This is a genomic window from Rhizobacter sp. P5_C2 (assembly GCF_054049715.1).
In genome coordinates this window covers 1-55213 of sequence record NZ_JBFULV010000030.1, presented here as the reverse complement: position 1 = coordinate 55213, position 55213 = coordinate 1, and the positions used below count along the sequence as shown (strand labels likewise).

The window sequence follows — 55213 nt, the reverse complement described above, 5'->3', positions numbered from 1 at the left end:
ACTGGCACACCCGCCAGCCCGCCGACGACTGGGCGCATGGCTACGCATCGCACCACCGCTGGCAGTGGCTGCCGTCGGGTCCGCTCACGCTGGCAATGCGCATCGAGATGCCGCCGGATCACCCCGTGCACTCCCTGACCCGCCGCGTGCACGCCGTGGCCGACGCGCCCGCGCTGGAGATCGAACTGCAGATCGACGCCCGCAAGCCCTGCCGGCTGCCGGTCGCGCTGCACCCGACGCTGCGGCTGGACCTCGGCCGCGTCGCGCTCGACCTGCAGCACGATGGCGCGGGCTTCGCCTACCCGGTGCCGACCGAACCGGGGCACTCGCGGCTCATGCCCGGTGCCCGCTTCGAGCAGCTGGATGCTGTGTCACTGGTCGATGGCACGCAGGGCGACTTCACGCAGTTCCCGCAGCCGGCCGACGGCGAGGACCTGCTGCAGCTGATGGACATCGTCGGCCCGGTGACGGCCCGCTTCATCGACGCCGGCTGGTCGTTGACGATCGACTGGGATCGCGCACTGCTGCCCGACCTGATGCTGTGGGTGAGCCAGCGCGGCCGGCTCGCGCCGCCATGGAATGGCCGGCACCTCGCGGTCGGCGTCGAGCCGGTGAACGGCGCGTGGGACCTGGGCCGCGTCGGCCGCCCGCCGGCCGAGCACCCGCTCGCGGCGCGCGATGGCATCGCGCTGCATCCCGATGCGCCGTGCGTGATCCGCTATCGCCTGTCGGCGCGGCCGCTGACGCCATGAGCGCCGATGGCGTGACCATCCGCGACATCGCCGAGGCCGCCGGCGTCTCGATCGGCACCGTCTCGCGCGCGCTGAAGAACCAGCGCGGCCTGTCCGACGAAACCCGCCGCCAGGTGCGCGAGGTCGCGCGCAAGCTCGGCTACGACCCCGGCCGGCTGCGTTCGGCCAAGGCGCGGCGGCTGCTGTTCATGGTGCACCGCCACCACAGCAGCTTCTCGCTGAACCCGTTCTTCTCGCAGGTGATGCACGGTGTCGAAGAAGCCTGCCGCGAGTTCGGCGTGGTGCCGACGGTGCTCAGCACCGGCCCGGCCGATCCGGTGCGCCAGCTGCTGCGCCTGCACGAGCCCGATGCACTGATGGCCGCCGGCTACTTCGAGGCCGAGGTCGTCGACCTGCTGCGGGCGATGGACCTGCCGCTCGCGCTGGTCGATTTCTGGATGCCGGGCTGCCGGGCGGTGAACCCCGACAACGCGCAGGGCGGCTACCTCGCGACACAGCACCTGCTGGCGCAGGGCTACCGGCGCATCGCCTACCTGGCCGGCTCGCTGGCGCACTTCAGCATCCGCGAGCGCGAGCGCGGCTACCGGCGCGCGCTGTTCGAGGCCGGCGTGCTGGCCGATCCTGATCTCGAGGTGGTCGCGCCACCCGGGCTGGATACCACGGCCGGTGCCGAGGCCGCGATGCGCGAGCTGCTGAAGCTGCGCCCTCGGCCCGATGCCGTGTTCGCCTACAACGACATGGCCGCGCTGGCCGCGATCCGGGTCTGCCAGGCGGCCGGGCTGCGGGTGCCGCAGGACATCGCCTTCGTCGGCTTCGACGACATCGCCGCCGCGGCCTACGGCACGATGGGGCTGACGACGATGCGCGTCGACAAGGAGGCGCTCGGCCGCACCGGCGTCGAAATGGTGATGCGGGGCGACTCGATGCCGCAGGACATCGTTCAGCCGGTCGAACTCGTGGTGCGGGACAGCAGCTCTCGTAGCTAAACACCGCTTGTTTCGCGATCTGCGCTGACTCTTGCGCGGGAATCCCCCGTCAGAACGTTCGGCGCGGCGGCCTATCCTGATCGGCGTGACCTCGACGTCACACCCCTACAAGCAGGAGACAAACCCATGACACGACGCCATCTGAAGACCCTGATCGTCACGGCCTGCGGGCTCGCGCTGAGCGCCACCGCGGCCGCCCAGCAAAGCGTGGAGGTGCTGCACTGGTGGACCTCCGGCGGCGAGGCCGCGGCGCTGAACGTGCTGAAGGGCAACCTCGAGAAGCAGGGCGTCAAGTGGAACGACATGCCGGTGGCCGGCGGCGGCGGCGAGGCCGCGATGACGGCGGTACGCGCCCGCGTGACGGCCGGCAACCCACCGACCGCCGTGCAGCTGCTCGGCTTCGACATCCAGGACTGGGCCAAGCAGGGCGTGCTGGCCGACCTGAACGCGGTCGCCGCGAAGGAAGGCTGGGACAAGGTCGTGCCCGGCGCGCTGCAGGCGTTCTCGAAGTACGACGGCAAGTGGATCGCAGCACCCGTCAACGTGCACTCCACCAACTGGGTCTGGGCCAACAAGTCGGTGCTCGACAAGGCCGGTGTCACGACGATGCCGACCAGCTTCGACGAGTTCATCGCCGCCGCCGAGAAGGTGCAGAAGGCCGGCTTCGTCGCGCTCGCGCACGGCGGCCAGCCGTGGCAGGACGCGACGCTGTTCGACAGCGTCGTGCTGAGCACCGGCGGCATCGACTTCTACAAGAAGGTCTTCATCCAGAAGGACAAGGCCGCGCTCGGCTCGCCGACGATGCTGAAGGCCTTCGACCGCATGGGCCAGCTGCGCAAGCTGGTCGACAAGGACTTCTCCAACCGCGACTGGAACCTCGCGTCGGCGATGGTCATCAGYGGCAAGGCCGGCTTCCAGATGATGGGCGACTGGGCCAAGGGCGAGTTCGTCGCGGCGAAGAAGAAGCCGGGCGTCGACTTCATCTGCATGCGCTTCCCCGGCACCCAGGGCATGGTGTCGTTCAACTCCGACCAGTTCGCGATGTTCAAGGTCGGCGGCGACAAGGCCGCGGCCCAGGCCAAGATGGCCAGCGCGGTGATGGACCCGGCGTTCCAGTCGGCCTTCAACGTCGTCAAGGGCTCGGTGCCGGCGCGCACCGACGTGTCGGACGCGGCGTTCGACGACTGCGGCAAGAAGGGCATCAAGGACCTGGCCGAGGCCAGCGGCAAGGGCGCGCTGGTCGGCTCGATGGCGCACGGCCACGCGGTGCCGGCCGGCATCAAGAACGCGTTCTACGACGTGATCACGCGCCACTTCAACGGCCAGATCGACAGCAAGGCCGCCGTCAAGGAAATGGTCGCCGCAGTCGACAACTGATCCGTCGATGAAAGCTCCGTTGATCGCGAAGGCGGTGCTGTCGCCGAGCGTGCTGCTGATCGGCGTCTGCGTCTACGGCTACATCGCGTTCACCGTGTGGCTGTCGTTCACCGCATCGACGATGGTGCCGGTGACGACGCTGTCCGGCCCCGAGGCGTACGTGCGCCTCGTCGGGCTGAACAACTGGGTGCTGTCGGTCAAGAACCTCGGCATCTTCGCGACGCTGTACATCCTCGGCTGCGGCGTGCTGGGGCTGCTGCTGGCGGTGCTGATCGACCAGAAGGTGCGCGCCGAGGCCGGCTTCCGCTCGATCTTCCTGTACCCGATGGCGTTGTCGTTCATCGTCACCGGCACCGCGTGGAAGTGGCTGATGGACCCGGGCATCGGGCTCGAACGCTCGATGCACGCGGTCGGCTGGACCAGCTTCGCGTTCGGCTGGGTCAAGGACAGCGACCTCGCGATCTACTGCGTCGTGATCGCCGCGGTGTGGCAGACCTCGGGCTTCGTGATGGCGCTCTTCCTGGCCGGGCTGCGCGGCGTCGACACCGAGGTGGTCAACGCCGCCCGGCTCGACGGCGCGCGCGCCTGGCGCATCTACCAGCGCGTGATCCTGCCGCAGCTCGGCGCGAGCTTCATCTCGGCCTTCGTGATCCTGGCGCACATGGCGATCAAGTCCTACGACCTGGTGATCGCGCTCACCAATGGGGGACCGGGCCGCGCGAGCTGGCTGCCGTCGCTCTTCATGTACCAATACACCTTCACGCGCAACGAGATGGCGGTCGGCGCGGCCAGCGCGGTGCTGATGCTGATTGCCATCGCGATCGTCGTGGTGCCGTACATCCTGCGCGAGACGCGCGGGGGAGATGCGCATGGCTGAGCGCACGCTGAAGACAGTGTTGCCGCGCGTGCTGCTGTATGGCGTGCTCGGCTACTTCGCGCTGCTGTTCCTGATGCCGCTGTACGTGATGCTTGTCAACTCGGTGAAGCCGCTCGACGAGATCCGCGCCGGCGACCTGATGGCCTGGCCCGACGCCTTCACGCTGCAGCCGTGGCACGACGCCTGGAGCCTGGCGCAGATCGGCGTGCAGGCGACCGGCCTCAAGCCGTATTTCTTCAACAGCTTCCTGATGACGCTGCCGGCGGTGCTGATCTCGACCGGCATCGGCGCCTTCAACGGCTACGTGCTGACGCAGTTCCGCTTCCGCGGCGCGCACCTGGTGTTCGCGGCGCTGATGTTCTCGGTGTTCATCCCGTTCCAGATCGTGCTGATCCCGATGGCGCGCACGCTCGGGCTGCTGCACCTGGCCGGCACGGTGCCGGGGCTGGTGCTGGTGCACGTGGTGTACGGCATCGGCTTCACCACCCTGTTCTTCCGCAACTACTACGCGGCCTTTCCGCCCGAGCTGGTGCGCTCGGCGCGCATGGACGGGGCGCGCTTCTTCCGGCTGTTCTTCCGGCTGCTGCTGCCCAACAGCGTGCCGATCATCGTGGTCTCGGTGATCTGGCAGTTCACGAACGTCTGGAACGACTTCCTGTTCGGCGCGTCGTTCAGCGACTACAGCAGCTTCCCGATCACGGTGGCGCTGAACAACCTGGTGAACTCGAGCACCGGGGTCAAGGAATACAACGTGCACTTCGCGGCGGCGTTCATCGCCGGCGCGCCGACGCTGCTGGTCTACATCCTCTCCGGCAAGTACTTCGTCCGCGGCCTGATGGCCGGGTCCGTCAAGGGCTGATCGCAGTTTCCAACACACACCATGGCCGACCTCGCCCTGCAAGGCATCCACAAGCTGTTCGGCGCGACCCGCGTGCTGCACGAGATCGACATCCACCTGCCCGATGGCGAGTTCCTGGTGCTGGTCGGCCCGTCGGGCTGCGGCAAGAGCACGCTGATGAACCTGATCGCCGGGCTCGAGGAGCCGAGCGGCGGGCGCATCGTGCTGGGCGGCCAGGACATCACCGACGCCGGCCCGGCCGACCGCAACATCGCGATGGTGTTCCAGTCGTACGCGCTGTACCCGAACATGACGGTCGCCGCGAACATCGCGTTCCCGCTGGAGATGCGCGGCGTGGCCAAGGCCACGCGCGACAAGACCGTGCAGGACGTGGCCGCGATGCTGCAGATCACCCCGCTGCTGCAACGCAAGCCGCGCCAGCTGTCGGGCGGGCAGCGCCAGCGCGTCGCGATCGGGCGCGCACTCGCGCGGCAGCCGCAGCTGTTCCTGTTCGACGAGCCGCTGTCGAACCTCGACGCCAAGCTGCGGGTGGACATGCGCGCCGAGATCAAGCGGCTGCACATGCGCACCGGCGTGACGACGATCTACGTGACGCACGACCAGGTCGAGGCGATGACGCTGGGCACGCGCATCGCGGTGCTCGATGCCGGGCGCATCCAGCAACTGGCGACGCCGCTGGAGATCTACACCCGGCCGGCCAACCGCTTCGTCGCGACCTTCATCGGCTCGCCGTCGATCAACCTGTTCGACGCGACGCGCGATGCGGCCGGGCTGCTGCGGTTGCCGGACGGCACCGCGATCGGCGAGCTCGCGAACGGACCGGCCGGCAAGGTGGCCGTCGGCGTGCGGCCGGAGGACATGAGCCTGCGCGACGACGGCCAGCTGGCCGGGACCATCTCGCTGGTGGAGCCGACCGGGCCCGAGACCTATGCGCTGGTCGACCTCGGCCACACCGAGGTCACGGTGCGCATGAGCGGCCTGCCGAACGTGGTGCCCGGCGCAGCGGTGCGGGTGCATGTGCCGTCGCAGGCGCTGCATGTGTTCGCGTCCGAAACCGGCGAGCGGCTGAACTGAGGACTTCACAGCAGGAGGACCATGCGATGGAAGCCTGGATGAACGACGTGCCCGCCGCGGTGCGGGCATCGCAACAGCAACTGCGCCGCGACGTGCGCGACCTGCCCGGCCGCTTCGCGCGGCTGAGCGAAGCGCTGGAAGCCGAGGTGGCCGCGATCCGCGCCGAGCAGGCGCAGGGCGGCGCGGTGCCCGAGCTGCTGTTCAAGGACGTGGCGGCCGGCAAGGTCACGGCGGCGCAGAGGGCGCACATCAAGCGGCGCGGCTGCGTCGTGATCCGCCGCGTGTTCGACCCCGACGTCGTCGCCGCGTGGAACGAGGCCATCGTGCGCTACATCGACGCGGTGCAGTACCTGCAGCGCATGCCGCAGAAGGCGGGGCTGGACAAGTACTTCAGCGCGCTCGGCGCGAGCCGGCCGCAGATCTACAGCCTGTACTGGTCGCTGCCGCAGATGCAGGCGCGCCAGCACGCCGACATGGCCGCGGTGCGCGCGTGGCTGAACCGGCTGTGGACCTTCGAGAAGAACGGCACGCGGTACTTCGACCCGGACCGGCAGTTCAACTACGCCGACCGGATCCGCCGCCGCGAGCCGGGCGATTCGACGCTCGGGCTCTCGCCGCATTCCGACGGCGGGTCGGTCGAGCGCTGGTGCGAACCCACCTTCCGCCACGTCTACCGCGAGGTGTTCGACGGCGACCCGCTGGCCTTCGACCCGTTCGATGCCGAAGGCCGCACCGCGACGCGCGAGATCCCGTCGCCGGCCGTGTGTTCGGCCTTCCGCACCTTCCAGGGCTGGACCGCGCTGACGCCACAAGGCCCCGGCGACGGCACGCTGAAGCTGGTGCCGATCGCGAAGACCACGCCGTGGATGCTGCTGCGCGCGCTGCAGCCGGACGTGCCGGACGGCGACCTGTGCGGCGCGCAGCCGGGCCGTGCGCTGGGCGCGTCGCCGCAGTGGCATGCGCCGCTGCTGGCGGGGCTGGTGTCGATCCCCCAGGTGGAGCCCGGCGACACCGTGTGGTGGCACTCCGACGTGATCCACGCGGTGGAAGACCAGCACGCCGGCAGCGGCTACAGCAACGTGATCTACATCGGCGCGGCGCCGTGGTGCGCCAAGAACGCCGCGTTCGCGCAACGCCAGGCACCGGCTTTCCTCGAAGGGCGCAGCAGCCCGGATTTCGCGCCGGAGGACTACGAGCTCGGCTTCGACGGCCGCGCGCGCGAGGAGAACCTGAGCCCGCTCGGCCGCATGCAGATGGGGCTGAGAGAATGGGCTTGAACTGACCGATTTTTTCCGATGATTCCCATGACAACGACGCCGCCCCTGCCCGACTTCCGCCGCCCCGAGCCCCTGCTCGCCCACATCCGCCGCACGCTCGCGTTCTACGACGGCCGCTGCCGCGACGACAGCGGCGGCTTCTTCCACTTCTTCAAGGACGACGGCACCGTCTACGACCGGCGCACGCGCCACCTCGTCAGCAGCACGCGCTTCGTGTTCACGCAGGCGATGGCGTTCCGGCGCTTCGGCGAGCAGCGCTATCAGGACAACACGCGCCACGCGCTGCGCTTCCTGCAGCAGGCGCACCTGCAGCCGAACGGCGGCTACGCTTGGCAGCTCGACTGGGACGGCAGCAAGGCCACGGTGCAGGACGCCACCAACCACTGCTACGGCCTCGCGTTCGTCGTGCTGGCGCATGCGCATGCGCTGATGGCCGGCGTGGAGGAAGCGCGAGCCGGGCTCGACGCGAGCTTCGCGCTGATGGAACAGCGCTTCTGGGAACCGTCACGCGGGCTGTATGCCGACGAGGCGGACGCCGCATGGACGGTCGGCGGCTACCGCGGCCAGAACGCGAACATGCACAGCTGCGAGGCGATGATCGCCGCCTTCGATGCGACGAAGGATGCGAAGTACCTGCAGCGCGCACTGACGCTGGCCGAGTCGATCACGCAGCGCCAGGCGGCGCTGGCCGACACGCCAGACGGCCCGCTGGTGTGGGAGCACTACCGCGCCGATTGGTCGGTCGACTGGGACTACAACCGCGACGACAAGACGAACATCTTCCGGCCGTGGGGCTTCCAGACCGGGCACCTGACCGAATGGGCCAAGCTGCTGCTGCAGCTGGAGACCCACCTGCCCGTCGACCAGCGGCCCGCGTGGCTGCTGCCGACGGCGCGCCGCTTCTTCGACACCGCGATGCGCCGCGGCTGGGACGCGACGCACGGCGGGCTGGTCTACGGCTTCGCGCCCGACGGCAGCGTGTGCGACGGCGACAAATACTTCTGGGTGCAGGCCGAGAGCCTGGCCGCCGCCGCGCTGCTCGCGCTGCGCACCGGCGACGCCGGCTACTGGGGCTGGTACGACAAGCTGTGGGGCTACAGCTGGGCGCACATGATCGACCATGAGCACGGCGCCTGGTACCGCATCCTCACGCCGGACAACCGCAAGATCTCGGACGAGAAGAGCCCGGCGGGGAAGGTGGATTACCACACGATGGGGGCTTGCTACGACGTGCTGAGGGGCATGAAGGCCTGAGGGCGCGGAGGGCGTCGAGGTGCCGCGCCGAGTGCTCGCGGCAAATGGGGCCACGTCGTTTGCTGCCTTGGCGACCTCTGGGCGATAATTCCGCGACCGTATCAGCGGCCCCCTTACCCGATGCCCGTCTTGACCCACACCGAACGTGAACGCCTGTTGCAGGCGGTCGTGTACTTTGCGGGCCACACGGAAGCCTGCGGCAAGATCAAGCTGTTCAAGCTGCTCTACCTGTTCGATTTCGAACACTTCAGGCAAACAGGAAAGAGTGCTACCGGCCTTGACTACCAAGCATGGAAGCTGGGGCCTGTCCCCGTGGAGTTGATGGGTGAGTGGGAAGAACTCGGCCCCGATCTGGCCCGGCTGGTGCACATCGAGCCCGAGAAGGTGTTCGACTACAAGCGGCTGGCCGTCAAGCTCAATGAGGGGGTCGCATTCGATCCCGACCCGTTCAGCCCGAGGCAGCTTCGCATCCTCGAAGCGCTGGCCGGCAAGTATCACGGCGCCCTGTCAGAGAAGATGATCGACCTGACGCACGAGCAGAACGGCGCATGGGATCGCGTATGGCACGCTGGCGCCGGCGCGTTCAAACCCATTCCCTACGAACTGGCGATTTCCGACGAAGACGTCAATGCCGAGTGCATGCGCGAGTTGGCGCAAGAGCAGGCGATGTACCGGGCAGCGCTCGTGGCTTCGCGTCACGCTGAGGCAGGCTGAGGACAGGGCGTCATGGCTGCGGCGAGTGCGGCGCAGCCTGGCCAGATATGGCGTGACGACTGCTACTACCTCAATCGGGAAACCGGTGAATGCGAGCGCAAGTACGTCCTCGTGCTGGCTGTCGATCGGCGCAGCAACGATCTCGTCACCACCGTTTTCACGACCAAGCCGCACGGGCTTGCGGAGCATCCCGCTTGCAGCCTCGGACCGCCGCGCGGAGGCTATTTCGTGGGTGTCCCCGGTGGTGTGTTGAGCCTGCCAACGTGGGTCGAATTCAACAGCCTTCAGGACGTGGATCGTCAGGACTGGGAGCGTCTGCAACGCGGCGGCCGCTTGCACCTGCTCCCGCTTGCTTTGCCAATGACCGTGTTTTGCGGCGTCTTGCGTTGCTTGTCGGGGTTCGATGACCTGACAGGACGGCAGGCAAAACTGATCGGTGATCTTGCAGCTGCCAGCAACTGCCCTTGAGTTGCGTACCAAGCGATCCACCCTGCAGGGCCTATCGCGTGCACAAAATGAAGAAGCCCGTTGGACATCCAACGGGCTTCAAGGGATTGTTGGTGGAGAGGAGGAGGATCGAACTCCCGACCTTCGCATTGCGAACGCGACGCTCTCCCAGCTGAGCTACCCCCCCAACAAGGGCGCCAGTCTATCAAAAAAAACGGCGGCCCTGCTCGCCCGGATCGGGGTGCCGGAGCGCTTAAGCTGCGCGCCATGCCCGCCTCCGTCGAGATCCGACTCGCCCTGCCTGAAGACGCGCACGCCATCGCCGCCCTGTCGCGCGAGGCCATCGAGCACGGCCTGCCGTGGCGCTGGACACCGCAGCGCGTGCGCCGCAGCCTGCGCGACCGCAGCACCAACGTGATCGTCGGCCACGAACAAGGCGTGCTGCACGGCTTTGCCATCATGAAATACGACGACGAGGAAGCGCACCTGCTGCTGCTCGCCGTCGCCGCGGCGCAGCGCCACCGCCACATCGGCTCGACCCTGATGGCCTGGCTCGATGCCACCACCCGCGCCGCGGGCATTGCGGTGATCCGCGTCGAGGCGCGCGCCAGCAACACGCAGGCCCGCTCGTTCTACAAGCACCACGGCTTCCGCGAGACCGGCATCGTCTCGGGCTACTACGAAGACGTGGAAGACGCCGTCCGCATGCGCCGCGACCTGCGCAGCTGATTTCCACCACCGCCTTCCCGAACCCGCTCGCGCGGACTAAAGTCTGCGCCGGCATCAATTTCGGAGGCAGCATGAAGAAGGTCGTGTGGGGGGTGCTCAGCACCGCGAAGATCGGCATCGAGAAGGTCATTCCCGGCATGCAGAAGAGCGCCTTCTGCGACGTGCGCGGCATCGCGTCGCGCTCTCTCGAACCGGCGCAACGCGCGGCCGACAAGCTCGGCCTGGCCAAGGCCTACGGTTCGTATGAAGAGATGCTCGCCGACCCCGAGATCGAGGCCGTCTACAACCCGCTGCCCAACCACCTGCACATCCCGCTGACGCTGCAGGCCGCGCGCGCCGGCAAGCACGTGCTGTGCGAGAAGCCGGTGGCCATCACCGCGCAAGAGGCCGCCGAGCTGCGCACCGTCGCCGACAAGGTGCTGGTCAGCGAGGCCTTCATGGTGCGCTACCACCCGCAGTGGCTGCGCGTGCGCGAGCTGCTGCGCTCCGGCCGCATCGGCACCGTGCGCCAGGTACAGGTGTTCTTCTCGTACTTCAACGACGACCCGGCCAACATCCGCAACATGCCCGACATCGGCGGCGGCGCGCTGTACGACATCGGCTGCTACGCGATCGTCGCCGGCCGCTTCCTGTTCGAGGCCGACCCGAAGCGCGTGATCGCGCTGGTCGACCGCGACCCGAGCTTCCACACCGACCGCAGCTGCAGCGCATTGGCCGATTTCGGCGGCGGCCGCCACCTCGACTTCACGGTGTCGACGCAGAGCGTGCCGTACCAGCGCGTGCAGGTGGTCGGCACCACCGGCCGCATCGAGATCCAGATCCCGTTCAACGCGCCGCTCGGCGGCCAGACCAGGATCTTCATCGACGCCGGCCGCGCGCTCGACGGCTCGGCCATCGAGACCGAGACCCTGCCCGAGTCCGACCAGTACACGCTGCAGGGCGACGCGTTCTCGCGCGCGGTGCGCGGCGAGATCGCGCTGCCCTACGGCGTCGACGACGCGATCACCAACATGCGGGTGATCGATGCGCTGTTCCGCTCCGAGCGCAGCGAGCGCTGGGAAGCGGTCTGAACAGCGCAATGCCCGTGCCGCCGGCAAGCCCCACCGAACCCGCCGACCGCTTCGGCCGCCCGCCCACCGGCTGGCGGCTGCGCTTGTTCACCGTGATCTTCGAGGCCGACACACGCAGCGGCCGGCTGTTCGACCTGGCGCTGGTGTGGCTGATCCTCGCGAGCGTGGCCGTCGTGATGCTCGACAGCTTCGCGTCGGTGCATGCGCGCTGGGGCGGCGTGTTCTCGATCCTCGAATGGGTGTTCACGGTGCTGTTCAGCCTCGAGTACCTGGCGCGGCTCGCCTGCGTGCAGCGGCCCGGCCGCTACGCCGGCAGCGTGTTCGGCGTCATCGACCTGCTGGCGGTGCTGCCCACCTGGGCCGCGCTGGTGGTGCCCGGCCTGCATGCGCTGATCGACGTGCGGGCGCTGCGCCTGCTGCGGCTGTTCCGGATCCTGAAGCTGGCCGCCTACATCGCCGAATACCGGGCGCTCGGCGAGGCGCTGATGGCCAGCCGCCGCAAGATCCTGGTGTTCCTGAGCTTCGTGCTGCTGGTCACCGTCGTGATGGGCAGCCTGATGTACGCCGTCGAGGGACCCGGCAACGGCTTCGACAACATCCCGGTGTCGATCTACTGGGCGATCTCGACGATGACCACCGTCGGCTTCGGCGACATCACGCCAAAGACCGGCCTCGGCCGCTTGATCGCGTCGATCATGATGCTGGTGGGCTGGGGCACGCTCGCGGTGCCGACCGGCATCGTCAGCGCCGAGTTCACGGCGCTGCGGTTTCGCAGTCCGCACCCGCCCACGACGCGCACCTGCCCCGCCTGCCTGACCGAAGGCCATGCCTTCAGCGCGCACTACTGCAGCGATTGCGGCGCCCCGCTGCCCGACACCCGGTCCTGACGCTCAGAAGAACGCCCGCGCATAGTTGATCGGCGCGTGGTCCGCCAGGTCGCGCAGCAGCACCGCGCCGGGCTTGCCGGCGTGCTCGCCGAAGTAGGCGGTGCGGGCGCGCATGCGGTCGTCGTCGACCAGCGTCGCATCGGGCCGCTCGACCAGCGCGCCGCCGCTCGTGATGTAGCTGGCCGGCGTCACGTGCGTGTAGGCGCGCAGGCTCGGCGGCAGGTCGGTGACCAGATCGCAGCAGTTGACGAGGCGGATGCGCTGCGGATTGCGCAGCCCCGCTGCAAAGGCCGCATCGCCGACGCGGGGGGACCCGAGCGTGACCAGCGACCCCTCGTGCCACACCGAGGCCGCCAGCGTCGCGAGCGCCGCACCCAGGCTGTGGCCGGTCAGCAGCAGCCCGTTGCGCGGCTTCGCATCCCCATCCAGCCAATGGCCGATGCGCGGCAGCAGCGTGCGCGCCGCGCCGGCGAACCCGGCATGCACCCGGCCGCTCGCCTCGGGCCACTGCGTCGTCAGTGCATTCAGGTCGTTCGCGAGATCGGCCAGCTCGTCGGGCTGCGTGCCGCGAAAGGCCACCAGCACCAGCCCGTCGGACGGGCGCAGCGCGCCGAAAGCCTGCGAGCCGCTGCCGGCATCGGCGAACACCCGCGGCGCCTCGAACCCGGCCCGCGCCAGCGCGGCGGCCAGTCGCTCGGCCTCGGGCTTCGAGCCCTCGGCGCGCAGGTAGGCCAGGCGCGACGCCTCGGTGGCCAGTTGCAGCAGTGTCGGCAGGGTGTCGGGTGCGAACAGCGTGGGCGCCCGCTCGGGCGAGTACAACGCGGTGCGGCTGGGGTCGTAGGCGATCACGGGGGTACTGCGGAAGCGGGGATCGCGCATTCTGCAGGCCTGGCGGGCAGGCCTGCGTTTCAGGCGTGCGGCAAGCGCCCAGAACCTGAGTTCTGTACGGTGGCAATCACCCCGCAGGTGACAGGCACGCCGTTTGCGACTCCACTGCGCGGCTCAGCCCGTTCCGATTCATCGTCAGAGAGGAAAACCGATGGCACAAGACAAGCCCCGCCAGACCGCGAATGACTTCGACCCCGAGGTGCTGCGCCTGTTCGACAAGTACGTGCACGGCCAGATCGACCGCCGCGGTTTCCTCGACGGCGCCCGCAAGTACGCCGTCGGCGGCCTGACGGCCGTCGGCCTGCTCGAGGCGCTGAGCCCGAAGTTCGCCGCCGCCGAACAGGTGCCGAAGACCGACCCGCGCATCTCGGCCGAATCGGTCGAGATCGCGTCGCCGCTCGGCTACGGCAAGGTGCGTGGCTACCTCGTCAAGCCGGCCCGCGTCTCCGGCAAGCTGCCGCTGGTGCTGGTGGTGCACGAGAACCGCGGCCTGAACCCGCACATCGAGGACATCACCCGCCGCCTCGCGCTCGAGAACTTCATCGCGTTCGCGCCCGACGCGCTGTTCCCGCTCGGCGGCTACCCCGGCGACGAGGACAAGGCCCGCGAGCTGTTCGCCAAGCTCGACCAGGCCAAGACGCAGGAGGATTTCATCGCCGCCGCCAACTTCCTGCGCGTCCACCCGCTGGGCAACGGCAAGCTCGGCGCGGTCGGCTTCTGCTACGGCGGCGGCGTCGTCAACCTGCTGGCCACGCGCGTGCCCGAGCTGGCCGCCGGTGTGCCGTTCTACGGCAATGCGCCGGCGCTCGACAAGGTGGCCGGCATCAAGGCGCCGCTGCTGCTGTTCTTCGCCGACAACGACGAGCGCGTCAATGCCGCCTGGCCCCCGTACGAAGCCGCGCTGAAGGCCGCCAAGGTGAAGTTCGACGCCTACAAGTACCCCGGCACGCAGCACGGCTTCAACAACGACACCACGCCGCGCTACGACGAGGCCGCCGCGAAGCAGGCCTGGACGCGCACGATCGCGTTCTTCAACACCCAGCTGCGCACTGCGGGATGATCCTCGGGGGGCGCGCCCGGCGGCGTGGCTACACTGCGCAGCTTCGCCCAGCCTCGCGCCCCTCAACGTGTCGGATCGTCTCGCAGTCCTCCCGCAGTACCTTCTCCCCAAGCAAGCGCTGACGCTGCTGGCCGGCCGCATCGCGTCGGCCCGCGCGGGCAGCTCGACGACGCGGCTGATCCGCTGGTTCGTCAAGCGCTACGGCGTCGACATGGCCGAGGCCGCCGACCCCGACATCTCCGCCTACGCGAGCTTCAACGAGTTCTTCACGCGCGCGCTGAAACCCGGTGCCCGCCCGATCGCGCAGGCCGACCTGATCTGCCCGGTCGACGGCGCGATCAGCCAGTTCGGCCGCATCGAGCGCGACCAGATCTTCCAGGCCAAGGGCCACCGCTACAGCACGACGGCGATGGTCGGCGGCGATGCGGCGCTCGCAAAGCAGTTCGATGACGGCCACTTCGCGACGCTCTACCTGAGCCCGCGCGACTACCACCGCATCCACATGCCCTGCGACGGCCAGCTGCGCCGGATGATCCACGTGCCAGGCGCGCTGTTCTCGGTCAACCCGACCACCGCGCGCGGCGTGCCGGGGCTGTTTGCGCGCAACGAGCGCGTGGTCTGCGTGTTCGACGGCCCGCGCGGGCCCTTCGTGCTGGCGCTGGTCGGCGCAACCATCGTCGGCAGCATGTCGACGGTGTGGCACGGCGTCGTCAACCCGCCGCGCACCGGCACGCTTCGCGAGTGGCGCTACGACGATGCGCCGGTCACGCTGAAGCAGGGCGACGAGATGGGCCGCTTCCTGCTCGGCTCGACGGTCGTGATGCTGTTCCCGGCCGGGCCGCTGGCGTTCAACCCGGTGTGGGAGGCCGGCCGCGCGATCCGCCTCGGCGAGGCGATGGCGAACACCGGCGCGTCACTTCAGTCCGCCTGACAGGAAGGCGCGCAGCCGCTCGCTGCGCGGGCGTGCCAGCACCTCGCGCGGGCCGCCCTGCTCCTCGACGACGCCCTGGTGCAAAAACATCACGTGGCGCGACACCTCGGCCGCGAACGCCATCTCGTGGGTGACGACGATCATCGTGCGGCCCTCGCCGGCCAGCTCACGCATCACCTTCAGCACCTCGCCGACGAGCTCGGGGTCGAGCGCCGAGGTCGGCTCATCGAACAGCATCACCTGCGGTTCCATCGCCAGCGCCCGCGCGATCGCGACCCGCTGCTGCTCGCCGCCGGACAGCTGCGACGGGTAGAGGCCCTTGCGGTGCAGCACGCCGACGCGCGCGAGCAGCGCCTCGGCACGCTCCACCGCCTGCGCCTTCGGCACGCCGAGCACGTGGATGGGCGCCTCGATCACGTTCTCGAGCGCCGTCATGTGCGCCCACAGGTTGAAGTGCTGAAACACCATCGCGAGCCCGCTGCGCAGGCGCTGCAACTGCTTCGCATCGGTGGCGTGCAGGCGGCCGTCGCGCCCCGGCTTCAGCGCGATCGTCTCGCCCGCGAGCGTGATGCGCCCGGCATCCGGCTGTTCCAGCAGGTTGATGCAGCGCAGCAGCGTGCTCTTGCCCGAGCCCGAGGAGCCGATGATGCTGATCACGTCGCCCTGGTTGGCAATCAGCGAGACGCCCTTCAGCACCTCGACGTCGCCGAACTTCTTGTGCAGGTCCTCGACCTGGAGCTGCACCATCAATCGCTCGACAGCTTGCCGCTGCGGATCGGCGTGGTGCCTGCGACCTTGAACAGCGGGCGGCCAGCCATGGCATAGCGCACCCGGTCGCGCGCGAAGAACAGGCCGTCGGTGCGGGTGTGCAGCGGATGAACCTCGCCGCTGATCGGGTCGATCACGTCGGCGATCAGGTCACCGGCTTGCACCACGTCGCCGGGTTCGCGGTGGTACGCGACCACGCCGCTCGCCGGCGCCGAGACCACCTCGGTGCCCGACAGCGGCGTGGCCGGGAACAGCAGCGGCGGCAAGGCCGGCACCGGGCCGTCGACCGCGCCACGCAGCGTCAGGAAGTCGAGCAGCGCGGCCGCATCGGCCGCCGCCTGCGGGTGCGTCACGCTGGTCTCGCCGCGCAGCTCCACGGTGACCGACAAGCAGCCGAGCGGCAGCGGGCGCGTCTCGCCGAAATGCGCCGCGAGCTGCCACCAGGTCTGCGAACACGCTTCGTCGAACGGGTTGTCGCCCGACTCCAGCGCCAGCAGCGAGGCCTGCGCGCCCAGGCAGCGGGCCAGCGGCTCGACCTCGGGCCACAGCGGCGTGGCGGTGTAGAGGTGGGCCACCGCCTCGCTGTCGCAGTGCAGGTCGAGCACCACCTCGGCATCGCAAGCCAGCGTCATCAGCGTCTTGCGCTGGCTCATCAGCTCATGGGTCTCGGGCAGCGTGCGCACCGATTCGTGCAGCGCCTCGCGCACCAGCCGCGCATTGGCGACCGGGTCGGCGCCCAGCGCCGCGTCGATGCGCGAGCGCACCGGCTCGAACAACGCGGGATAGTGCCGGTTGAAGTTCTCGCCGCTGCCGAGCTCGAAGCGCCCGATCGGCATGCGCAGCAGTTGCTGATCCAGGCCGATCGGGTTGGCCACCGGCACGACGACGACCTCGGCACGCAGCCGGCCTTCGCTTTCCAGCTGTGCCAGCCGCAGCCGCAGATGGTGCGCGACCAGCATGCCGGGCAGTTCGTCGGCATGCAGCGAGGCCTGGACGTAGACCTTGCGGCCGCTGTCCTGCGGGCCGTAGTGGAAGCTGACGATCTCGCGTCGGGTCAGCAGCGAAGCGCCGCTCAACGGGTGGTGTCGGGTTTGCATCGGAGGATCGAGGAGTTTCAGGAACAGGCGTGCAGGTGGCGCGACCAGCGGGCCTCGGCGCGGCGGAACAGCGCCACCAGCACGAAGGTGATGGCCAGGTAGAACAGCGCCGCGGTGATGAAGGCCGGGAACGGCAGGAAGAAGCGCGAGTTGACGTCGCGCGCCGCGCCGGTCAGGTCGAGCAGCGTCACGATGCTGGCCAGCGAGGTCGCGTGCAGCATCAGCACCACTTCGTTGCCGTAGGTCGGCAGCGCGCGCCGCAGCGCCGACGGCAGCAGGATGCGCCGCACCATCAGCCCCCACGGCATGCCGACGCTGCGCGCCGCCTCGACCTCGCCAGCCGGCGTCGCGCGGATCGCGCCGGCGATGATCTCGGTGGTATACGCACAGGTGTTGATCGCGAACGCGGCCACCGCGCAGAACCAGGCACTCGACAGCAGCGGCCACAGCACGCTCGCCCGCACCGCCTCGAACTGCGCCAGGCCGTAGTACAGCAGGAACAGCTGCACCAGCAGCGGCGTGCCGCGGACCACGAAGGTGAAACACCACACCGGCACCCACCAGCGGCGCCGGCTCGACGCGCGCATCACGCCCAGCGGGATCGCGCCCAGCAGGCCCAGCGCCAGCGCCATCGCCAGCAGGCGCAGCGTGGTCCACGCGCCCGACAGGTACAGCGGCAGGTTGTCGACGATGGCCTCGAAACTCATGGCACAGCGCTCACAGCGACACCGCCTTCACGCCCGCCGACCAGCGCTTTTCCAGCGCGCGCAGCACGACGACCGAGACCGACGTGATCAGCAGGTAGCCGAGCGCCGCGGCCAGGTAGAACGTGAACGGCTCGCGTGTCGCGCCGGCCGCCTGGCCGGCCTTCTGCATCATGTCGGTCAGCCCGATCACCGACACCAGTGCGGTCGACTTCACCAGCACCAGCCAGTTGTTCGCGAAGCCGGGCAAGGCCAGCCGCAGCATCTGCGGCAGCACGATGCGGTGGAACACCTGCAGCGGCCGCATTCCGAAGGCCAACCCGGCCTCGGCCTGCCCGTGCGGGATCGCGAGGATCGCGCCGCGGAAGGTCTCGGTCAGGTAGGCGCCGAAGATGAAGCCGAGCGTGGCGACGCCGGCAACGAACGGGTCGATGTCGATGTATTCGTCGATGCCCAGCTGCAGCGCGATCTCGTTCACCGCGAGCTGCCCGCCGTAGAAGATCAGCAGCATCAGCACCAGGTCGGGCACGCCGCGGATCAGCGTGGTGTAGACCGTCGCGCTGCGGCGCCAGAACGCCGAATGCGACAGCTTCGCCGCCGCGCCCGCCAGGCCCAGCAGCACCGCGACGGCCAGCGACGCGAGCGCCACGCCCAGCGTCAGCCGCAGGCCGTCGAGCAGGCTCGGCAGGTAGCCGTGCAGCATCAGTGCCCGTAGATGTCGAAGTTGAAGTACTTCGATGCGAGCTTCTGGTAGCTGCCGTTGGCGCGGATTGCCTTGATCGCGGCATTGAGCTTCTCGCGCAGCTCGGTGTCGCCCTGGCGCAGCGCGATGCCGACCCCGGCGCCGAAGTACGCCGGGTCGCGGTAGTCCGGCCCGACGAAGCCGAAGCCCTTGCCGGCCGGCGTCTTCAGGAAGCCGACGTCGCCGGCAATCGCGTCGACCATCGTCGCATCGACGCGGCCGGCCGCGAGGTCGAGGTACACCTCGTCCTGGCTCGCGTAGCGCACGATGGTCGCGGCGCTGAACTTGGCGGTGACGTAGCGGTCGTTGATGGTGGTACGCTGCACGCCGATGCGCACGCCCTTGAAACGCTCCGGCGTGCCGTCGATCGGCGAGCCGGTCTTCGCGATCAGCCTGTTCGCGCTGTCGTAGTACTTGTCGGTGAACGCGACCACCTTCAGGCGCTCGGGCGTGATCGCCATCGACGCGACCACCAGGTCGAACTTGCGCGACTGCAGCGACGGGATCAGCCCGTCGAACTCCTGCTGCACCAGCATGCAGCGGGCCTTCATCTCGGTGCACAGCGCGTTCGCGATGTCGATGTCGAAGCCCTGCAGCTTGCCGTCGGGGCCGACGGTGCTGAACGGCGGGTAGGCGCCTTCGACGCCGATGCGCAGCTTCGACAGGTCAAGCGCCTGCGCACCCAGCGCGGCGAACCACAGCACCAGCGGGAGGAATCGTTTCATCGGGGGGCTCCGGGAAGGGACGGGACCGCGTTGCAAGTCCCGAACCATACCGCGCCCCGGCTCACTGGGCGTAGGGGGTGCGCCCGATCAGCTTCATCCGCTCGTCGAAGCTGGGCGCGTCGGCCAGCAGCTGATGGCCAGGCGCCGCCGCGGCGGCCACCTCGCCGGCATCGGGCGTGCGGCCGATCAGGGCCATGCGCTCGATGAAGTCCTGGCGGCGCTCGGTGGCATTCTGTGCCGGGGTGTCGGGCGGCAACGGCACCGCCCGTTCGCCGGGCTCGGGCGTGCGGCCGATCAGGTGCATGCGTTCGACGTACGCGGCATCGGGGCCGGCGGCGTGGTCGGCGGGGCCGGCGGCAAAGGCGGCGCCCTGCGTCGCGAGGGCGGTGACGGCACCGAGGGCCAGGATCAGGAGGGGTCTCATGGGACTTCCTTTCGCAAGGAGTGGAGAGGTGCTTCTTGGGTCGCCCGCCGGCCCGCGCCGTTCCGTGGGCCGCGGTGGCTTTACCCGGTGAAACCCTGATGCCACATCGCGCGACGCGGACGACATCTGCCGTCGCAATCGATCTCATGAGAAGCGCCGGCCGGCCGCGTGAAAGCCGGCGCTAGACTGCGCCGATGACCTCGCCCGACGACGCCTCCCCCGCTGTCCCGCCTTCCGACAAACCCCGCCCCGGCGACACCTACGTGCAGTCGTTCGCACGCGGCCTGAGCGTGATCCGGTCGTTCAGCGCCAAGGCGCCGCAGCAGACGCTCAGCGAGGTCGCGCAGCGCACCGGGCTCACGCGTGCCGGCGCGCGGCGCATCCTGCTGACGCTGGAAGGACTGGGCTACGTCGAGAGCCAGGGCCGGCAGTTCCGGCTCACGCCGAAGATCCTCGACCTCGGCTTCGCCTACCTGTCGTCGCTGCCGCTGTGGAACCTGGCCGAGCCGGTGATGGAGGCGCTGGTCGAGCAGGTGAAGGAATCGAGCTCGGCGGCGGTGCTCGAAGGCGCCGACATCGTCTACGTGCTGCGCGTGCCGACGCACAAGATCATGAGCATCAACCTGGGCATCGGCAGCCGGTTGCCGGCCTACTGCACCTCGATGGGCCGCACGCTGCTGGCCGGCCTGGCGCCGGACGAACTCGACCAGCGCATCGACGCGATGACCCTGACCGCCCGCACGCCGCACACCGAGACCGACCCGCAGCGCCTGAAAGGGCTGATCGCCCAGGTGCGGCGCCAGGGCTGGAGCCTCGTCAGCCAGGAGCTGGAGGAAGGGCTGGTGTCGATGTCGGCGCCGATCCGTGACCGATCCGGCCGCTCGATCGCCGCGCTGAACATCAGCGGCCAGGTGAACCGCACGCCGCCGGCCCACATGCTGGAGATGTTCCTGCCGAAACTGCTGGAGGCGGCGGACACGATCTCGCGCTTGTTGCAGATGAAGACCTGAGGCGTCAGCGAAGCTCCCACTGCTGGGCCGCGGTGCCGTTGCAGCTCCACGACTGCACCGTCGTGCCGGCGGCGGTGCCGGACGAAGAGACGTCCAGGCACAAGCCGGTGTTGCTCGCGGGGCTGAAGCTGGTGCCGCCGCCCGGGGCCGGCGCCGCGCGCCAGGCCTGCGTCGACGCCCCGCTGCACGGCTGCAGCGTCGCGGCCGATCCGCTGCCGGCGCCCGAGGTCAGGCAGAAGTTGCCCGCGGCCAGCGCGATGCGGTAGGCGCCCGCCGGCGACACGCCATCGCTAGCCAGCACCCACGACTGCGCGCCGGTGCCGTTGATGCCCCAGATCACGATGCGGTTGCCGGCCTGCGTGCTGCCGCCGAAGTCGTCCAGCGCCATGCCGGGCGAGCTGCGCGGCAGCAGCGTGTGGGGGCCGCTCAGTGCGCCCGGCTTCGGCTTCAGCGGCTCGCTGGTCTCGCCGCCGGCATTCAGCAGCGCGATGCCACCGAGCAGCAGCGCACCGGCCGCCTGCGACGACGCCGTCGGCGTGCCGACCGGCCCGGCCCAGTTCACGCCCAGCCCGTTCTGCGCGTTGCGGCTGTGGTCCCACAGGCTGTCGGCGTTCAGGCTCAGGTACTCGCCGTACTGCGGCTTGTTGCCGCGATCGGCGTTGTACAGCCGCGCCAGGCCCTGCGCGAACATGCCCTTGAAGATCAGCGCATCGCCACCGCAGCCGTTCGGGTCGCAGGCATCGCGCAGCACGCCGTCCGCATAGGCCATGCGCGAGATCGTCGCCTCGGCGATGCGTTCGGCATGCGCCAGGTAGCCGCGGTCGCCGTTCAGGCGCCACAGTTCCGTCAGCCCGCCGAGGATCACGCCCTGGTTGTACGACCAGGTCGCCTGCCCGTTGTTCTTGCAGGTGGCGGTCGTCAGCCCGTCGTTGACCAGGCCTTGCGCGTTGATCATGCCGCTGCGGTTGACGAACCAGTCGAACTCCTTCAGCGCCCAGTCGTGGTAGCTGCCCGGCCCGGTGCCGTTCGGCGCGCGGCGCGCGAGCCGCGCGGCGGCCAGCAGGAACAGCTCGTTGGTGATCGCGTTCTTGTAGGTCTTCTCAGAGGTCCACCACAGGCCGCCGCCGCAGGTGCTGTCCCAGGCCTTGGACATGTCGCTGAAGATGGCCTTCGCCTCGACCAGGAAGGCCTCGTCGCCGGTCACGTCGTAGGCGCGCAGCCAGGCGTTGGCGTACCAGCCGGAATCGTCGTGGTAGACCTTGTTCGCGTCGCCGGAGCGCCAGCCGCGGCCGTACTGCAGCGACTGGTCGATCAGCGTGCGGTACTTCGGGTCGCCGGTGCGCTCGTAGGTGTTGATGATCGCGTCGAGCGTCGGCCCCTTGGTCCAACCGTTGGTGCGCACGTTGAAGCTCGTCAGCAGCTGCGCCATCGCCGCATCGTCGCGCGCCTCGGCGCTGCCGCCGGTGGCCACGTTGGGCGCCAACGGTTGCTGCAGCTTCCAGCTGACGTCGTCGACGAACGGCCCGGCGCCGTCGAAGCCGTTCAGGTCGGCGCCCGACGCCAGCCACAGCTGGTCGTTGAAATGCCGGATGAAGCGGCCCGGGAAGTTGAACGACTCCAGCGACACGCCCTGGCCGGACACGCCCGGCCGCGCGCACCAGGTGGCGTCCTGCCTGAACAGCTCGCTGTTGTCGGCGGTGTCCAGCCGCAGCCGCGAGTTGGCATGCCGCAGGTAGCCGACCGGCGCGGTGAGCGACTGCAGCGAATAGCAGGCCGGGTTCGCCAGGCCGCGCACGATGCGGAAGGTGGCCTGCTGCTTCTCGATCGCCGCGCTGCCGGCGTTGACCGGACCGGTGACGCCCAGGCCGGCGTCGTGGCGCATCACCTGCGCCGTGAAGTTGGCCGTCGTGACCTGGAACGACTTGGTGGTGTTCAGCGGCAGGCTCGCCGTGCCGGCGCGCAGCACCGGCAGCAAGGCGTTGCGCCAGACCAGCGCCATCCTGCCGTAGCCGGTGGCGTCGGGGTGCGTGCCGTCGAACAGATTGGCCGGCGCGACCGAGGCATTCATGTCGACGAAGCCGACCTTGCGGCCGGCCGCGGCCTTCTGCCGCACGATGCCCGGGATCGCCGCGTTGTAGGCCTTCACCTTGGCGTTCAGCGCGGCATCGCCCTCCGGCGTGATCGACGACACCAGCAGCCGGCTGTCGGGCAGCTTCGCGGTGATCTGGTCGATCAGGCGGCCGAGGCGGGCCGGCGCGTTGGCGAGGTCGTCGTTGAACACCACGTCGTTGGTGCCGATCATCAGCGCGACGACCTGCGGCTTGTAGCTGCCCAGCCAGCCGTCGACCGAGCCCGCAATACCGGCGATGCGCCAGCCGGAGTGGCCCTCGTGGTTCTTGTCGGCCAGCGCCGCCGGCCCGTCGGATTGCGAGCCGACGAAGTCGACGTTCAGGCCGTCGGCGCGCAACGCGTTGTAGAGCGAGGTGCGGTAGCCGCCCTGAGTGCCCTTGCCGTCGTAGCCGTAGGTGATCGAATCGCCGAGCAGCATCACCGTGGTCGCCGGCGTGGCGGCGGCCGCCAGCGCCGCGGCGGATTCGAGTTCATCGGCCGCCGCGGCGGCCGCAGGTGCGCCCGGGCTGGCGGTGTCGTCCGCACCGCCGCAGGCGGCCATCAACGCTGTGGCCGCGACCAGCGCGAGCCATGAGGGGGAAGTCTTCAACGGAGTCTCCTGGTACCGGCGGTCACAATGGAAAACATGTTCTATCGTTTTAACAATGTAGAACATTCATTCCACTGCACCAGCCCGGCCAGGTGACATCGGTGTCGCGGTGTTAACAGGCCCCCTAGTTGCGAACCCAACGCAGCGCCAGCACGTCATCCGGCCACTGCACCGCCTTCACCTTCTTCTGCATCGCCCAGCTCAGCGTGCGCCGGTACAGCGGCACGTAGGGCAGGTCTTCGCCGATCAACCGCAGCGCGACGCCGACCATCGCACGCCGGCGCATCAGGTCGGGCTCGACGCGGATGCTGTCGATCAGCGTGTCCAGTGCTGGGTTGGCGTAGCGGCCGACATTGAAGGTGCCCGCCCCGCCCTTGCCGAAGCTGTGGAACAACGCGTTCAGCGTCGCCCATGCATCCGTCGTGGGCGTCCAGCCGAATTCGACGAAGCTGCCGGTCGCCTGGCTCAGCTTCGGGAAGAACTGGTTGGTCGCCGACGAGCGCAGCGTCGTGCGGATGCCCACTTGCGCCAGCATCGCGGTGGCGGCCTGGCAGACGTTCTCGCGCCACGCGATGTTCACGCAGTCGAGCGTCACCGCGAAGCCGTCCGGGTAGCCGGCCTGCGCGAGCAGCTTCTTCGCGGCCACCGGGTCGTAGGGCAGGCGCCTGTCCAGCTCGGCCAGCGAGCCGTCGACCTGCGTCGACAGGAAGGCCCCGGTCGGCGTGCCCTGGCCGCGCAGCACCTTGCTGACGATCAGGTCGACGTTGATCGCCTGGTACACCGCCTGGCGCACCCGCCGGTCCTTGAAGGGGTTGCGGCCCTTCACGTCGGCATCGAGCAACTGCTCGCGCGACTGGTCGAACGCGAGGTACTGCTGGCCCAGGTCGGCGACCTGCAGCACGCTCAGGCCCGGGTCGGCCTTCAGGCGCGCCACGTCCTGGAACGGCGGGTCGAGCACCAGGTCGACCTCGCCGGTGCGCAGCGCCGCGAGCCGCGTCGCCTCCTGGCGGATCGGCACGAAGCTCACCTCGTCGAGGTTCCCGTTGCGCTTGTCGCCGCGCCCCCACCAGCGCTCGTTGGCCTTCAGCACCACGCGCACGTCCGGCTCGTAGCGCTCCAGCCGGAACGGCCCGGTGCCGTTGGCATTGCGCACCGCGAAGGTCTCCTGCTTGCCATTGAAATCCTGCGCGCGCTCGATGCCGTGCTTGCTGGCCCAGGCCTTGCTCATGATGCCGATGAACGGCAATTTCTCGGGGAACACCGCGTCGGGCGAACTCAACGCGAAGTCGACCGTCAGTTCGTCGACCTTGCGGACCTCGGCCACGGCGCCGAGCTGGAAGGCGCGCTGCGACGGCGGCTGGCGCGCCCGGTCGATCGAGAAGATCACGTCGTCGGCGCTCATCGCGCCGCCATCGTGGAACAGCACGCCCGGCCGCAGCCGGAAGCGCCAGGTGCGGTCGTTCAGCGCCTGCCACGACAGCGCAAGCGCCGGCTCCAACCTGAACTGCTCGTCGCGCCCCACCAGCGACTCGTACACCTGCGTGACGACCCGCGAGTGGTACAGCAGCGCGAGCGCATGCGGGTCCATCGTCTGCGGGTCGAACCCGCTGGCCACCCGCAGGCTGGCCGCCGAGGCCAGCCCCGCGGCGCACCCGATCCAGAGCCCGACGATCGCCAGCAGCCAGCGCTTCACGTTCCGTTCCATGAACCCTCCCCCGCAGTTGGATGCCTGCATGATCGCAAAGACGGGCCTGGAATTGGGTTACAACCCCACCACATGCAACACCTGCTGAACCTGCTCGCCGCCATCTCCCTGCTCGTCTGGGGCACGCACATCGTGCGGGTCGGCATGCTGCGGGTGTTCGGCGAGAACCTGCGGGCCGTGATCTCGCGCAGCGTGCGCAGCCGCCTCATCGCGCTGCTGGCCGGCATCGGCGTCACCGCGCTGGTGCAGTCGAGCACCGCCACCAGCCTGATCGTGACCTCGTTCGTCGGCAAGGGGCTGATGGACACCGGCGCCGCGCTGGCCGTGATGCTGGGCGCCGACATCGGCACCGCGCTGATGTCGGTGCTGCTGTCGTTCGACCTGTCGTGGGTGTCGCCGCTGCTGATCTTCGCCGGCGTCGTGATGTTCCTGTCGCAGGAGGACCGCGGCATCGGCCGGGTCGGGCGCGTCGTCATCGGCCTCGGCCTGATCACGCTCGCGCTGCAGCTGATCGTCGCCGCCACCGAGCCATTGACGCGCTCGCCGGCGGTGCGCGCGATGCTGGTCAGCCTGCCCAACGACGTGATGCTCGAGATCACGATCGGCGCTGTGCTGGCCGTCGTCTCGTATTCGAGCCTCGCCACCGTGCTGCTGGTGGCGATGCTGGCCAACGCCGGCCTGCTGCCGACCCCGGTTGCGCTCGGCCTGGTGCTGGGCGCCAACCTGGGCACCGGCGCGCTGCCGCTGCTGGCCACCGCGCGCGGATCGGTGCAGTCGCGCCGCATGCCGCTCGGCAACTTCCTGTTCAAGGTGATCGGCTGCCTCGCGATGATTCCGCTGCTGCCGCAGGCCCACGTGCTGCTGCAGGAAGCCGTGCCGACCGTGCTGCAGCAGGTGGTGGTGTTCCACCTCGCCTTCAACGTCGCCCGCTCGGTGCTCTTCATCCCGTTCACGCCGCTGGTCGGCCGCCTGCTCGACCGCTACCTACCGCAGCCGCGCGCGCTCGGCACCGACCGGCCGCGCCACCTCGACCCGCTGGCGCTGAGTTCGCCGTCGGTGGCCATCGCCTGCGCGGCGCGCGAGGCGCTGCACCAGGCCGACGTGGTCGAGACGATGCTGCGCGGCATCCTGCCGGTGATCCGCTACAACGACCTGGCGCTGGCCGAGCAGCTGCGCAAGATGGACGACGTGGTCGACGAGTTGTACTCGGCGATCAAGTTCTACCTGACGCAGATCTCGCGGGCGGCGTTGTCCGAGCGCGAGAGCCGGCGCTGGACCGACATCGTCTCGTTCACGATCAACATGGAGCAGATCGGCGACATCATCGAGCGCGTGCTGCAGGACATCGAGGACAAGAAGGTGCGCAAGAACCGCAGCTTCTCCGATGCCGGCATGGCCGAGATCGTGCACCTGCACGAGCGGCTGATGGCCAACCTGCGGCTGGGCATGAGCGTCTTCCTCGACGGCCACGTGCGCGACGCGAAGCGGCTGCTGGAAGAGAAGGCGCGCTTCCGCGACCTGGAGCACGAGTACGCCGCCAGCCACATCGTGCGGCTGCAGGAGAACACCGCGCAGAGCATCGAGACCAGCTCGCTGCACATCGACCTGATCAGCGACCTGAAGCGCATCAACTCGCACATCTGCTCGATCGCGTACCCGATCCTCGAATCGGCCGGCGCGCTGTCGCAGACGCGGATCCGGCACTCGCAGCTGTCGGCACTCTCCTCGGACGAATCCTGAGCGAACGACGCTAGAGGTATTGGTGCCGGCGCAGCCAGTGCGCGTGCACCAAGGCGGCCTCGAGCGTGAAGACGCCGGCCTTCAGGCTCTCGAGCAGCTGCTCGGCCGGCACGCAGTCGAAGCCCTCGACCTCGCCATCCTGGTTGTCGGGGTCCAGGCCCGGCAGCACCTCACCCTCGAACATCTCGATGCGCTCGACCATGTAGCCGTGGCCGTCGACCGGGCGGCGAACCATCTGATGGCCGAGCGCGCGCACGTTGCGCATCGTGGCCACCTCGAGCCCGGCTTCCTCCCAGGTTTCGCGGTGCAGCGCGGACGCGACGGTCTCGCTGGCCGACAGCATGCCGCCGGACAGCGTGTCCCACTGGCCGGGGTCGGTCGCCTTGTCGAACGCGCGTTGCTGCACCCACACCCGGCCGTCGCCGGTGTGGCCCACCAGGTGCACCGCGACGGTCGCGATGCCGAGCGGGCGCACCGCTGCGCGCTCGATCAGCGCCTGGCGCTCGCCATGCTCGTTGTTCACCACCAGCAGTTCGTTGCGCCAGGCGCCACCCAGGTCGTGCTGCTGCATCCAGCGCGCGATCACCGCCAGCGCCGCATCAGGCGGGCCCTCGACCTGCCAGCCCCCGGCGCGCGGGCGCATCGGCAGGTCGGCTTCTTCCATGTGGCGGCCGAGCAGCGGCTCGATCGAGCCGATCACCGCGTCGGTGGCCTGCAGCCACAGCCGCTCGCGCAGCGTCTGCGGGGGCTGGTCGGCCAGGGTGTGGAGGTGTTGCAGCCAGTCGGGAATGTCATCCATCGTGACTGCGATGGTATCGGCTCCGGGACTGGTTCCCGGACCGACGCGGCCCGCTCAGATGGCGGATTCGTTCACGACTTCTCAGGCCGAGAGGCTCAGGCCGAGAACAGCCGCCAGCGCGCGGTCATCGCCTTCAGGCCCTGCAGGATGCCACTGGGGACCGGTGTGTCCTGCGCGGACACGCGCACCGTGCGGTGCAGCGCGACGTGGCGCGCGTCGCCCACGCAGCGCTGGTGCTCCTTCATCGCCGCCGACACCGCCAGGCTCAGCACCGCCGGGCGGATCGGCTTGCTGGCGAAGCGGTAGATGCGGGCCTGGTTGATCAGCCGCACGACCTCGTCGGCATCGGTGTGGTCGGTCAGCATCACGGTGATCAGCGCCGGGAAATGGGTCTTCAGCGCGTGCAGCAGCTGGCCGGTGTCGGCCCCGCCGACGCGCGATTCGCAGACCATCACGCCGATCGCATGGCGCGCCAGCAGCTGCAAGGCGCCGGCCACGCTGTCGGCGCGGTACACCGTGATCTCCGCGCCGAGCGCCTGCCGGACCAGCGCGCAGTCGCTTTCGCTGTCGTCGAGCAGCAGCACGCCCGCGGTGGGCGCCGGGCCGCCGCGGCCGGCCGAGCCCGGCGGCGTGACGATGGGCGCCGGCCGCGACTGCATCTGGCCGACCTCGGCGGCATCGGCCAGCGTCGTGCGGAACGCGTCCTGGTCCCACGGCTTCGTCACGTAGCGGAAGATCTGGCCGTCGTTGACCGAGCCGAGGATGGCCTCCTGGTCGGCGTAGCCGGTCAGCAGCACGCGCACCGTCTGCGGCCATTGGTGGCAGACCTTGGCCAGCAATTGCACGCCCGTCATGCCGGGCATGCGCTGGTCGCTGACGATCACGTCGATGTGCTCCTTGCGCAGGATCTCCAGCGCCTGCGCGCCGCCGGATGCGGTGAACACCTCGTAGGTGCTGCGGAACATCACGCGCAGCAGGTTGATGATGCGTTCTTCGTCGTCGACGAACAGGATGCGGGCTTTTTGCGGGGCGGTCACGTGGCGGGCTCCGTCGGTGGGTTGGGTGGATTTGGCAAGGGGATCAGGCGGCCAGCAGCGCCGGCTCGCCGGCGTTGTCGGGCTTGCCGGGCTCGCGCGGGCGCAGCGGCAGCAGGATCGAGAACACGGTGCCGACGCCGGGCTCGGTGTCGACGAGGATCTTGCCGCCGTGCTCCTGGATGATCTTGAACGAGATCGACAGGCCCATGCCGGTGCCCTTGCCGATCGGCTTCGTCGTGTAGAACGGGTCGAAGATCTTCGGCAGCACGTTCGCCGGGATGCCGCTGCCGTTGTCCTGGATCTCGATGCGCACCATGTCGTCGCCTTCGCGCGCGGTGCGCAGCGTGATCACGCCGGGCTCGGCGCGCTCCGCCGGCATCGCATGCACCGCGTTCGTGATGATGTTCAGGAACACCTGGTTGATCTGCGAGGGCGAGCACTGGATCTTCGGCAGGTCGAAGGCCAGTTCGCGGCGGATCTCGACCGTGTTCTTCAGCAGGTTGCGCGCCAGCAGCAGCGTGCTCTCCAGGCCTTCATGCACCGCGAACTCGCTGACCTTCGCGCGGTCGAGCCGGCTGAAGTTCTTCAGGTTCATGACGATCTCGGAGATCTGCTCGATGCCGTGGATGCCGTCGGCCAGCAACTGGCCCATCTCGTCCATCACGCGGCTGCCGGAGACCTCGCGCGTGGACTTGTCGAACTGGTGGGCCAGCGTCTGCAGCTGCGCACGATCGCGCTGCTCGTTCGGCAGGTGCAGCATCTGCGCGAACTGCACGCTGTTGGCCGCCAGCTGCGCCACCGGTGCGACCTGTTCGCGCAGCACCTCGAACGTGCCCTTGACGTAGGCGAGCGGCGTGTTGATCTCGTGCGCGATGCCGGCCACCATCTGCCCGAGCGCGGACATCTTCTCGGACTGCACCAGGTGCACCTGCGATTCCTTCAGCTCGGCGTGGCTGCGCGTCAGTTCCTGGTTGACGCGTGCGAGCAAGCGGTAGCTCGCGACGAGGCGCCACGCGAACCAGCCCAGCGCGACCAGCAGCGCGGCCGAATAGGCCACCAGCACCCAGCGCCAGGTCTGCTGCGAGACCAGCAGCTTCTCGTGCTCGAGGGCGTGCATGTCGGCCAGTTCGTCCAGCGCCCGCGCCGTCGGCAGCACCGCGAGCTGCTTCAGCAGCTTGTCGCCCAGCTGCTGCTGGCGCACCACCGTCTCGGCATGGGCCGAGAAGCCCGCGACGCGCTCGGCCGTTTCGGCGGGCAGCGATTTCGCGAGCTTGCGCAGCTGGGCGATGCTGTCGTCGACCCGCGCGACCAGGCCGGCTTCGGGCGTGTCGGTGTAGACCAGCGTGTCGACCAGCACGCGATCGACCGCCGAGACCAGCCCGTCGCGCTCGGTCGCCGGCCAGGCCGCCAGCACTTCAGCGGCCGCCGACGGCAGGTAGCGCGTGGAGTTGCGCAGGATCGAATGCTGCGACTTGAACCGATCGATCAGCTCCACCTTGGAACCCATCAGCTGCCGGTAGGTGTCGAGCAGCGGCAGGATCCGCTCGCCGCTGTCGCCGTGACCGCGCCAGAACAGGTTGGTCTTGCTGCGCAGCAGCTCGTCGAGCGACTCGATCACCGGCAACGGGCTCGCGACCGGGTCGTAGCTCGCATTCAGCCCGGTCTTCGAACGCAGCACGTCGACGTTCCATTCGGCATCGATCTGCTTGAGCTGGCGCAGCAGCGAGCCGATCTCGCCGTACTCGACGTGGTTGACGTCCGAGGTCTTGTTCACCAGCAGCGCCAGCACCACCGCCAGCGCGGTGCCGACCAGCAGATGCATCCAGGTTCGCTTGTTCATCATGATGATTACCTGGCGCTCGCTCAAGGTTGGTGTGATTGAGATGAGGGCTCGAGCGGGCGGCCGCGAAGCTCGCCGGTGAGCGTGTACAGGAACTTCACGATCAGCGCCTTGTCCTGCTGCGGGGCCGGCCGGCCGAGCTGGTAGCGGAACATCGTGTCCACCGCATCGTCGAGCGTGCGGGCCGAGCCGTCGTGGAAGTACGGTGCCGTCAGCGCCACGTTGCGCAGGCTGGGCACCTTGAACATGTGCCGGTCCGCCTCGTTGTGCGTGACGTTGTAGCGCCCCATGTCGGCGCCGGTCGGCTCGCCGCGGCCGGCGAAGTAGTCGCCCATCACGCCGAACACCTGGAACATGTTGCCGCCGACGTTGACGCCCTGGTGGCAGGCCACGCAGCCGTAGCTCTTGAACAAGCGATAACCCTGCAGCTCGTCGCTGCGCAGCGCCGTCGCGTCCCCGCGGAGGTACTTGTCGAAGCGCGCATTCGGCGTCGTCAGCGAGCGCTCGAACACCGCGATCGCGTCCTGGATGTTGCGCGGCTTCAGCCCGTCGCGGTACGACTCGCCGAAGGCCGAGACCAGGCTCTTGTCGCGCGAGAGCTTCTCGATCACCTGCGACCAGTTGCTGCCCATTTCCTTCGGGTTGTGGACCGGACCGGCCGCCTGCTCTTCCAGCGACGCCGCGCGGCCGTCCCAGAACTGGCGGAAGTTGAAGCCGCTGTTCAGCACCGTGGGCACGTTGATCGGGCCGACCGAGCCACCGATGCCGATCGCGCTGACGCGCCCGTCGACGCCGCCGCGCTCCAGCGAATGGCAGCTGGCGCAGGCGATGGTGTCGTCGCCGGACAGGCGCTTGTCGTGGAACAGGCGGTCGCCGAGCGCCACCTTCCGCGCATCGAGCCGCACATCGAGCGGGATCGGGCGGATCGGCTCGTCGACCTGCGCCCACGCGTGTCCTGCAGTGAAGCCGCCGAGGACGGCAGCGAGAACAGCGGCGGCAATTTTTTCGGCATCCAACCAGGGCATGAGCACCTCATCAGTCGTTGTGTGCGTGGTACGTCACTGCACCCGTGGACTATCGACTCAGGTTGTCATGTGACGTAAGGAATTGCCGCACAGGTCATCGACCCAAAAGGTCAACAACTGCCAACTGAGTTGAAACGCCATTCACAGGACCAAACGTCTGGCGATTCGATGGGAACCCGCGGTGACTTCGGGTCACTCAGTCCGCACCGAATCTCCCGGCGCAGACATCGACCCATGAGCAACATCCTCAAGAACCTGGTGGACGGGTTCGCCCGCCGCGTCGGCGGCGCGCACGTCGAGTTCGACGGCGAAGGCCATCTGCAACTGGTGGCGGACGGCAAGTACGTCGTGAGCCTGCTGCACGAGCCCACCGAATCCCGGATCCACTTGTTTGCCGAAGCCGGCACGATGCCCTTCGGCCTGGAACACATCGTCGACGAAGACCGCTGGCATGGCAGCACCGACCGCACCGATGCCGAGGGCTTCACGTCGACGCTGCGCTGGCATGAATCCACCGGCAGCGTGCTTCAGCTGGCGAGCGCGCCGCTCGCGCAACTCGACGATGTGAAGTTCGCGACCTGGCTCAAGCTGTTTCTCGACAACCTGTCGAAGCTCGGCGACATGATCGCGACCGGACCGGATGTCGACAACGCCGAGGTGATCGAGGTCAGCGAGTTCCCGCCGATGGATCCGCTGGAACTGGAACTGCAGCTGATGGTGTGAGGCGGGCTGACAGCACGAGAAGGGCTGGCCGCCCTCCCGAGCTGGCCGCAGCGCTGATCGCCGGATCTACAAGCAGTCCGGCGCCTGCACGGCCTGCAGCACCGTGTCGACGAGACCCTCCCGGTCACGCCGGCGCAGCCACCACACCGCGCCCTTCTTGATCGACCAGTCCTGCGCCTGCCCGCTCAGCAGCAGCGCCGCCACCTGCCCCAGCGTCGGCTGGTGACCGATCACCAGCACCGGCTCGGTCGCATCGGGCCAGCGCGCCGCCTTCAACACCGCGTCCGCGGCCGCGTCGGGGGCCAGCGCCGGCAGCGTCTTGAACGACTTGTCGAGCGCCTTCGCCGTCTGCTGCGTGCGCAGCGCCGGGCTCACCAGGATGCGCGTCGAATGCGCGAGCCGCTGGTTCAGCCAGTCGGCCATGCGTTGCGCCTGGCGCTCGCCCTTCGGCGTCAACGCCCGCTCCAGGTCGTCCTGCCCATCGCGCAGGACGTGCGCTTCCGCATGGCGCCACAGGATCAGGTCCATGGCGATCACCCCGCTTGCTTCGCGGCCATCCGCGTCATCAGCGCCTGCTGCGCGCTCGGGCCGTCGGTACCGATCCGCTGGTAGCTGCCGTCCGACTGCAGGCGCCACGCGTCCTTGCCGTCGTGCAGATAGGGCACCAGGCATTCGTCGATGACGCGCTGGCGCATCGCCGCATCGCGCACCGGCCAGGCCACCTCGATGCGGCGGAACATGTTGCGCCCCATCCAGTCGGCGCTCGACATGAACAGCGCTTCGTCCGCCTCGCCCGCGCCCCAGCGGAAATACAGCACGCGCGAATGCTCCAGCAGCCGCCCCACCACCGAGCGCACCCGGATGCGGTCGGTCTGGCCCGCGATGCCCGGCGGCAGCATGCAGGCGCCGCGCACGATCAGGTCGATGTCGGCACCAGCCTGGCCGGCGGCGACCAGCGCCTCGATCAAGGGCACGTCGGTCAACGCGTTGATCTTCACGACGATGCGCGCCGGCCGCCCCTGCCGCGCCGCGTCGGCCACCTGGTGGATGTGCGCGAGCATCTGCTTGTGCAGCGTGAACGGCGCCTGCAGCAGCTGGCGCAGCGGGCGCATCTTGCCGAGGCTCGCGAGCTGCTGGAACACCGCATCGATGTCGGAGGTCATCTCCGCATCGGCCGTCAGGCAGCCGACGTCGGTGTACAGCCTCGCGGTCTTCGGGTTGTAGTTGCCGGTCGACAGGTGGCCGTAGCGGCGCAGCCGGCCGTCCTCGCGGCGCGTCACGAGCAGCAGCTTGGCATGCGTCTTCAGCCCGACGATGCCGTACACCACCTGCGCGCCGACGGCCTCCAGCCGCTCGGCCCAGTTGATGTTCGCCTCTTCGTCGAAGCGCGCTTTCAGCTCGACGACGGCCATGACCTCCTTGCCGCGTCGCGCCGCCTCGATCAGCAGGTCCATCAGCGGCGACTCGCTGCCGGTGCGGTAGATGGTCTGCTTGATCGCGAGCACGTCGGGGTCTTCGACCGCTTCGCGCAGGAACTGCACCACCGGCTCGAAGGATTCGAACGGGTGGTGCATCAGCACGTCGCCGTGGCGCAGCCGTTCGAAGATCGAATGATCGCGCGACAGCCCGGCCGGCCACGGCGCGTCGTGCTGCGGAAAACGCAGCGCCGGCGCATCGGCGCCGTCGATCAGCGCGTTCAGCCGCACCAGGTTCACCGGCCCGTTCACGTGGTACAGCGCCGCCTGCGGCAGTGCGAACTGCATCAGCAAAAATTCCGACAGCTCCGGCGGGCAGGTGTTCACCACCTCCAGCCGCACCGCCTGGCCGAAGTGGCGCGTCGTCAGCCCGGAGCGCAGCGCCTGCCGCAGGTTCGCCACGTCTTCCTCGTCGACCGCCAAGTCCGAATCGCGCGTCAGCCGGAACTGCGAGAACGCCTCGACCTCGCGGCCGGGGAACAGCTCGGCGAGGTGCGCGCGGATCACGCTCGTCAGCAGCACGAAGGCCTGGCCGGTGCCGGCGATCTCGTCCGGCAGCCGGATCACGCGCGGCAGCACGCGCGGCACCTTGACGATCGCGATCGTGTTCTCGCGCCCGAACGCATCCTTGCCGCCCAGCCGCACGATGAAGTTCAGCGACTTGTTCGCGACCTGCGGGAACGGGTGCGACGGATCCAGCCCGACCGGCACCAGCAGCGGCCGCACCTGGCGCTGGAAGAAGGTGTCGACCCAGCGGCGCTGCGCCTCGTTGCGGTCGCTGTGGTTCAGGATCTGGATGCCCTGCAGCTTCAGCGCCGGCATCACCTCGTCGTTGAAGCAGCGGTACTGGTCGTCGATCAGCAGGTGGGCCTCGGCGGCCACCGTCGCCAGGTCGCGCGCCGAGACGCCGGCACCGGGCTGGCGCACCGCCTCGATGTAGTCGGCGAAGCGCACCTCGAAGAACTCGTCCATGTTGGACGACACGATGCAGATGTAGCGCAGCCGCTCCAGCAGCGGCACGTCCTCGCGCCGGGCCTGGGCCAGCACGCGGCGGTTGAACTCCAGGATGGCGCTTTCACGGTTCAGCAGCGCCGGCATCAGCGGTGCCGGCGAAGCGGCGGTCGTCGGGGTCATCCGACGAGTTTATGAAGGTTTTGCGTCGGTTTCGTGACATCGATGTCAGCCCCGCGCACCGCCGGCACCAGGTGGCCGAGGAACTCGCGGCAGACCGGTTCCCAACCGAACTGCAGCGCGCGCTCGCGGGCGCGATCGCGCGGGATCTCCAGCGCTTGCAGTGCCGCTGTGCGCAGATCGTCGTGCAACACGCCGCCATCGCGCCCGTCGCCCTGCGGCGCGACCACGTCCAGCGGTCCGGCCACCGGGTAGGCGGCGACCGGCGTGCCGCAGGCCAGCGCCTCCAGCATCACCAGGCCGAAGGTCTCCGAGCGGCCGGGGAACACGAACACGTCGGCCGCGCTGTAGATGCGCGCCAGCTCGCTGCGGTCGACCACGCCGCGCCAGTGCACCTGCGGGTACTCGCGCTGCAGCCGCTCCTGCAGCGGCCCGACGCCGTAGACGATCTTCGAGCCCGGCAGGTCGAGGTCGAGGAAGGCCTCCAGGTTCTTCTCGTAGCTGAGCCGGCCGACGTGCAGGAACACCGGCCGCGGCAGCCCGAGGTCGGCGCCCGGCACCGGCTCGAACAGCCCCAGGTCGACGCCATGCGACCAGCGCCGCAATGGCGTGAAGCCATAGCCCTGCAGGATGTCGAACATGCCGGCGGCCGGCACCATGATGCCGCTGGACTTCGCATGGAAGCGGCGGAACCAGGCATAGCCCCAGCGCTCCGGCAGGTGCAGCGCGCGCGCCAGGATCTCGGGGAAGCGGGTGTGGAAGGCGGTCGTGAAGGCCAGGCTGCGCTTGAGGCAGTGCGCGCGCGCCGCGCCGCCCAGCGGGCCTTCGGTCGCGATGTGGATCGCGTCGATGCCGCCGTCGCGCAGCGCGGCATCGATGCGGCGCGCCACCTCGCGCCCCGGGCGCCACGCGAGTTCGATCTCGCGGTAGCCCGGGCAGGCGAAGCGCCGGAAGCCCGAGGGCTCGATCATCAGCACCTCGTGGCCGAGCGCCGTCAAGCCCTGCTGTAGCTCCACCAGCGTCGTGACGACGCCGTTGACCTGCGGCTTCCAGGCGTCGGTGACCAGCAGGATCCTCATGCGGCCTCCACCACGGTGGGTGCCGCTTGTGCCACTTTGGGTGCCGCCTGCGGTTCCCGGTCGCGCAGCTGCTGCGCCCAGTCGATGATCTCGAGCCGCCCGTCGGCATGCTCGACCAGCGCGGTCAGGCTCTCGACCCAGTCGCCGTCGTTCGCGTAGGTGATGCCGTCGATGTCGCGCAGCTCGGCATGGTGGATGTGCCCGCAGACGACGCCCTGCACGCCGCGGCGGCGCGCCTCGCGGGCGACTGCGTTCTCGAAGTCGCCGATGAAGCTGACGGCCCGCTTGACCTTCAGCTTCAGGTACTTCGACAGGCTCCAGTAGGGCAGACCCATGCGTGCGCGCAGCGAGTTGAGGTGGCGGTTCAGCTTCAGCGTGAACTCGTAGAGCGTATCGCCGACGTGCGCCAGCCACTTGGCGCACTGGATCACGCCGTCGAACAGGTCGCCGTGCAGGATCCACAGCTTGCGGCCGTCGGCGGTCTCGTGCACCCATTCGTCGGCGACCTCGATGCCGCCGAACTCGTGGCCCACGTAGCGGCGCGCGAACTCGTCGTGGTTGCCGGGGATGAAGACGACGCGCGTGCCCTTGCGCGCCTTGCGCAGCAGCTTCTGCACCACGTCGTTGTGCGACTGCGGCCAGTACCAGCTGCGCCGCAGCTGCCAGCCGTCGACGATGTCGCCGACCAGGAACAGCGTGTCGCTCTCGACGTGCCGCAGGAAGTCGAGCAGCGCATCGGCCCGGCAGCCGGGCGTGCCCAGGTGCAGGTCCGAGATCCACACGCTGCGGTAGCGCAGACTGTGCGCGGTCGGCTCGTCCTCCGGCCCGGAGGGCGGGTCCTGCGGGAGGGTCCAGGCCGCGCGAAGAAAAGCGTCTCGTTGCATGGACGCCCAGCTTCGCAGCCGGGCATGACGTGGTGGTGGCAAGGGCATGACGGACCGGTGACGCGGGCGCCGCCGATAATCGCCCGATGCACTTGTTGATCCCCTACGCCAGCACGCTCTCCGACGCTGGCCTGCCGACGCAACGCGGCCTCGCCCTCCCCCACCTGCAGCGCCTGCTGCCGCGCATGGTGCCCGCCCAGCGGCTGGGCAGCGACGAGTATTCGCTGAGCACGCCGGCCGAGCAGGCGCACGCGCAGCTGCTGGGCTGGCACGGCGCCGACGGCTGCCTGCCGTGGGCCGCCCAGGCCGCCGCGGCCGACGGCGTGCCGGTCGGCGACGCGCCCTGGGGCCTGCTGACGCCGGTGCATTGGCATGTCGGCGCCGAGCATGTCAGCGTCGGCTACCCGGAACAGCTGCGGCTCAGCGCCACCGAATCGCACGCGCTGTTCGAGGCGGTGCGGCCGCTGTTCGAGAGCGAAGGCTGGCAGCTGACCTGGGGCTCGCCGCTGCGCTGGTATGCGTCGCACGAGTCGCTCGACGGCCTGCCCACCGCATCGCTCGAGCGCGTGATCGGCCGCAACCTCGACCTGTGGATGCCCGACCACCCGCAGGCCAAGGCGATCCGCCGGCTGCAGAACGAGGTGCAGATGATGCTGTACCAGCAGCCCGAGAACGACCACCGCGCCGAGATGAGCATGATGCCGGTCAACTCGTTCTGGCTCAGCGGCTGCGGGCGCCGCCAGCCGGTGGCCGCCACCGCCGGCCTCGTCGTCGACCACCGGCTGCGCGCGCCGCTGCTGGGAGAGAACTGGGGCGACTGGGCCGAGGCCTGGCGCGCGCTCGACGCCGGCCCGGTGCGCGAGCTGCTGGCGCACCACGACGCCGGCGAGGCGGTGTCGCTGACGCTGTGCGGCGAGCGCTTCGCGCAGCGGCTGCAGGCGCAGTCGCAGGGCTTTCTCGCGCGGCTGGCGCGGCGCTTCGGTGGCTCGTCGCCGCTGGCGCTGCTGGAGGCGCTGTGATGGCCGAGGTGCGGATCTCGCGCCGCGATGCCCCGCCGCGCAGCGTGTGGGCGCTGGAGCAGGCCGGCGTGCACCCGCTGCTGGCCCAGCTGTTCGCGGCGCGCGGCGTGCGCAGCAACGACGAGCTCGACGACGGCTTGGCCCGGCTGATCCCGCCGACCGAGCTGCTCGGCGCGCAGGCCGCGGCGGTGCTGCTGGCCGATGCGATCGCGGCGCGCAAGCGCATCTGCGTGGTTGCCGACTACGACTGCGACGGCGCCACCGCCTGCGTGGTCGCGCTGCGCGGGCTGGCACTGCTCGGCGCGGCAGCGGGCACGCTGCAGCACGTGGTGCCCGACCGCGCGGTGCATGGCTACGGGCTGACCCCGACCATCGTCGACCTGGCGCTCGCCCTCGGAGAGAAGAGCGGGCAGAAGCCCGAGCTGCTGCTGACCGTCGACAACGGCATCGCGAGCATCGCCGGCGTCGCGCATGCCCGCGCGCTCGGGCTCGACGTGCTGGTCACCGACCACCACCTGCCCGCGAAGGAAGGCGAGCTGGTGGTGCTGCCGGACGCGAGCGTGATCGTCAACCCGAACCAGCCCGGCTGCGGCTTCCCGAGCAAGAACCTGGCGGGCGTCGGCGTGATGTTCTACGTGCTGCTCGCGTTGCGCAGCGAATTGCGCACGCGCGGGGCCTTCAGTGCCGAGCAGCAGCCGCGGCTCGACGCACTGCTCGACCTGGTCGCGCTCGGCACCGTGGCCGACGTGGTGCGGCTCGATGCCAACAACCGCCGGCTGGTCGCGCAAGGCCTGCGCCGCATCCGCAGCGGCCGCATGCAGCCGGGCATCGCAGCGCTGTTCAGCGCCGCCGGGCGCGATGCCTCGCGCGCCTGCGGCTTCGACTTCGGCTTCGCGCTCGGGCCGCGCATCAATGCGGCCGGCCGGCTGTCGGACATGTCGCTCGGCATCGAATGCCTGCTGACCGACGACCCGGCGCGCGCCGCGCAGCTGGCGCAGACGCTGGACACCATCAACCGCGAGCGCCGCGAGGTCGAGGCCGGCATGCGCGAGCAGGCCGAGGCCATGCTCGAGACGCTGATGCCCGAAGGCGATGCGCCGCCGGCGCTGGCCCTCTACGACCCCGAGTTCCACGAGGGCGTGGTCGGCATCGTCGCCGGGCGGCTGAAGGACCGGCTGCACCGGCCGACCTTCGTGTTCGCGCTTGGCCAGGATGGGCTGCTGAAGGGCTCGGGCCGCTCGATCCCGGGCTTCCACCTGCGCGATGCGCTCGACCTCGTCACCAAGCGCCACCCGGGCGTGCTGAAGCGCTTCGGCGGGCACGCGATGGCGGCCGGTTGCACGCTGGCCGAGGAGGATTTCGACACCTTCGACGGCGCGTTGCAGCAGGTCGCGCGCGAGTGGCTCGATGCGGCGACGCTGTCGCGCACGCTGCTGACCGACGGCCCGCTGGCGGCCGAGTATTTCAATGCCGAGACGGTGCGCTCGCTCGATGCGCAGGTGTGGGGCCAGGCGTTCGAGCCGCCGCTGTTCTGCGACGAGGTCGAGGTGGTGTCGCAGCGGCTGGTGGCCGAGAAGCATTTGAAGCTGTCCGTGCGGCATGCCGGCGCGCTGCGCGACGCGATCTGGTTCGGCCACACCGAGCCGGTGGGCGCGAAGGTGCGGCTGGCCTACCAGCTGCGGGTCGACGAGTACAACGGCCAGCAGCGGGTGCAGATGGTCGTGGAAGGAGCAGGATGAACGCGATGATCCGGGCGGCGCTGGTCGCCATCACCTGCGCGGTGTCTTGCGCGGCGCAGGCCATCGACGTGGTGCCGGTGGCGAGCGGGCTGCAGAACCCGTGGGGCCTGGCCTTCCTGCCGGACGGGCGGATGCTGGTCACCGAGCGCCCGGGCCGCATGCGCATCGTCGCGGCCGATGGCCGGCTCGGCGAGCCGCTGCAGGGCCTGCCGGCGGTCGACGCGCGCAGCCAGGGCGGGCTGCTCGATGTCGCGCTCGACCCGAAGTTCGCGAGCAACGGCCTCGTCTACTGGAGCTATGCCGAAGCCGGCAGCCGCAGCGAGTCCGACAAGAACGGCACCGCGGTCGCGCGCGGCCGGCTGCAGGGCGACCGGCTGACCGAGGTCAGCGTGATCTTCCGGCAGCTGCCGAAGGTCAAGAGCACGGCGCACTTCGGCTCGCGGCTGGTGTTCGGCCGCGACGGCCGGCTGTTCATCACGCTGGGCGACCGCTACCTGATGCGCGACGACGCGCAGAACCTCGGCAACCACCTGGGCAAGGTGGTGCGCATCGAGGCCGATGGTCGCGTGCCGGCCGACAACCCGTATGTCAAGACGGCGGGGGCGCGGCCCGAGCTGTGGAGCATCGGCCACCGCAACATGCAGGGCGCCGCGCTGAACCCGTGGACCGGCGCGCTGTGGACGCACGAGCATGGGCCGCAGGGCGGCGACGAGGTCAACCTCGATGGGGCAGGAAAGAACTATGGCTGGCCGGTCATCAGCTACGGCTGCGAGTACGGCAGCTGCGCGGCGATCGGCGAGGGCAAGGCCAAGGCCGGCATGGAGCAGCCGCTGACGACCTGGGTGCCGTCGATCGCGCCGAGCGGCATGGCCTTTCTCACGAGCGAGCGCTACGCCGGCTGGAAGGGCAGCCTGTTCGTCGGCGCCTTGGCCGGGCAGATGCTGGTGCGGCTGCAGCTCGACGGCGACAAGGTCGTCAAGGAAGAGCGGCTGCTGACCGAGCTGCACGAGCGCATCCGCGACGTGCGCCAGGGGCCGGACGGGTTCCTGTACCTGCTGACCGACAACAACCCCGGGCGCGTGCTGCGCGTCACTCCCTGAGTAGCCCCTGCGGCGGCCTTGGCAGGGCCGGCTCCCTACAATGCCACCCGTGAGCCTGCCTGCTGTCTGGACCAACGCCGACCTGCACTGCCATTCCGTCGTGTCGGACGGCACACTGCAGCCCGAGGAACTCGCGGCACGCGCGAAGGCCAACGGCGTCGAGCTGTGGGCACTGACCGACCACGACGAGATCGGCGGCCAGCACCGCGCCCAGGCGGCAGCACGGGCGCTGGGCCTGCCCTACCTCACCGGCGCCGAGATCTCGGTGACCTTCGCCGGGATCACGGTGCACATCGTCGGGCTCGGCTTCGATGTCGACGATGCGCAACTCGCCGCCGGCCTCGCCGCGACGCGCGGCGGCCGCGAGGAGCGCGCCCGCGAGATGGCCGCGGGCCTGGCGCAGGTCGGCATCCACGGCGCCTATGAGGGCGCGCTGAAGTACGTCGGCAACCCGGAGCTGATCTCGCGCACGCACTTCGCGCGCCACCTGGTGGAAAGCGGCGTCTGCCAGGACACCCACGAGGTCTTCCGCAAGTTCCTCGTCGAGGGCAAACCGGGCTACGTGCCGCACCGCTGGGCGAAGCTCGGCGACGCGATACGCTGGATCCGCGAGGCGCACGGCATCGCGGTGATCGCGCACCCGGGGCGCTACAAGTTCACCGCGAACGAGGAGTACGCGCTGTTCACCGAATTCAAGGTGCACGGCGGGCGCGGTGTCGAGGTCATCACCGGCAGCCACTCGGGCAGCGACTTCATCAAGTACGCCGACATGGCGCTCGAGTTCGAGATGCTGGCGTCGCGCGGATCCGATTTCCACAGCCCCGACGAGAGCCACGTCGACCTGGGCACGCTGCCGCCGCTGCCAAGCAAGCTGACGCCGGTGTGGGAAGCGCTGGGCGATCGCGTGCAACTTCCGTGACAGGTCAGCGCCCCGCGCGGGGCATCGCGCTGATCGCCCTGGCGGCGCTGTGTTTCGCGACCATGGACACCACGATCAAGTACCTCGGCGCCTTCCTGCCGGTGCTGCTGATCCTGTGGGCGCGCTACGCCTTCCAGGCGGTGTCGATGGGCGCCTGGCTGCTGCGCTCGAAGACCGCCAGCTTCCGCACCGAGCACCCGCGCTTCCAGCTCGCGCGCGGCGCCTTGCTGCTGGCGACCAGCGCGCTGAGCTTCTTCGGCGTGCAGCGCATGCCGGTGGCCGAGTTCACCGCGATCAACATGCTGACGCCGGTGGTGGTGACGCTGCTGGCCGCCTGGGTGCTGCACGAGCGCGTGTCGGCGCCGCGCTGGGCGCTGGTGTGCGCGGCCTTCGCCGGCGCGATCATCGTGATCCGCCCCGGCAGTGGGTTGTTCGGCTGGGCCGTGCTGTTCCCGCTGGCGGGCGCGCTGACCTATGCCAGCTTCCAGGTGCTGACGAGCAAGCTGTCGGCGCTGGAGAGCCCGTACACGACGCACTTCTACACCGGCCTGACCGGCGCGCTGGCGTTGACGCCGGTGCTGTTCTTCAGCGCGATCGACACCGACGGCACTCTGCTGGCCGCGCCGCCGCAGCAGTTGGTGCTGTTGCTCGCGATCGGCGCGCTCGGCACGGTGGGCCACCTGTTCCTGATCCTGGCGCTGGGCCTGGCGCCGACGGCGACGCTGATGCCCTTCATCTACCTGCAGATCGGCGTGGCCGCGGCGGTGAGCTGGCTGGTGTTCCGCTACGTGCCGGACGCCTGGGCCTGGGTCGGCATGGGCGTGATCGCGGTGTGCGGTGCCGCGAGCGCGTGGCTGAACATGCGAAAGACCGCGGCGCACCCCGCGACATCGACAGTGGCGGCGGACACGATCGCGGATTAGCATCGCGGCCCATGCCGCAACTCTTCGAAGTCCATCCCGACAACCCGCAGCAGCGTCTGCTGAAGCAGGCCGCGCAGATCCTGCACGACGGCGGCATCGCCGCGGTGCCCACCGACTCGAGCTATGCGCTGGTGTGCCACCTCGACGACAAGGCGGCGGCCGAGAACCTGCGGCGCATCCGCGGCGTCGACGACAAGCACCACCTGACGCTGCTGTGCCACGACCTGTCGGAGCTGTCCAGCTATGCCCGCGTCGACAACCGCCAGTACCGCCTGATGAAGCACGCGACGCCAGGCCCCTTCACCTTCATCCTCGAGGCCACGAAGGAGGTACCGCGGCGCGTGTCACACCCGTCCCGCCGCACGATCGGCCTGCGCGTGCCGGACCACAAGATGCTGCAGCAACTGCTCGACATCTTCGGCGAGCCACTGCTGTCGACAACGCTGATCGCACCGGGCGAGACCGAGCCGATGAACGATCCCGATGAGATACGCGAGCGTTTCCAGGGCCAGGTGCAGGCGGTGGTCGATGCCGGCGCGTGCCCACGCGAGCCGACCACGGTGGTCGACCTGACGACGGACGAGCCGGTGCTGTTCCGGCTGGGGCGAGGGGACCCCGCCCTGCTGGGACTGCCGGTCGCGTGACGCGTCAGGCGGCCGCGAGCAAGCCGTCGTCCTTCAGCTTGAACTGGCGAACAGCATCCACCAGCCGCGCCGCCTGCTGCTGAAGGCTGTCGGCCGCCGCGGCAGACTGCTCGACCAGCGCCGCGTTCTGCTGCGTCACCTGTTCGATCTGCATCACCGAATCGCTGACCAGCCCGATGCCGGCCGTCTGCTCGCCGGTCGCGTTGCTGATCTCGTCGATCAGCTCGGCCACCCGCTTCACCTGGGCCACGACGTCCTTCATCGTCACGCCGGCGTCGCCCACCAGCTGCGTGCCGGCCGCGACCTTCTCGACGCTCGCGCCGATCAGCGCCTTGATCTCCTTGGCCGCCTGCGCGCTGCGCTGCGCGAGGCTGCGCACCTCGCTGGCCACCACCGCGAAGCCACGGCCCTGTTCACCGGCGCGTGCTGCCTCGACGGCCGCGTTCAGCGCCAGGATGTTGGTCTGGAAGGCGATGCCGTCGATCACGCCGATGATGTCGCTGATCTTGCGCGAGCTCGCGCTGATCTCTTCCATCGTCGTCACGACCCGGCCGACCACGTCGCCGCCCTGCACCGCCACCTGGCGGGCCGAGCTCGCGAGCTGCGTCGCCTGGCGCGCGGTGTCGGCATTCGCCCGCACCGTCGCGGTAATTTGCTCCATCGACGCGGCCGTGCGCTGCAGGTTCGACGCCTGCTCCTCGGTGCGCTGCGACAGATCGGCGTTGCCGCCGGCGATCTCGCTCGAACCGGTCGCGATGCTGTCCGACCCGGCGCGCACCGCGCCCACCACCCGCACCAGGCTGTCGTTCATCACCTGCAGCGCGCCCAGCAACTGGCTGGTCTCGTCGGTGCCGTGCACCTCGATGCGCGAGGTCAGGTCGCCGGCCGCCACCGTCTCGGCCACCAGCACCGCGCGACGCAGCGCACCGGTGATCGAGCGGCTGATGACCAGGCTGATCGCGACGCCGCACAGCGCGGCCACGCCGGCCAGCACCAGCGTCGTGACGATCCCCGCACGGCCGGAAGCTTGCGCCTGCTGCGCGTCCGCCCGCATCTGCGATTCGTGGAACTTCACCATGTCGAGCGACGCGGCAAGGTAGGCATCTTGCAGCGGCCGCACTTCCTTCAGCAGGAAGTTGCGCGCGGCATCGGGCAGGTTGGCCTGCAGCAGCGTGACGACCTTCTGGCGCTTCTTGACGTAGGCGTCGCCGCTTTCCTGCAAGGCCTTCAGCAGTTCGTCGCCCTTCGCGGAGGCACCGGTCGCGGCCAGCTTCTCGCGCAGCAGCGAGATCTCGCGCGTGGCCTCGCTGACCTTCGTGATGTAGCCCTTGACCTCGGCCTCGTCGCCGACGGCCAGCACCGCGCTGCGCAGGTGGTTGGCCTGCTTGTTGACGGCGCGGTCGATCTCGGTGGCGAGCGCGATCTGGCCGTAGCCCTCGGTGACGATCTCGGCCGTGGCCGCATTGATGGCGCGGATGCGCCACACCGACACGCCGGTGATCAGCACCAGCAACAGGATCACGACGCCGAAACCCAGGCCCAGCCGCGTCCCGATCTTCATCCGGTTGACGAAATTCATGTTGTCTCCTGATTCGCTCGCGCAGCCTGGGCGGCTGCAACGGGATCAGGAGGCTATCGGCGCGCTCTGGCGCCGACTTGAGGACGCCTGGACCCTATTTGGTCAGGATCAGCTTGCCGAGCGACGTTTGTCGCAGGCGGTAGCGCATGCCGTCGTGTTCGATCTCGACGACCGTCTCGCCGTCGAGGATCTGCGCGCTGGTGATGCAGCGGACCGGCCCCGCCGTGCTGCCGCCAGCCGGCTGCGCACGGGGAGAACGGGCGGGCGCCGCGGGCAGGGCCTGCGCGGCGGGGGACAGGTGGGTGGAGGTGTGCATGGGTCGCAGTTTAAATGCGAACCGTTCGCATCTACAAGCCCCCTTGTCGACAAACCCCCTCGCCGGCGCGGCTTTCGCCGTGCGGCGTGGGGTCGATCAGGCCTTCAGGGCCGCGGTGACGACGATCTCGATGCGGTAGGCCGGGTTCGCCAGCTTCGCCTGCACGGTCGCGCGCGGCGGTGCGTCGCCGGGGGCGACCCAGTCGTCCCAGACCTCGTTCATGCCGGCGAAATCGGCCATGTCGGCCAGGAAGATCTGCGCCATCAGGATGTGCGCGTTGTCGGTGTGCGCCTCGGCGAGCAGCCGGTCGACCATCGCCAGCACCTGGCGGGTCTGGCCGCGGATGTCCTGCGTCGTGTCGTCAGGCACCTGGCCGGCGAGGTAGACCGTGCCATGGTGGATGGCCATGTCGGAATAGCGGTCCTCGACGTGGAAACGCCGTACGGCGTGGGTCATGGCTTGGCTCCGTGGTCGGAATGCTTGGGGGGATGCTTGTGCGAATGCTTGGCGCTGTGCCTGGCAGCATCGTGCTTGGCGGCATCGGCCTTGGCCGGCGCGGTCTTCTTGCTGCCGAGCTTGCTCTCGGTGCCGGCGATCAGCTTCTGGATGTTGGGCAGATGGCGCCAGACCAGCAGCAGGCTCATCACGACGATCGCGCCGGCCAGCGGGCCGCCGTCCCAGATCAGCAGTTGATAGAACGGTGCGAACACCGCGGCCACCAGCGCCGCGAGCGACGAGTAGCGGAAGAAGCCCGCGATGATGATCCAGGTGAGCAGCGTCGCCGCGCCCAGCCAGGGGTTGAACGCCAGCAGCACGCCGGCCGCGGTGGCCACGCCCTTGCCGCCCTGGAAGCGGAAGAACACCGGCCACAGGTGCCCGACGAAGGCCGCCAGCCCGACCAGCGCAACGGTGCCCTCGTGCAGCCCGAAGCGCGCACCGAACAACACCACCAGCAGCACCGGCACGTAGCCCTTCAGCGCGTCGAGCAGCAGCGTCAGGATGGCGGCCGTCTTGTTGCCCGAGCGCAGCACGTTGGTCGCACCCGGGTTGCCCGAGCCGTAGCTGCGCGGATCGTTCAGGCCCATGGCCCGGCTGACGATCACGGCGAACGACAGCGAGCCGATCAGGTAGGCCGCGATCACGGCGGCAACGGTGTAGAGAGTCTCCATGGGGTTCTTGGCGTGCGGTTGGCGGCTGGGCGCTCATTCTGCACCGGCGCACTGCACCGGCTTCGCGCCGAGCAGGCGGGTCAGCACGCCGGGCGCGATGCCGACCAGGTAGCCGCGGCGCCCGCCGTTGATGTAGATGGCAGACAGCTCGAGGATGCTGGCCTCCACGTACACCGGCATCGCCTTGCGCGTGCCGAACGGCGAGGTGCCGCCGACCAGGAAACCGCTGTGGCGCTGCGCCACCTCGGGCTTGCACGGCGCGACCTTCTTCGCGCCGATCTGCCGCGCGAGGTTCTTCGTGCTGACCTGCCGGTCGCCGTGCATCAGCACGATCAGCGGTGCGGCGCTCTCGTCCTCCATCACCAGCGTCTTGACGACGTGGTGCTCGTCGACGCCGAGCTGGCGTGCCGATTCGGTGGTGCCGCCGTGCTCGATGTAGTCGTAGAGGTGTTCGGTGAACGCGATGCCGCTCTTGCGCAGCAGCTGCGTCGCGGGGGTCTCTGAAGCGTGGTCCTTGCGTGCCATGGCCGCGAGTGTAGGGACATCGTTCTGTATCACTCTTTGTCCGGACCGGGCGCCGACACGGCGCGGGACAAAAACGCAGCCTCCATGACACACCCGGGATACGTCGGGCCGGCTCAATGAGGCCTGTCCTTCAACCCGTCTCCAACACAAGAGGTTCGCCATGTCCGAGAAGATCGATCTCCAACGCCGCCACCTGTTCGGCGCCGCGGCCGCCACCATCGGCGTTGCCCAGCTGGGCCTGATGACCCCGGCCTTCGCCGAGGCATCACGCACCACGCTGCCCGACATCAAGCCCGGCACCAACACCTCGTTCGGCGCGCTGAAGCAGATCGACGCCGGCGTGCTGAGCGTCGGCTACGCCGAAGCCGGCCCGGCCAACGGCCCGGTGGTCATGCTGTTGCACGGCTGGCCGTACGACATCCACACCTACGTCGACGTGGCACCGCTGCTGGCGGCGGCCGGCTGGCGCGTGATCGTGCCGTTCCTGCGCGGCTACGGCAGCACGCGCTTCCTGTCGGCCGACACGCCGCGCAACGGCCAGCAAGGTGCCATCGCGCAAGACGTGATCGCGCTGATGGACGCGCTGAAGATTGACCAGGCCGTGATGGCCGGCTGCGACTGGGGCGCGCGCACCGCCTGCATCGTCGCGGCCGTGTGGCCGCAGCGCACGAAGGCGCTGGTGTCGGTCAGCGGCTACCTGGTGTCGAACGTGCAGGCCGGCCAGCAGCCGCTGCCGCCGGCGGCCGAGCTGCAGTGGTGGTACCAGTTCTACCTGACGACCGAACGCGGCCGCCGCGGCTACGACGCGAACCGCCATGCGTTCGCGAAGCTGATCTGGCAGACGGCCTCGCCGCAGTGGCGCTTCGACGATGCGACCTTCGACCGCTCGGCCAAGTCGCTGGACAACCCCGACCACGTCGCGATCGCGGTGCACAACTACCGCTGGCGGCTCGGCCTGGCGGCCGGCGAATCGAAGTACGACGAGATCGAAGCGAAGCTGGCCACCGCGCCGCGCATCGCGGTGCCGGCCATCACGCTGGAAGGCGATGCCAACGGCGCGCCGCACCCGGAACCGGCGGCGTATGCCGGCAAGTTCAGCGGCCCGTACGAGCACCGCAACCTGACGGGCGGCATCGGGCACAACCTGCCGCAGGAAGCACCGCGTGCGTTCGCGCAGGCGGTGATCGACGTGGCCAAGGCATGAGCGCCTTCCTTCGATTTTCCCCGGTTCTCCCTCCACACTGACCACCATGTCCATCCTCCACCGCATCACCTCGCTGTGCCGGCCGCTGACCCTGTTGGCCGTGCTGGCCGCCTGCCTCGCCACGCCCATCGCCCGCGCGGCCGAGCCGCCCATCGCGCCCCCCAGCCTCGCCGGCGCGGTCGGCTGGCTCAACTCGCCACCGCTGACGCTCGAGTCGCTGCGCGGCAAGGTCGTGCTGGTGGACTTCTGGACGTACTCGTGCATCAACTGCCTGCGCACGCTGCCCTACGTGCGCGCATGGGCCGAGCGCTACGCCGCCCAGGGCCTGGTCGTGGTCGGCGTGCACACGCCGGAGTTCGCGTTCGAGAAGAACCTCGCGAACATCCAGCGCGCGATGCAGGACCTGAAGATCGGCTTCCCGGTCGCCGTCGACAGCAACTTCGCGGTCTGGCGCTCGTTCCAGAACCGGGCCTGGCCGGCGTTCTACCTCGTCGATGCGCAGGGCCGCATCCGCCATCAGCAGTACGGCGAAGGCGACTTCGACGCGACCGAGAAGGTGATCCACGCGCTGCTGAAGGAATCGGGCACCGATGCGGCCCGCAAGCCGATGCCCTCCGTCACGCTGGACACCAGCGGCGTCGGCCTGCCGCCCGACATGGCCAACGCGAAGTCGCCGGAGACCTACATCGGCTACCAACAGGCGGAGAGCTTCGCGTCGCCGGGCGGCATCGTCCGCGACCGCGCACACGCCTACACGCCGGGCACGCCACGCGTGAACGAATGGGGGCTGTCGGGCGAATGGGCGGTGCAGCCCGAGTTTGCCGAGCTTAGCCGCGCCGGCGGCAGCGTGGTGTATCGCTTCCATGCACGCGACCTGCACCTGGTGCTCGGCCGCGCATCGGCCGGCATGCGGGTGCGCTTCCGGCTGACGCTGGACGGCAAGCCGCCCGGCGCCGACCACGGCGTCGACACCGACGCCGACGGCAACGGCGTGATCGACGCCGAGCGCCTGTACCAGCTGGTGCGCCAGCAAGGCCGCATCGGCGACCGCACGATCGAGATCCGCTTCCTCGATCCCGGCGCGCGCGCCTTCGCGTTCACCTTCGGCTGAGCAGAACAGCCCGCATCACTGCGCCGGATCGCGGTGCGTCCAGCGGATCGCGTCGATCTCGGCCAGCAGCTCCGGTGACAGCGCCGTGCCCCAGGCCGCCAGGTTCTCGTCCAGCTGCGCGAGCGAGGTGACGCCGATGATGGTGCTCGCGACGCGACGGCTGCCGTAGACGAAGGCGAGTGCGAGCTGCGTCGGCGTCAGGCCGTGGCGCCGCGCCAGCGCGTTGTACAGGCGCGCCGCGGCCAGCGCCTCGGGGCGGCCCCAGCGGCCTTTCTTCATGCCGTCGAAGATCGCCAGCCGCCCGGGCTTGTCGGCGGCGTCGAAGCCGATCTCGTCGTACTTGCCGGTCAGCGAACCGAACGCGAGCGGCGAATACGCGAGCAGCGAGACCTGCTCGCGGTACAACATCTCGTCGAGCCCGTTGTCGAGCGCGCGGCTGGTCAGCGCGTACGGGTTCTGCACGGTGGCCACGCGCGGCAGCCCGTGCTGGCCGGCCACCCGCAGGAACTCGCCGACGCCCCACGGCGTCTCGTTCGACAGCCCGATGTGCCGGACCTTGCCGGCCTTCACCAGCCCGGCCAGCGCTTGCAACTGCTCGTGGATGCTGCTGAATTCGTCGTCCTTGGACGGGTCGAAGTAGAGCGCGCCGAAGGTCGGCACGTTGCGGTTCGGCCAATGGATCTGGTAGAGGTCGATCACGTCGGTGCGCAGGCGCTTCAGGCTGTCGTCGCAGGCCTGCACGATCTCGGCCGGCAGCAGGTTCGGGCTGCCGCCGCGCACCCAGTCCATGTTGCGCCCGGGGCCGGCCACCTTGGTCGCGAGCACCACCTTCTGGCGCATGCCGGGCCGGGCGGCGAACCAGTTGCCGATGATGCGTTCGGTGGCGCCGTAGGTTTCTCGGCGCGTCGGCACCGCGTACATCTCGGCGGTGTCGATGAAGTTGATGCCGCGCGCGACGGCCTCGTCGAGGATGCGGTGCGCCGCGGCTTCGTCGACCTGTTCGCCGAAGGTCATCGTGCCGAGGCAGATCGGGGTGACACGCAGGTCGCTGCGGCCGAGCGGGAGGGTGGTGAAGGTGGTCATCGTGCGAGTTTATGAAGAATCGCGCCCGCACGCACTGCGGCATCATCGCCGTCCATGACCACCTACGTCGCCTTCCTGCGCGCGATCAATGTCGGCGGGCGCACCGTCCGCATGGAGGCGCTGCGCGCGCTGTTCGAGCAGTTCGGCCTGCAGCAGGTCGAGACCTTCATCGCAAGCGGCAACGTGATCTTCACGAGCCGCAGCGGCGAGGCCGCGCTGGTGCGCAAGATCGAGCAAGGCCTGCGCGAAGGCCTCGGCTTCGAGGTCGACACCTTCGTGCGCAGCGTCGCCGAGCTGGCGCAGATCGCCGCGCACCGGCCGTTCGACGAGGCGGCGATGGCCTCGGCCGGCGCGCTGAACATCGGGTTCCTGGCCGAGCCTATGGCCGCGCCGGCCGTCCAGACCCTGATGGGCCTGCGCAGCGGGATCGACGACTTCCACGTGCATGGCCGCGAGGTCTGGTGGCGCTGCGCGAAGAAGCAGAGCGAATCAACCTTCTCCAACGTGAACTTCGAGCGCGCGTGCAGGTTGCGAACGACCTTCCGCGGGATCAACACGGTGCGCAAGCTCGCGGCCAGACTGGTGCCTTAGGCTTCACGACAAGCGGTAGGCCTTCCTCTCAGCGGCTCGAATGATCTCCGCGCTCAGGCGGTCCAGAAGATCAAGCATCCGGCCCGATCGTTCCAAGAACTGCTCTTTCGACACGGGGAAGCCTTCGCCGTGGGCAACCTTGTGGCGATCTGCAACAACCTGCTCGTCGATGAACACCTTCGTCGTGGACCAACCGGCCGCATCGAGCCCCATTTCCGCATCGACTCCTACCGAGCCGAGAAGCCTTGCCACCAGCGTGCTGCTGGGATTCCCCTCGGTCTTTGCAAGCCATCCAGAGTGCGAGCACACCACGTCAAGCCCCAGCTGAATTCGCTCTGCCAGACGTACATGTGTTTCGTTGCCAGGAAACTCAGCCTCGCTGGCTCGCCGGACATCCGAGAAGAGGGCCTGCGCAACAAACACGGGCGCCAAGTCGCGCAACCGCAGCCCCTGCGCAAACACATGCGCCACATACTTCTCGACGGCTTTCTTCAAGAAGCCCTCCCAGTGGGCACAGATGAGAACCAAGCCGGCACGAAAGAGATAGTTCCTTTCTGTCGCTGATCTCATGGCTGAAATGCGCAGGCCACTGAGCTCCTTCTTGCGCCAAGAGAGATCCCTCTCCAGCGCAGCCTGCAAGCCTTCCAGAGATTGCACGCTCACGGTGGCTCCTAAGGTCGACGCGGCACGACCACCCGCTTGGCTGCTGCCTTGTTCGCCGGCACCACCTTGGCAGCAGCTTGTGCCATTGGAGCGCCACGTCGGCGGGGTTCATGGCGAGCGAGTTCTTCAGCAATCAGCGCATCGGCAGCGGGACGCACCCGGGCCATTCGCTCCCGCGCCCGCAAGCCGGAGAAGCTCTCCTTGTATGCCTTTGTGGACCAGAGGGACTTGACGACCTTGTGAATGTCGAACGTGTCGTGCTGTGCTCGAACCTGGTGCCAGTGCCGCCCCAGGGACAACGCCAAGCCTTCGTATGCCCCAAGCGAAAATCCGCCACTGAAGGAGTCGCGGCCTTCGCTCCACCGTCGAAATGCATCGCCGTCCAGCGTCGCGTCCAGGAAAGCAAACACCTCCTGAAACACATCGCGCTCGGATTCAGTATCGAACTCCGGATCGGTAGCGATCTGCTCCATCCGATCTCTCAAGAACTCATGCACGTCTCCGATCGAGGTCGGATCGACGTCGCGCAGCGTGACGAAGCGAAGCGCAAGATCCATATCGTATTGCTCAAGGACCTGCGCTTCGCTCAGAAGCACACTCGCGCGGAAGTGCGCATCGGAAGCCAGCTCCTTTAACCATCTGAAGAGGCCGGGGTTCAGGCTCACCAGCACGCAATTCCTCAGTTCTTGCGGAGACAGCGGCTCACCATACGTGTTCAATCGCTCGAAGAGATCGAACTTCCCGGTTGCCTTGCCTTGCTGCTCTCTGGCCAGAACCTTGATGTCCAGGCGGGTCCGCTTGAATTCCAGACGCAGCGCATGATCCATGGCCTCGAACGTGACCCCCTCCAAGCTCGGCAAGTGCTTGGTCCCTTCCAGCACAAGAGCGGGCTTGCACTGCAGTTCAAGCTTGGTTTCGTCATTCGGGCCCAGCAGTTCTCCCATGAACTCGAAGATCGTCGAGAGCCGCTGTACACCGTCGATGACTTCCCACACCCCGGCGCCGCTGGTCGCGACGTAGATCGACGGAAGTGGGATACCCAGCAGCAACGATTCGATCAGTCTCGATTTCTGCTGGCTCTCCCATCGAAAGACGCGCTGGAACTCAGGGTGGATATCGAGTTCCTTGTCCTTGTACAGATTGAGCAACTCGCCGATCGACATCGAAAGATTGTCCGAAGAAATCTCGCGACGCTTCTCATCTACATCTGCTTTGAGCGACATGCGCCCTCCTTGTCCGTGCGTCGCTGGAAGTCTACGTCGAGACCCTCGCGAGGATGTGCGCCGGATCACGCGCTGCAGCGCACGACAACGATTTCTATCGTCGTTTCGCCCGCTCCTCTTCCCGCAGCCGCAGCACCCGCCGCTGCACCTTGCCAGTGGTCGTCATCGGCAGCGCGTCGATGAACTCGATCTCCTTCGGGTACTCGTAGGGCGCGAGCCGGCCCTTCACGTGCGCCTGCAACTCCTCGATCAATGCCGCATCGCCGACCACGCCGGCGGCCAGCACCACGTAGGCCTTGACCAGCGCGCCGCGCTCGGAGTCGGGCTTGGGCACGACCGCGGCGTTCACGACCGCCGGGTGCTTGACCAGGCAGTTCTCGATCTCGCTCGGCCCGATCCGGTAGCCGGCCGCCTTGAACACGTCGTCGCTGCGGCCCTGGTACCAGAGGTAGCCGTCGTCGTCCATCAGCGCGGTGTCGCCGGTGCGGCACCAGCTGTCGTCGGGGTCGCCGGTGAACTTGGCGCGCGTCGCGCCATCGTTGCGCCAGTAGCCGAGGAAGAACACCGGGTCGGGGTCGCCGTGCACGTCGCGGCGGTGCACCGCGACATCGCCGGGCGTGCCGCGCGAACATTCGCGGCCGTCGTCGTCGAGCACCGCGACCCGGTGCCCCGGGTAGGCCCGGCCCATGCTGCCCGGGCGCGCCGGCCAGCCGGGCTGCGCGCGGCCGTCGGCATCGAGGAACTCGGTGCAGTTGCCGACCACGTAGTTGATCTCGGTCTGGCCGAACATCTCGTTGACGGTGATGCCGAGCTGCTCGCGGCACCACGCGAACACCGCGTCGCCGACCGCCTCGCCGGCGCTCATCACCGCACGCAGCCGCAGCGCGTAGCGCCCGCGCGGCGACGGCACGGCCTTCATCATCGCCTTCAGTGCGGTCGGGAACAGGAAGGTGTTGGTCACGCCGTAGCGCGCCATCAGCTCGAAGGCCTTCTCCGGGCCGAAGCGGCCCTGGTACGCGACGATCTCGCGGCCGAAGTAGAGCGTCGGCAGCAGCGCGTCCATCAGGCCACCGGTCCAGGCCCAGTCGGCCGGGCTCCAGAACACCTCGTCGCGGCGCGGGAACCAGTTCTGGCTCGCGACGAAGCCGCTCAGGTTGCCGATCAGCGCCCGCTGCGGCAGCAGCGCACCCTTCGGCGGGCCGGTGGTGCCGCTGGTGTAGATCAGGATCGCCGGGTCGCCGGCGTGCGTCGTGACCGGCACGAAGCCGGCCTCGTCCTGCTGCAGCAGCGCGTCCCAGTCGACCTCGCCCGCCCCGGCCGCCGCCGCGCCGACGGCGATCAACGAGGCGAGCGCCGGGCACTGCGGGCGCACCGCGCGCAGCGCGGCGATCGACGCCTCGTCACCGATCGCGACGCAGGCCTCGCTGTCCTGCAGCCGGAACTCAAGCGCCTCGGGGCCGAACAGCACCGACAGCGGCATCGCGACCGCGCCCAGCTGGTGCAGCGCGATGTGCGCGACCGCGGTCTCGATGCGCTGCGCCATCACGATGGCGACGCGGTCGCCGCGCCGCACGCCGAGCCGCTGCAGCGCGGCCGCGAGCCGCCGCGAACGGGCCTGCAGCTGGCGGTAGCTGCAGGTGCGGCGCGTGCCGTCCTCGCGTTCGTGGCGGATCGCGATCGCGTCCGGCGTCTCGCGCGCCCAGCGGCCGCAGCAGGCCTCGCCGATGTTGAAGTCGGCCGGCACCTGCCAGCGGAACGAGGAATGAAGGCTGCGGTAGGCGTCGACGGCGGTCATCCGGCGCAGCTTAGGCGCCGGCGCCGCCACGGCGCATCGGGATCTACGCGGGCGTCAGGCGCCGAACCTCGCCAGCGCGTCGCCGGTGATGCGGCAGATGCGCCAGTCCGGCAGCACCGTCGCGCCCATGCGCTCGTAGAAGCGGATGGCGTTCTCGTTCCAGTCGAGCACGCTCCATTCGAAGCGGCCGTAGCCGCGGTCGACCGCCAGCCGGGCCAGCCGCGTCAGCAGGGCCTCGCCGACGCCCGCGCCGCGGTGCGCGGGCTGCACGTACAGGTCTTCCAGGTAGAGCCCCGGCTGCGCGAGGAAGGTGGAGAAGTTGGTGAAGAACAGCGCGAAGGCGATCACCTCGCCATCGGCCTCGGCGACCATTGCCTCGGCGACGGCCCTCTCGCCGAACAGGTTGGGCCGCAGCTTCTCGGGCGTGACTTGCAGCAGGTGGGTCAGCTTCTCGAACTCGGCGAGTTCGCGGATCAGGCCGACGATCGGCACGACGTCGCGCAGTTCGGCGGCGCGCAGTGCGTAAGCAGGGTTGCCGTCGAGCGGCATCGAAGAGGTGGGCATGCGGCGATTGTCTCAGGCCGACGGGCCTGCCGCTGTCGTGACCGTTCAGGCGGCCAGCCGCTCCCAGGCAACGGCCGGCGTGGCGCGGGCCGGTTCGGGCCAGATCACGCAGACGGTGCGCGGGGTCGTCAGGTGCTGGCAGAAAAAGGCGGCGGCGCGCGCGGTGCGTGCCGTGTGCGCCGCGGCGCTGCCGGCAGCGGTCCGTCCGGAATCGAGCTGCAGCGCCCGGCCCCGCAG

At 69.2% G+C, this 55213-nt stretch carries 55 protein-coding genes and 1 tRNA gene (1 of these 56 cut by a window edge); 27 read left to right on the top strand and 29 right to left on the bottom strand.

The annotated features are described in order from the left end of the window. From ACXJLU_RS13505 to ACXJLU_RS13460, 10 genes are all read left to right on the top strand, one after another. A protein-coding gene (locus tag ACXJLU_RS13505; protein WP_457331643.1) for a hypothetical protein crosses the window boundary here: on the top strand, positions 1 to 752 show its 3' portion. Its footprint begins 277 nt before the window's first position; 752 of the gene's 1029 nt are visible here — the last part of the coding sequence; the start codon falls outside the window, past its left edge; the stop codon is at positions 750 to 752. Then, positions 749 to 1738 (top strand): LacI family DNA-binding transcriptional regulator, encoded by a 990-nt coding sequence (locus tag ACXJLU_RS13500; protein WP_457331641.1) that lies wholly within the window; start codon positions 749 to 751, stop codon positions 1736 to 1738. Before ACXJLU_RS13505 ends, ACXJLU_RS13500 begins: the two co-directional genes overlap by 4 nt. A 126-nt stretch (positions 1739 to 1864) precedes the next feature. Beyond that, complete coding sequence (locus tag ACXJLU_RS13495; RefSeq protein ID WP_457331639.1) at positions 1865 to 3115, top strand: ABC transporter substrate-binding protein; 1251 nt, start codon at positions 1865 to 1867, stop codon at positions 3113 to 3115. 7 nt (positions 3116 to 3122) lie between these two features. Next, positions 3123 to 3992 carry a carbohydrate ABC transporter permease gene (locus tag ACXJLU_RS13490; RefSeq protein WP_073463768.1) on the top strand — a complete coding sequence of 290 codons (870 nt, stop codon included), beginning with the start codon at positions 3123 to 3125 and terminating at the stop codon, positions 3990 to 3992. Beyond that, a complete protein-coding gene (locus ACXJLU_RS13485; protein WP_457331637.1) occupies positions 3985 to 4851 on the top strand; it encodes a carbohydrate ABC transporter permease in 867 nt (288 codons plus the stop codon). Before ACXJLU_RS13490 ends, ACXJLU_RS13485 begins: the two co-directional genes overlap by 8 nt. A gap of 21 nt (positions 4852 to 4872) precedes the next feature. After that, positions 4873 to 5925 carry an ABC transporter ATP-binding protein gene (locus tag ACXJLU_RS13480; RefSeq protein WP_457331635.1) on the top strand — a complete coding sequence of 351 codons (1053 nt, stop codon included), beginning with the start codon at positions 4873 to 4875 and terminating at the stop codon, positions 5923 to 5925. Between the two features lie 26 nt (positions 5926 to 5951). Further along, a complete protein-coding gene (locus ACXJLU_RS13475; RefSeq protein WP_457331633.1) occupies positions 5952 to 7202 on the top strand; it encodes a YbiU family protein in 1251 nt (416 codons plus the stop codon). A gap of 27 nt (positions 7203 to 7229) precedes the next feature. Beyond that, positions 7230 to 8456: an AGE family epimerase/isomerase gene (locus ACXJLU_RS13470; protein WP_457331631.1), complete on the top strand. Its 1227-nt coding sequence runs from the start codon at positions 7230 to 7232 to the stop codon at positions 8454 to 8456. Positions 8457 to 8585: 129 nt separating this feature from the next. Continuing rightward, positions 8586 to 9170 (top strand): Panacea domain-containing protein, encoded by a 585-nt coding sequence (locus ACXJLU_RS13465; RefSeq protein WP_457331629.1) that lies wholly within the window; start codon positions 8586 to 8588, stop codon positions 9168 to 9170. A gap of 12 nt (positions 9171 to 9182) precedes the next feature. Next, a complete protein-coding gene (locus ACXJLU_RS13460) occupies positions 9183 to 9638 on the top strand; it encodes a hypothetical protein (RefSeq protein ID WP_457331627.1) in 456 nt (151 codons plus the stop codon). 90 nt (positions 9639 to 9728) lie between these two features. On the opposite strand, the gene ACXJLU_RS13455 is transcribed toward ACXJLU_RS13460, so the two are convergent. Then, positions 9729 to 9804: transfer RNA gene (locus ACXJLU_RS13455), tRNA-Ala, on the bottom strand. Positions 9805 to 9884: 80 nt separating this feature from the next. On the opposite strand from ACXJLU_RS13455, the gene ACXJLU_RS13450 reads away from it, so the two are divergent. The 3 genes from ACXJLU_RS13450 to ACXJLU_RS13440 all read left to right on the top strand — a co-directional run bounded on the left by ACXJLU_RS13450 (position 9885) and on the right by ACXJLU_RS13440 (position 12303). Then, on the top strand, positions 9885 to 10346 hold the full coding sequence (locus tag ACXJLU_RS13450) for a GNAT family N-acetyltransferase (protein WP_073463773.1): 462 nt from the start codon (positions 9885 to 9887) through the stop codon (positions 10344 to 10346). Between the two features lie 71 nt (positions 10347 to 10417). Next, positions 10418 to 11416: a Gfo/Idh/MocA family protein gene (locus tag ACXJLU_RS13445; protein WP_457331625.1), complete on the top strand. Its 999-nt coding sequence runs from the start codon at positions 10418 to 10420 to the stop codon at positions 11414 to 11416. A gap of 8 nt (positions 11417 to 11424) precedes the next feature. After that, positions 11425 to 12303, top strand: a complete 879-nt coding sequence (locus ACXJLU_RS13440; RefSeq protein WP_457331623.1) for an ion transporter — start codon at positions 11425 to 11427, stop codon at positions 12301 to 12303. 3 nt (positions 12304 to 12306) lie between these two features. Here the strand turns inward: ACXJLU_RS13440 and ACXJLU_RS13435 are convergent, their stop codons facing one another. Next, the gene (locus ACXJLU_RS13435) at positions 12307 to 13182 is read right to left on the bottom strand and encodes a lipase family protein (protein WP_457331621.1); all 876 of its coding nucleotides are present in this window, start codon (positions 13180 to 13182) and stop codon (positions 12307 to 12309) included. Positions 13183 to 13342: 160 nt separating this feature from the next. Between ACXJLU_RS13435 and ACXJLU_RS13430 the strand changes: the two genes are divergently transcribed. Together ACXJLU_RS13430 and asd are read left to right on the top strand one after the other, a co-directional pair. Continuing rightward, positions 13343 to 14251: a dienelactone hydrolase family protein gene (locus ACXJLU_RS13430; protein ID WP_457331619.1), complete on the top strand. Its 909-nt coding sequence runs from the start codon at positions 13343 to 13345 to the stop codon at positions 14249 to 14251. Between the two features lie 67 nt (positions 14252 to 14318). Then, positions 14319 to 15182: an archaetidylserine decarboxylase gene (gene asd / locus ACXJLU_RS13425; protein ID WP_457331618.1), complete on the top strand. Its 864-nt coding sequence runs from the start codon at positions 14319 to 14321 to the stop codon at positions 15180 to 15182. On the opposite strand, the gene ACXJLU_RS13420 is transcribed toward asd, so the two are convergent. The 6 genes from ACXJLU_RS13420 to ACXJLU_RS13395 all read right to left on the bottom strand — a co-directional run bounded on the left by ACXJLU_RS13420 (position 15165) and on the right by ACXJLU_RS13395 (position 19642). After that, on the bottom strand, positions 15165 to 15929 hold the full coding sequence (locus ACXJLU_RS13420) for an ABC transporter ATP-binding protein (protein ID WP_457331616.1): 765 nt from the start codon (positions 15927 to 15929) through the stop codon (positions 15165 to 15167). The genes asd and ACXJLU_RS13420 overlap by 18 nt on opposite strands. Beyond that, the gene (locus tag ACXJLU_RS13415) at positions 15929 to 17047 is read right to left on the bottom strand and encodes a succinylglutamate desuccinylase/aspartoacylase family protein (RefSeq protein ID WP_457331614.1); all 1119 of its coding nucleotides are present in this window, start codon (positions 17045 to 17047) and stop codon (positions 15929 to 15931) included. Before ACXJLU_RS13415 ends, ACXJLU_RS13420 begins: the two co-directional genes overlap by 1 nt. A gap of 17 nt (positions 17048 to 17064) precedes the next feature. Beyond that, positions 17065 to 17754 carry an ABC transporter permease gene (locus ACXJLU_RS13410; RefSeq protein ID WP_457331612.1) on the bottom strand — a complete coding sequence of 230 codons (690 nt, stop codon included), beginning with the start codon at positions 17752 to 17754 and terminating at the stop codon, positions 17065 to 17067. 10 nt (positions 17755 to 17764) lie between these two features. Then, positions 17765 to 18454 (bottom strand): ABC transporter permease, encoded by a 690-nt coding sequence (locus ACXJLU_RS13405; RefSeq protein ID WP_457331610.1) that lies wholly within the window; start codon positions 18452 to 18454, stop codon positions 17765 to 17767. Beyond that, complete coding sequence (locus ACXJLU_RS13400; protein ID WP_457331608.1) at positions 18454 to 19218, bottom strand: ABC transporter substrate-binding protein; 765 nt, start codon at positions 19216 to 19218, stop codon at positions 18454 to 18456. The genes ACXJLU_RS13405 and ACXJLU_RS13400 overlap by 1 nt, the downstream gene beginning before the upstream one ends. Positions 19219 to 19279: 61 nt before the next feature. Next, the gene (locus tag ACXJLU_RS13395) at positions 19280 to 19642 is read right to left on the bottom strand and encodes a hypothetical protein (protein WP_457331606.1); all 363 of its coding nucleotides are present in this window, start codon (positions 19640 to 19642) and stop codon (positions 19280 to 19282) included. Positions 19643 to 19836: 194 nt separating this feature from the next. Between ACXJLU_RS13395 and ACXJLU_RS13390 the strand changes: the two genes are divergently transcribed. Then, positions 19837 to 20652 (top strand): IclR family transcriptional regulator, encoded by an 816-nt coding sequence (locus ACXJLU_RS13390; protein ID WP_457331604.1) that lies wholly within the window; start codon positions 19837 to 19839, stop codon positions 20650 to 20652. Between the two features lie 4 nt (positions 20653 to 20656). Here the strand turns inward: ACXJLU_RS13390 and ACXJLU_RS13385 are convergent, their stop codons facing one another. Together ACXJLU_RS13385 and ACXJLU_RS13380 are read right to left on the bottom strand one after the other, a co-directional pair. Then, positions 20657 to 23371, bottom strand: a complete 2715-nt coding sequence (locus ACXJLU_RS13385) for a glycoside hydrolase family 76 protein (RefSeq protein ID WP_457331603.1) — start codon at positions 23369 to 23371, stop codon at positions 20657 to 20659. A 124-nt stretch (positions 23372 to 23495) separates the two neighbouring features. Beyond that, positions 23496 to 25076, bottom strand: coding sequence for an ABC transporter substrate-binding protein (locus tag ACXJLU_RS13380; RefSeq protein WP_457331601.1), 1581 nt, complete (start codon positions 25074 to 25076; stop codon positions 23496 to 23498). Between the two features lie 72 nt (positions 25077 to 25148). Between ACXJLU_RS13380 and ACXJLU_RS13375 the strand changes: the two genes are divergently transcribed. Next, on the top strand, positions 25149 to 26816 hold the full coding sequence (locus ACXJLU_RS13375; RefSeq protein WP_457331599.1) for a Na/Pi cotransporter family protein: 1668 nt from the start codon (positions 25149 to 25151) through the stop codon (positions 26814 to 26816). Positions 26817 to 26826: 10 nt separating this feature from the next. Here the strand turns inward: ACXJLU_RS13375 and ACXJLU_RS13370 are convergent, their stop codons facing one another. The 4 genes from ACXJLU_RS13370 to ACXJLU_RS13355 all read right to left on the bottom strand — a co-directional run bounded on the left by ACXJLU_RS13370 (position 26827) and on the right by ACXJLU_RS13355 (position 31517). Continuing rightward, entirely contained in the window at positions 26827 to 27615 is a 789-nt protein-coding gene (locus tag ACXJLU_RS13370) for an NUDIX hydrolase (RefSeq protein WP_457331597.1), read from the bottom strand. A gap of 95 nt (positions 27616 to 27710) precedes the next feature. After that, positions 27711 to 28652 carry a response regulator gene (locus ACXJLU_RS13365; RefSeq protein WP_457331595.1) on the bottom strand — a complete coding sequence of 314 codons (942 nt, stop codon included), beginning with the start codon at positions 28650 to 28652 and terminating at the stop codon, positions 27711 to 27713. A 43-nt stretch (positions 28653 to 28695) separates the two neighbouring features. Next, positions 28696 to 30492, bottom strand: a complete 1797-nt coding sequence (locus tag ACXJLU_RS13360) for a DAHL domain-containing protein (protein WP_457331593.1) — start codon at positions 30490 to 30492, stop codon at positions 28696 to 28698. Positions 30493 to 30515: 23 nt separating this feature from the next. Next, positions 30516 to 31517, bottom strand: a complete 1002-nt coding sequence (locus ACXJLU_RS13355) for a cytochrome-c peroxidase (protein WP_457331591.1) — start codon at positions 31515 to 31517, stop codon at positions 30516 to 30518. A 234-nt stretch (positions 31518 to 31751) separates the two neighbouring features. On the opposite strand from ACXJLU_RS13355, the gene ACXJLU_RS13350 reads away from it, so the two are divergent. Continuing rightward, on the top strand, positions 31752 to 32240 hold the full coding sequence (locus ACXJLU_RS13350) for a type III secretion system chaperone (protein ID WP_457331589.1): 489 nt from the start codon (positions 31752 to 31754) through the stop codon (positions 32238 to 32240). Positions 32241 to 32306: 66 nt separating this feature from the next. On the opposite strand, the gene sixA is transcribed toward ACXJLU_RS13350, so the two are convergent. From sixA to ACXJLU_RS13330, 4 genes are read right to left on the bottom strand one after another with little or no spacing between them, the layout of a single operon-like run. Then, positions 32307 to 32768 carry a phosphohistidine phosphatase SixA gene (sixA, locus tag ACXJLU_RS13345; RefSeq protein ID WP_073463793.1) on the bottom strand — a complete coding sequence of 154 codons (462 nt, stop codon included), beginning with the start codon at positions 32766 to 32768 and terminating at the stop codon, positions 32307 to 32309. Between the two features lie 5 nt (positions 32769 to 32773). After that, positions 32774 to 34849, bottom strand: a complete 2076-nt coding sequence (gene ppk1 / locus ACXJLU_RS13340; RefSeq protein ID WP_457331587.1) for a polyphosphate kinase 1 — start codon at positions 34847 to 34849, stop codon at positions 32774 to 32776. Further along, positions 34846 to 35925, bottom strand: coding sequence for a glycosyltransferase family 4 protein (locus tag ACXJLU_RS13335; protein WP_457331585.1), 1080 nt, complete (start codon positions 35923 to 35925; stop codon positions 34846 to 34848). The genes ppk1 and ACXJLU_RS13335 overlap by 4 nt, the downstream gene beginning before the upstream one ends. Beyond that, a complete protein-coding gene (locus ACXJLU_RS13330) occupies positions 35922 to 36809 on the bottom strand; it encodes a UDP-2,3-diacylglucosamine diphosphatase (RefSeq protein WP_457331583.1) in 888 nt (295 codons plus the stop codon). The genes ACXJLU_RS13335 and ACXJLU_RS13330 overlap by 4 nt, the downstream gene beginning before the upstream one ends. An 86-nt stretch (positions 36810 to 36895) precedes the next feature. On the opposite strand from ACXJLU_RS13330, the gene ACXJLU_RS13325 reads away from it, so the two are divergent. Genes ACXJLU_RS13325 through ACXJLU_RS13300 form a run of 6 tightly spaced genes read left to right on the top strand, consistent with a single transcriptional unit; the run spans position 36896 to position 43153 of the window. Then, the gene (locus ACXJLU_RS13325) at positions 36896 to 37828 is read left to right on the top strand and encodes a hypothetical protein (RefSeq protein ID WP_457331581.1); all 933 of its coding nucleotides are present in this window, start codon (positions 36896 to 36898) and stop codon (positions 37826 to 37828) included. An 8-nt stretch (positions 37829 to 37836) separates the two neighbouring features. Then, positions 37837 to 39567, top strand: a complete 1731-nt coding sequence (recJ, locus tag ACXJLU_RS13320; RefSeq protein ID WP_457331674.1) for a single-stranded-DNA-specific exonuclease RecJ — start codon at positions 37837 to 37839, stop codon at positions 39565 to 39567. Then, complete coding sequence (locus ACXJLU_RS13315; RefSeq protein ID WP_457331579.1) at positions 39564 to 40667, top strand: PQQ-dependent sugar dehydrogenase; 1104 nt, start codon at positions 39564 to 39566, stop codon at positions 40665 to 40667. Before recJ ends, ACXJLU_RS13315 begins: the two co-directional genes overlap by 4 nt. A 55-nt stretch (positions 40668 to 40722) precedes the next feature. Beyond that, a complete protein-coding gene (locus tag ACXJLU_RS13310) occupies positions 40723 to 41586 on the top strand; it encodes a 3',5'-nucleoside bisphosphate phosphatase (RefSeq protein ID WP_457331672.1) in 864 nt (287 codons plus the stop codon). Then, a complete protein-coding gene (locus tag ACXJLU_RS13305; RefSeq protein ID WP_457331577.1) occupies positions 41550 to 42509 on the top strand; it encodes a DMT family transporter in 960 nt (319 codons plus the stop codon). The genes ACXJLU_RS13310 and ACXJLU_RS13305 overlap by 37 nt, the downstream gene beginning before the upstream one ends. 11 nt (positions 42510 to 42520) lie before the next feature. Next, positions 42521 to 43153, top strand: a complete 633-nt coding sequence (locus tag ACXJLU_RS13300; protein ID WP_457331576.1) for an L-threonylcarbamoyladenylate synthase — start codon at positions 42521 to 42523, stop codon at positions 43151 to 43153. 4 nt (positions 43154 to 43157) lie between these two features. Here the strand turns inward: ACXJLU_RS13300 and ACXJLU_RS13295 are convergent, their stop codons facing one another. The 5 genes from ACXJLU_RS13295 to ybaK all read right to left on the bottom strand — a co-directional run bounded on the left by ACXJLU_RS13295 (position 43158) and on the right by ybaK (position 46742). Then, on the bottom strand, positions 43158 to 44732 hold the full coding sequence (locus ACXJLU_RS13295) for a methyl-accepting chemotaxis protein (protein ID WP_457331574.1): 1575 nt from the start codon (positions 44730 to 44732) through the stop codon (positions 43158 to 43160). A gap of 94 nt (positions 44733 to 44826) precedes the next feature. Continuing rightward, positions 44827 to 45048 (bottom strand): hemin uptake protein HemP, encoded by a 222-nt coding sequence (gene hemP, locus ACXJLU_RS13290; RefSeq protein ID WP_457331572.1) that lies wholly within the window; start codon positions 45046 to 45048, stop codon positions 44827 to 44829. A 96-nt stretch (positions 45049 to 45144) separates the two neighbouring features. Next, positions 45145 to 45504 carry a RidA family protein gene (locus ACXJLU_RS13285; protein ID WP_168561280.1) on the bottom strand — a complete coding sequence of 120 codons (360 nt, stop codon included), beginning with the start codon at positions 45502 to 45504 and terminating at the stop codon, positions 45145 to 45147. Beyond that, positions 45501 to 46217 (bottom strand): glycerol-3-phosphate 1-O-acyltransferase PlsY, encoded by a 717-nt coding sequence (gene plsY, locus ACXJLU_RS13280; protein ID WP_457331570.1) that lies wholly within the window; start codon positions 46215 to 46217, stop codon positions 45501 to 45503. Before plsY ends, ACXJLU_RS13285 begins: the two co-directional genes overlap by 4 nt. 33 nt (positions 46218 to 46250) lie before the next feature. Beyond that, positions 46251 to 46742, bottom strand: a complete 492-nt coding sequence (gene ybaK / locus ACXJLU_RS13275; protein ID WP_457331568.1) for a Cys-tRNA(Pro) deacylase — start codon at positions 46740 to 46742, stop codon at positions 46251 to 46253. A 160-nt stretch (positions 46743 to 46902) separates the two neighbouring features. Here ybaK and ACXJLU_RS13270 point away from each other — a divergent pair, with 160 nt between their 5' ends. Further along, positions 46903 to 47946: an alpha/beta fold hydrolase gene (locus tag ACXJLU_RS13270; RefSeq protein ID WP_457331566.1), complete on the top strand. Its 1044-nt coding sequence runs from the start codon at positions 46903 to 46905 to the stop codon at positions 47944 to 47946. Positions 47947 to 47992: 46 nt separating this feature from the next. Beyond that, positions 47993 to 49057 carry a thioredoxin family protein gene (locus ACXJLU_RS13265; RefSeq protein ID WP_457331564.1) on the top strand — a complete coding sequence of 355 codons (1065 nt, stop codon included), beginning with the start codon at positions 47993 to 47995 and terminating at the stop codon, positions 49055 to 49057. A 15-nt stretch (positions 49058 to 49072) separates the two neighbouring features. Here the strand turns inward: ACXJLU_RS13265 and ACXJLU_RS13260 are convergent, their stop codons facing one another. After that, the gene (locus ACXJLU_RS13260) at positions 49073 to 50140 is read right to left on the bottom strand and encodes an aldo/keto reductase (protein WP_457331562.1); all 1068 of its coding nucleotides are present in this window, start codon (positions 50138 to 50140) and stop codon (positions 49073 to 49075) included. Positions 50141 to 50194: 54 nt separating this feature from the next. Between ACXJLU_RS13260 and ACXJLU_RS13255 the strand changes: the two genes are divergently transcribed. Continuing rightward, entirely contained in the window at positions 50195 to 50731 is a 537-nt protein-coding gene (locus tag ACXJLU_RS13255; protein ID WP_457331560.1) for a DUF1697 domain-containing protein, read from the top strand. Between the two features lie 3 nt (positions 50732 to 50734). Here ACXJLU_RS13255 and ACXJLU_RS13250 read toward each other — a convergent pair whose 3' ends face one another. From ACXJLU_RS13250 to ACXJLU_RS13230, 5 genes are all read right to left on the bottom strand, one after another. Next, positions 50735 to 51394 carry an MAE_28990/MAE_18760 family HEPN-like nuclease gene (locus tag ACXJLU_RS13250; RefSeq protein WP_457331558.1) on the bottom strand — a complete coding sequence of 220 codons (660 nt, stop codon included), beginning with the start codon at positions 51392 to 51394 and terminating at the stop codon, positions 50735 to 50737. Positions 51395 to 51402: 8 nt separating this feature from the next. After that, complete coding sequence (locus tag ACXJLU_RS13245) at positions 51403 to 52617, bottom strand: DUF262 domain-containing protein (RefSeq protein ID WP_457331556.1); 1215 nt, start codon at positions 52615 to 52617, stop codon at positions 51403 to 51405. A 94-nt stretch (positions 52618 to 52711) separates the two neighbouring features. Next, entirely contained in the window at positions 52712 to 54412 is a 1701-nt protein-coding gene (locus tag ACXJLU_RS13240; protein WP_457331554.1) for an acetate--CoA ligase, read from the bottom strand. Between the two features lie 54 nt (positions 54413 to 54466). Then, positions 54467 to 54976, bottom strand: a complete 510-nt coding sequence (locus ACXJLU_RS13235) for a GNAT family N-acetyltransferase (protein WP_457331552.1) — start codon at positions 54974 to 54976, stop codon at positions 54467 to 54469. A gap of 45 nt (positions 54977 to 55021) precedes the next feature. Further along, positions 55022 to 55213: hypothetical protein (locus ACXJLU_RS13230; protein WP_457331550.1), on the bottom strand; the 192-nt coding region annotated here is incomplete at its 5' end.

Coding starts and splice junctions, on each gene's coding strand:
- ACXJLU_RS13440 (WP_457331623.1), top strand. CDS start 11,425: ATGCCCGTGCCGCCGGCAAGCCCCACCGAACCCGCCGACCGCTTCGGC.
- ACXJLU_RS13470 (WP_457331631.1), top strand. CDS start 7,230: ATGACAACGACGCCGCCCCTGCCCGACTTCCGCCGCCCCGAGCCCCTG.
- hemP (WP_457331572.1), bottom strand. CDS start 45,048: ATGCACACCTCCACCCACCTGTCCCCCGCCGCGCAGGCCCTGCCCGCG.
- ppk1 (WP_457331587.1), bottom strand. CDS start 34,849: ATGACCCCGACGACCGCCGCTTCGCCGGCACCGCTGATGCCGGCGCTG.
- ACXJLU_RS13400 (WP_457331608.1), bottom strand. CDS start 19,218: ATGAAACGATTCCTCCCGCTGGTGCTGTGGTTCGCCGCGCTGGGTGCG.
- ACXJLU_RS13420 (WP_457331616.1), bottom strand. CDS start 15,929: ATGGTGCAGCTCCAGGTCGAGGACCTGCACAAGAAGTTCGGCGACGTC.
- ACXJLU_RS13260 (WP_457331562.1), bottom strand. CDS start 50,140: ATGACCACCTTCACCACCCTCCCGCTCGGCCGCAGCGACCTGCGTGTC.
- ACXJLU_RS13460 (WP_457331627.1), top strand. CDS start 9,183: ATGGCTGCGGCGAGTGCGGCGCAGCCTGGCCAGATATGGCGTGACGAC.
- ACXJLU_RS13490 (WP_073463768.1), top strand. CDS start 3,123: ATGAAAGCTCCGTTGATCGCGAAGGCGGTGCTGTCGCCGAGCGTGCTG.
- sixA (WP_073463793.1), bottom strand. CDS start 32,768: ATGGACCTGATCCTGTGGCGCCATGCGGAAGCGCACGTCCTGCGCGAT.
- ACXJLU_RS13485 (WP_457331637.1), top strand. CDS start 3,985: ATGGCTGAGCGCACGCTGAAGACAGTGTTGCCGCGCGTGCTGCTGTAT.
- ACXJLU_RS13350 (WP_457331589.1), top strand. CDS start 31,752: ATGAGCAACATCCTCAAGAACCTGGTGGACGGGTTCGCCCGCCGCGTC.
- ACXJLU_RS13445 (WP_457331625.1), top strand. CDS start 10,418: ATGAAGAAGGTCGTGTGGGGGGTGCTCAGCACCGCGAAGATCGGCATC.
- ACXJLU_RS13255 (WP_457331560.1), top strand. CDS start 50,195: ATGACCACCTACGTCGCCTTCCTGCGCGCGATCAATGTCGGCGGGCGC.
- ACXJLU_RS13480 (WP_457331635.1), top strand. CDS start 4,873: ATGGCCGACCTCGCCCTGCAAGGCATCCACAAGCTGTTCGGCGCGACC.
- ACXJLU_RS13300 (WP_457331576.1), top strand. CDS start 42,521: ATGCCGCAACTCTTCGAAGTCCATCCCGACAACCCGCAGCAGCGTCTG.
- ACXJLU_RS13450 (WP_073463773.1), top strand. CDS start 9,885: ATGCCCGCCTCCGTCGAGATCCGACTCGCCCTGCCTGAAGACGCGCAC.
- ACXJLU_RS13500 (WP_457331641.1), top strand. CDS start 749: ATGAGCGCCGATGGCGTGACCATCCGCGACATCGCCGAGGCCGCCGGC.
- ACXJLU_RS13405 (WP_457331610.1), bottom strand. CDS start 18,454: ATGCTGCACGGCTACCTGCCGAGCCTGCTCGACGGCCTGCGGCTGACG.
- ACXJLU_RS13270 (WP_457331566.1), top strand. CDS start 46,903: ATGTCCGAGAAGATCGATCTCCAACGCCGCCACCTGTTCGGCGCCGCG.
- ACXJLU_RS13265 (WP_457331564.1), top strand. CDS start 47,993: ATGTCCATCCTCCACCGCATCACCTCGCTGTGCCGGCCGCTGACCCTG.
- ACXJLU_RS13295 (WP_457331574.1), bottom strand. CDS start 44,732: ATGAATTTCGTCAACCGGATGAAGATCGGGACGCGGCTGGGCCTGGGT.
- ACXJLU_RS13360 (WP_457331593.1), bottom strand. CDS start 30,492: ATGAACAAGCGAACCTGGATGCATCTGCTGGTCGGCACCGCGCTGGCG.
- ACXJLU_RS13355 (WP_457331591.1), bottom strand. CDS start 31,517: ATGCCCTGGTTGGATGCCGAAAAAATTGCCGCCGCTGTTCTCGCTGCC.
- ACXJLU_RS13475 (WP_457331633.1), top strand. CDS start 5,952: ATGGAAGCCTGGATGAACGACGTGCCCGCCGCGGTGCGGGCATCGCAA.
- ACXJLU_RS13435 (WP_457331621.1), bottom strand. CDS start 13,182: ATGCGCGATCCCCGCTTCCGCAGTACCCCCGTGATCGCCTACGACCCC.
- ACXJLU_RS13380 (WP_457331601.1), bottom strand. CDS start 25,076: ATGGAACGGAACGTGAAGCGCTGGCTGCTGGCGATCGTCGGGCTCTGG.
- ACXJLU_RS13395 (WP_457331606.1), bottom strand. CDS start 19,642: ATGAGACCCCTCCTGATCCTGGCCCTCGGTGCCGTCACCGCCCTCGCG.
- ACXJLU_RS13335 (WP_457331585.1), bottom strand. CDS start 35,925: ATGAGGATCCTGCTGGTCACCGACGCCTGGAAGCCGCAGGTCAACGGC.
- ACXJLU_RS13285 (WP_168561280.1), bottom strand. CDS start 45,504: ATGACCCACGCCGTACGGCGTTTCCACGTCGAGGACCGCTATTCCGAC.
- ACXJLU_RS13390 (WP_457331604.1), top strand. CDS start 19,837: ATGACCTCGCCCGACGACGCCTCCCCCGCTGTCCCGCCTTCCGACAAA.
- ACXJLU_RS13330 (WP_457331583.1), bottom strand. CDS start 36,809: ATGCAACGAGACGCTTTTCTTCGCGCGGCCTGGACCCTCCCGCAGGAC.
- ACXJLU_RS13240 (WP_457331554.1), bottom strand. CDS start 54,412: ATGACCGCCGTCGACGCCTACCGCAGCCTTCATTCCTCGTTCCGCTGG.
- ACXJLU_RS13325 (WP_457331581.1), top strand. CDS start 36,896: ATGCACTTGTTGATCCCCTACGCCAGCACGCTCTCCGACGCTGGCCTG.
- ACXJLU_RS13375 (WP_457331599.1), top strand. CDS start 25,149: ATGCAACACCTGCTGAACCTGCTCGCCGCCATCTCCCTGCTCGTCTGG.
- ACXJLU_RS13370 (WP_457331597.1), bottom strand. CDS start 27,615: ATGGATGACATTCCCGACTGGCTGCAACACCTCCACACCCTGGCCGAC.
- ACXJLU_RS13415 (WP_457331614.1), bottom strand. CDS start 17,047: ATGCAAACCCGACACCACCCGTTGAGCGGCGCTTCGCTGCTGACCCGA.
- ACXJLU_RS13410 (WP_457331612.1), bottom strand. CDS start 17,754: ATGAGTTTCGAGGCCATCGTCGACAACCTGCCGCTGTACCTGTCGGGC.
- ACXJLU_RS13245 (WP_457331556.1), bottom strand. CDS start 52,617: ATGTCGCTCAAAGCAGATGTAGATGAGAAGCGTCGCGAGATTTCTTCG.
- plsY (WP_457331570.1), bottom strand. CDS start 46,217: ATGGAGACTCTCTACACCGTTGCCGCCGTGATCGCGGCCTACCTGATC.
- ACXJLU_RS13235 (WP_457331552.1), bottom strand. CDS start 54,976: ATGCCCACCTCTTCGATGCCGCTCGACGGCAACCCTGCTTACGCACTG.
- ybaK (WP_457331568.1), bottom strand. CDS start 46,742: ATGGCACGCAAGGACCACGCTTCAGAGACCCCCGCGACGCAGCTGCTG.
- ACXJLU_RS13430 (WP_457331619.1), top strand. CDS start 13,343: ATGGCACAAGACAAGCCCCGCCAGACCGCGAATGACTTCGACCCCGAG.
- ACXJLU_RS13315 (WP_457331579.1), top strand. CDS start 39,564: ATGAACGCGATGATCCGGGCGGCGCTGGTCGCCATCACCTGCGCGGTG.